We start from the raw sequence: 57671 nt of genomic DNA on the forward strand, positions 1-57671 counted from the left end.
GTCAATTTAACTAAATAATTTTGAACAACATCCATAACAATTTTATATTCTTCATCTTTAAATGTATCGAATAATAAATGATAATCATTATAAATATCTAATAACCCATCAATAATTTCTTGGCGATTCGTCTTTACACTTACTTTTTTCGAATTGTTAATTGACTTCAATTTTCCTAAATCTAATTTATTCATACCAGCTTTATCTTGTTTCATTTTCTTCAAAATTGCATTTGCCGTTTGTGCATTGGCAAGTAATGTTAAATCTGATTCATCAGCTTCTAACCATTCACCATCAGTAATTCGTGACAATTCATATATAGTATCTTCCCATGCATCATTTTTATATCTCCATACTTCTGTACGAAAACCAACAATACGAAAAACATCTTTATCATATCCAGTTACTTGCACGAGATCACCAAACGTAAAGTTATAATTTAATTCAATCCACTCTGTATCGCCCTTTTTCATTTCTTGCTCTGTAACATGCTGCAAAGTTTGTTCTACATAAAATCCATCGTGATTATTTACTTCGTATACGTAAACTCCATCTAAAACTTTCATATTTGTAACTTTCCCAACGGTTCCATATAGCGTAATCACGACTATGTCCCCTACGTTATATTTAGGTTGTTTTTTCCTTGCCATCAATATCTCTCCTTTTTTAAACGTCGTGATTTTGATAACAGTATATGCAACCTACATAAAAACGCTTATCACAGAAGCTTATATTCATAAATTTTTTCAATAAAAAAGTAGAATTTGTATATAACTTAAAAAAGCTAGTATTTAAACTAGCTTTCACTTTTCATTTATGTTCTAACAACAAGACGTATTGTAAATAAAAAAGCATAATGAATACTTCACTTCTTTCAAAGTAATGTATTCATTATGCTTTCATTTTCCTAAAACTTCATATCGTTATCTCTCTTGTATATATAAATCCCATGCATCATCAAATATAGACATACTTTCTAGCATTCCACTTAACTCTAAGTATGAACTAATTACATCATAGTCTTCAGATTGCTTCGGAAAACTTAAATCATCATACATCGCCTCTGCTAAATCTGATATTTCATTTTTAAATAAAGCAGCACGGTGCTTCATCATATAATGGTAAAATGTCTTTTTCAAAAATATTCCCTACCTTTCTAACTTGGGTACATTATACAAGGCAAAAAAGAAAAAAACCAGCATAAAAGCTGGTTAGAAGTCGAAATAATTCCTTTTTAATAAACGTGGTCTTCCCATCAACTCTTCGTATGTTAGTTGTTTTGGCAAATCTTTCGTATAAATTAAAAACAACTGATCTTCAATTTCTTTTACAGTATGGTCTGCTTGATAGTCCATTCCACATGAGGAACAAGTAATAGATGGTGTCTCTTGGATTTCAATGGCTTTCGTACCATCTGGTAATTCCCAATATACAGTATTCAAGCTTTCTTTCGCTTCTGTACTGTCACACCACATACAATTCATACTACGTCACCCTCATTTTTTTTGTCATCATCTAACTTTGCTATTTGTGCTTGATATTTTTTATCTTTTAATTGATCACGCTTATCACGTTTATCTTTTAAAGAAGCATGCGTTTCATTGACTTCATAATCTTTGCGGCGATTCATACGTTGTAAATCATCTGGAACAAGATTAAATTTCTTATCACTCATCAATCCTGCAACGCCGATATCAGAACGTTTCTCTTCATAAGTCGGATAAATTTCTTTAAAGTAGCCTTCTGCTCTTCCTGGGATATAGTTTTCTGGTTCTGGATACGTTGTAATAACCCCTTCAAAGTTACGAAGAACAACTTTATCCGCACTTTGTGAAATTAAATAGTTTGGCTGAAGCGCAATTTTTCCGCCTCCACCCGGTGCATCGACAACGAAAGTTGGTACTGCATAACCAGACGTATGTCCACGTAAGCCTTCAATAATTTCAAGACCTTTCGAAACTGGTGCACGGAAATGACCGATACCTTCTGATAAATCACATTGATAAATGTAATATGGACGAACACGAATTTTCACTAAATCATGCATAAGTTTTTTCATAATTGGAACGCTGTCATTAATTCCAGCTAAAATTACAGCTTGGTTTCCAATTGGAACACCTGCATTTGCAAGCATTTCACATGCTAGTTTCGATTCTTCTGTAATCTCAATAGAAGTGTTAAAATGCGTATTTAACCATACTGGATGGTATTTTTTAATTATGTTACACAGGTTTTCTGTAATACGCTGTGGGAATACAACTGGTGCTCTCGTTCCGATACGAATAATCTCAACATGCGGGATTGCTCGTAAATTCTTTAATACATATTCTAAAATTTTATCATTAATTAGAAGTCCATCACCGCCAGAAATTAAAACGTCACGTACTTGTGGTGTTTCACTAATATAAGCAATCGCATCATCTAATTGCTTTTTCGGTACGCCCATTCCAATTTGTCCACTAAAACGACGACGTGTACAGTAACGACAATACATAGAACATTGATTCGTTACTAAAAATAGTACACGGTCTGGATAACGATGAGTTAATCCTGGAACTGGTGAATCTTCATCTTCATGAAGAGGATCTTCTAAATCATATTTTGTTTTATATAACTCTTCCGAAATCGGTACTGATTGCATCCGAATCGGACAGCGTGGGTCATCAGGATTCATTAGCCAAGCATAGTACGGTGTAATGTTTAACGGGATCGTTTTCGTTGAAATTTTAACGCCTTCTTCTTCGTCAGGTGTTAAGTTAATTACTTTCTTTAAATCATCTAAAGTTTTGATCGTATTCGTTAATTGCCAAACCCAATCATTCCATTGTTCTTCTGTAACATCTTTCCATAATTCAATATCCTTCCAGTGACGATTTGGTTTGTATACATCATGTAACATTGCTATTCCCCCTTTTTATACGCTCATCCTTTATATAAGCAATAATTATGCCAACTTCATATTCTTGATAAGTAAATGCGAAAAATACCCTATTATATAAGAGAATAAATATTTTTAAGTGCTGTACTAAAACGATATTTACTATCATATTCATTACTTGTTATATATGTAAACGCTCTTTTATTGGTGCAAACACACAAAAACCGCCGATTATTCGGCGGTTTTGTCGTACTTGCTCAGTTTATATTGAAGCGTTTGACGCGGAATACCTAACATTTTTGCTGCTTGCAAAATATTCCCTTCCGTTTCAATTAACGCTTGATCTATTAATTCCTTTTCCATTTGATGAAGAGCTTCCCTAAGCGGTAATATACTTTTCTTCTTCGGAAGTTTCTCTTTCCGAAATGTTCGTGGCAAGCAATTTGCTGTTAACGAATTCCCTTCTGTAATAATGACAGCATGTTCAATCGTATGCTTTAACTCACGAACATTTCCAGGCCATTGATAAGCTTGTAATCTTTCTTTCGCTTCCTTATCAATTTGAAGTACACCTTTTTTATAACTTTTATTATATTCTTTCAAAAAGTAAGACGCTAATAACAGTACATCCTCAGTTCTTTCGCGAAGCGGCGGGATATATAATGAAAACACATTTAATCGATAGTATAAATCAGTGCGAATTTTATTTTCTCTTAAACATACTTCTGGAGGCTGATTCATTGCAGTAATAACGCGAACATCTACTTTTCTCGTCTTATTATCACCAATGCGACGAATAACTCCATCTTCTAATACACGTAGCATTTTTGCTTGTAAATCAAGCGGCATTGAATTCAGTTCATCTAAAAATAATGTCCCTCCATCTACAAGTTCAAATAATCCTGCTCGTTCGATTGCCCCTGTATAACTACCTTTTGTCGTGCCAAACAGCAAACTTTCTAATAGCGACTCTGGCAAAGCTGCACAGTTTTGTGCAATAAACGGCTTATTTTTTCGTTTAGAAGCTTCATGAATCGCTTGCACAAATAGCTCTTTCCCCGTTCCAGTTTCACCATATATTAAAACATTCGCATCGGTTGGCGCTACTTTTTGTGCTAACTCTTTCGTCTGTTTAAAGCGGGAATCATCAGTTACAATTGTCTCGAATGCAACATGCTTTTTCACCGTTTTTTTGCTAGTCGATCGTTTTATTTTCGATTGTAGATCTACAATCGTATCAGTAAGCTTTTGAATAGTAGAATAATCTTTCGCAATTTCTACAGCACCAGCAATATTTCCATCTATTAAAATAGGTAACGTTGTATTGACCGTACAAACGTCTTCCCCATTTAAATTTTGGTAATGTTGAACTTGGTGTACGATTGGTTTTTTTGTATCTAATACTTTCATCAACGTACTTGTTTCTCTGGATAATGACGGGAATGCTTCTAATAAATGCTTTCCTAGCACATTTTCAATTTTAGATCCATCATGTTTTGCAGCAACTGTATTATAAAATATTGTAATCCCATTTTCATCTACTGCATGTATGGCCTCATCTATACTGCCCAAAATCGCTTCAATGACTTCTTGTGTCGAAACTGCTAGCAATGTCATCCCCCCTTTTGCCGAAAATCCAGCAAATTCAACGCCGAATTTTCGGCACCCTCTGTGCGATTATAAGCATGACGATTCCGTTCTATTATTTTGATGAAATGTATATATATTTTTATTGCTTATTTATGGTTAAGTGAAACTTTAATCAGTGGGGCTTTATTCACCCCACTGATTATTAACCCGACTCCCACCTAACTTCTTTGCTTTACAGCCGAATTTTGAGGCGGGAGTCTTACTGCTTTCGAATAGCTGGATAAATCTTTCACCCATATATTCATATCTTCCAACTTATCAAAAATGTAGCAATTATTCGCAAGCCTTCCCGTATATGTATAGCCTAATTGATGAAAGGCTGCATTCATACCGAAAGATAGCGAGCGAGCAATTGTATAAGAACAAAAAATAGATTTTTCTTGGAGCTCTTCCTCCAATTTAATTAACAGACTTTTCATGAAACCATGTTTTCGATATTCAGGTAATGTAGCACAATTCGTTAATTCTGCATTACCTTCTTTCACGTTCATTTCAGCAGATGCTGTACTAATAATTTTCCCCTCGAATTCATAAACATAGTAAATTGTATCGTCTTCCTTCATCGTCTGCTTTACATAATTCCCATCATTTAAAGGTGTCGGATAAACTTCAAATACTTTTCCAAAGACAATTGCTAATTCTTCCGCATCCTCTTCTGTCGCTTTTCTTAACACAAATTCCTCTGGGACTATTTTTTCTTTCACTTCTTTTTCTTTTACACCACTTAAAATAGTATCTTCCTCAGTCCAATGAATACTATTTCGTCTTTCATCATTATGATATTTCACGAAGAAGTGCGCATCGTGCCCTTGAAAATAATGAGGTATCGTTGCTTCCAGTAAGAAACCGAAAGAGAGCCATGTTGAAACATGCCCTCCCTTTCCTTTAATAATACATTTAGTGAAAGAATGTTTCTTTGCTAATTCATCGATTGTTTGTATGATGCTTTCAACATTTCCTGTATAGTGATCAACTCTAATACGTTTATTAAAATAATCTAAAACCCCTTCTACTGTATAATGCTTTGTCTGTTCACTAAAAGATTCATAGTATTTCATTTTTTCACCTCACACCAATCTAGTAATGTACATGCAATTATTTTTGCGGCAGCAATCATTTTATCAACTTCTATATATTCGTTTGGATAGTGTGCTACTTTCGTCTCTCCTGGACCAAATACTATCGTGGGTACGTTAGCTATTTGTGTGAACAAACCTCCATCTGTTCCCCATGGCGAAGCTTCTATAATCGGCTCGTTCCCTTCGATTTCAACAAAGTTATGTTGAAGTGTTGTAATAAGTGGATGATTTTTTTCTAGTTCACCAGGAACCCATCTAGCCCCAAACCATTCTACTTCTACAGGATTTTTTACAAACCAACTATCCACATCTTTTAATTCACCAATCCAGCCCTCAAACTCTTCTTTTGCTGCCTCTATAGTCTCATTCGGTGCAATACCACATCTTCCTTCTAAAATTAATGAATCGGGAACAGAACTTGGCCAGCTTCCCCCTTCAATTTTCCCAACGTTAATTGGAATTGGAATCGGAATCCCCTTAAATAACGGATCTGTAATTCGACCATTTCTCTTCTCTTCTAATTTTCTCAAATGCTCTACAACAAACATACTTTTTTCAATTGCACTTACTCCTTCATAACGTGTACCACCGTGTGCTGCTTTTCCTTTTATATGTAGACGAAACCACATTGATCCTTGTTGTTTCGGAAAAAACTTCATATTCGTCGGCTCAGGAATAATAACGCCATCTGCCTTATATCCTCGTAAAATAGCAGCTAATGTTCCTGCCCCACCGCTCTCTTCTTCTATTACACTTTGAAAATGTATATCACCTTTTAGTTCAATACCAGATTCAATAATCGCTTCCATCGCAAGCATAAGTGAGACATTGCCGCCTTTCATATCTGTTGTTCCACGTCCATATATGCGGTTTCCTATTTTCTCTCCACTATATGGATGATGGTCCCACTGATTTACATCCCCTTCTGGCACGACATCAATATGCCCGTTTAAAATCATAGATTTCCCTTCGCCACTTCCTTTTAAAGTCGCTACAATGTTCGGGCTATCTGTAAAACTTGTACGAGGTGATACGAAATAAGGGTGATCTTTCATTTCATTAAAAGCAGGCTCCCAAATATCAAGATCTAGACCTAACTCACGCAATTTTTCAATAACAATTGCCTGCGCACCACTTTCATCACCAGATACGCTCTTTTCTTGAATTAATCGTGTTAAAAATTTTACACTCTCTTCTTCATGACCCTCAATATAATCACAAACTTGTTTTTTTAATTGCTCCATATATTACAACTCCCCTCATTCAATTACTAGTAAATTTGAGCTTATATGAAAATCAGCTGTCGTATGTCGTTTTACATCTTCTACAGTATATGGACTCATTAATTCTTGTAAGACAAGTCCTCTTTGGGTCACTTCCATGACAGCCATGTCTGTAATAATTAAATCTACACATTTTTTCGAAGTTAATGGCAATGTACATTCCGAAACAATCTTTGCATTTCCGTATTTATCAACATGATTCATCACAACAACGACCCGCTTCGCTTTTTGCGCTAAATCCATCGCTCCTCCAATACCTGGAACGCGTTTTCCTGGTACAATCCAGTTCGCTAAATCACCATTTTCACTTACTTGTAACGAACCAAGTATCGTAACATCAAGTAATCCTTTTCGAATCATGCCAAACGCCATGCAGCTATCAAAATAACTCGCTCCTGTAATAAGAGATGTTGGTAAACCAGCTGCGTTACATAAATTCTCATCTTCATTCCCTTTACTTGGCGTTGGTCCCATACCAACAATACCGTTTTCCGCATGAAACATAACATTCATATCTTCTGGCAAATGATTCGGTACAAGCGATGGAATTCCAATACCTAAATTTACAAGCATACCATTCTGAATTTCTTTCGCTGCACGTCTTGCAATCTTATCTCTTACTTCTACGCCCATACCCATTTCCAATTCACTCCTTCCGATGGCACGATATAATTTACAAATACACCTGGGACGACAATTTCTTCTGGATCTAAACTTCCAAGTGGAACAATTTCTTCTGCTTCTACAATCGTTATGTCACCAGCCATAGCTACGTGTGGATTCATATTACGAGCGCTTTTATCAAATACAAGATTGCCAAACGGATCCGCTTTTTTCGCATATACAATTGCGACTTCAGCCGTTAAAGCTGTTTCAACTAAATATGTCTTTCCATTCATTTCAACTGTGCGCTTTCCTTCTTCTACAATCGTATCAACACCAACGTCAACTAAAATACCACCAAGCCCTACACCACCAGCGCGAATACGCTCTGCGAGTGTTCCTTGCGGAGAGAATTCAATTTGCAATCTTCCTTCATTTAATTGTCTTCCCGCATTTGGATTTGACCCAATATGAGAAGTAACTAAAGATTTAACCCTTTCATTCGTAACAAGACGACCGATTCCTACATCAGGAAATCCAGTATCATTTCCTATTAAATTTAAATTTGTAATGCCTTTATCTAAAACAGCTTGAATTAAAGATGGAGGGGATCCGATTCCTCCAAATCCCCCAAACATTAATGTCATATCATCATGGAACAAAGAAATTACTTCCTCTATTTCTTTTAATTTACCGAATGTATTTGTAATAGTTGTCATGCGATACTATGCCCTCCTTTTTGCATCATCTCTTCCACGCTCTTTACAAAAATTGAAAGTAATTCATCTAACTCGGAATATGTAGTTGTCATTGGTGGTGCAACAAGCAGTGCACTATCCTCTTTTCCTGCTTGCCCTGAAACAGCTTGGTATAAGAGCAGTCCATTTTTAGCAGCAACTGAAATAAGCTCTGATGCCTTTGTAAACGGTTGCAATTCTATTCCAATTAGCAACCCTTTTCCACGCACATCGGCAATGATTGTCGATTGTTGTTGAACTTTCTGCAAACCTTTTAATAAATACTCTCCCTTTTCTGCTGTTTTTTCAGGTAAATTATGTTTCTCCATATATTCAATAACAGCTAAAGCCGTTGCTGCAGACAATGGATTTGCACTAAGCGTATGCCCGCTCATTACAGAACGTGATCCATGTAAAATCGGCTCCATTACACGGTCACTTACAATTGTCGCTGCCATTGGTGTATAACCCGCTCCTAGCCCCTTACCAAGCGTCATAATATCCGGTTCTACACCCCAGTGCTCCATAGCAAACCATGCACCAGTACGACCAAGTCCAGTCATTACTTCATCCGCAATAAATAATATATCGTAATGACTACAAATATCTTTAATTACTTTATAGTATTCTTTCGGGGGGACAACCGCGCCTCCAGCAGCTCCGATAATCGGTTCAGCAATAAAAGCTGCAATATGCTCTGCACCAATTCGATCAATCGCTCTTTCTAGTTCGGTCGCACAAGAAAGTTGACATGTTGGATATACCTTTTGTACAGGACATCTGAAACAATATGGCGCTGGAATAGTCGGATAATCTTCCAAAATAGAAACGAAACGTTGTCTGCGCAGTGGATGCCCAGACATAGATAAAGCTCCCATTGTAATCCCGTGATAGCTCATCCACCGTGACAAAATTTTATGTTTCCCTTGAATGCCACGCTCCTGAAAATGCTGAATTGCGATTTTCATAGCTGTTTCATTTGCTTCTGTACCACTATTCACAAAAAAGCTCCAGTTCAAATCTCCTACACATAAATCACTTAACTTCTTTGCTAATTTTTCAGCTGGTTCACTCGTAAACTGTGATCTATAAACGAAAGCAATCTCCTCTGCCTGTTTTTTAATAACTTCCGCAATCTCTGCTACGCCATGTCCAATACCTGCCGTAATCGCTCCAGACGAACCATCAAAATATTTATTTCCGTTTTGATCATATAAATAAACACCTTTTCCATGTGAAATCATCGGATACGGCTGACCAACAAGTGGTTTAATTAAGTAATCGCGCATAGCGCTCCCCCATTTCTCCAATTTGTATATGTATATGAAGAAAATTGACGTTTCTTTCATAAAAAAGAATCCTCTGCGAAAGCAGTGAATTTATCAAAAAACTATTATAAAATATACAAATGAGTGCTAAATATTAATTATAAAACAGAAAATTCAGAATCAAACATGAAGACCAACCCTTATCTCTACGCTTAAATACCCCTTCCTAATTTAAGATAACAATAAATCGAATGTTTTTTTAACATAATATCAGCTTCCCTAAATTGCTGACATTGTGTAAACTTCGACGGAACTCCCGTTATTCTCCTTCCTATTATCCTACTTTACATTGCATATTTTCAAACAAAATTCGACATTTTACTTCGCCATATTTATCGTAATTATTACTTAACAAATAGTATCACCTGTTTAGAACAATAAAAAAAGAACCGATTAACCATATTAATCAGTTCGGCACGACGCTCTTTTTATCGGTATTACCTTATCCAACGCATCACTAAAATTAATAGAAATACTCATAATGCAAATCCATAATTCGTCCCACAGCCTATTGCACCAAATCCTCCATAACTTCATTCCCAATAACTATTGGGATATCCCCATCCCAATGGTTCCACTCCTTCCATCAAAGTCAAACTACCTTTCCTTTATAATTTATGTAGGACAATTATCGATTTGTATGTGTGTTTGCCTATAAATAAAAAAATCCCCATTTTAACTTTTCCTTCTAGAAAGGCAAGTTTTTTGCATAACCTCTTTCTAGCTTCGCATATATTTGTAATGATGATAAAGGAGGAATATTCATGACTCAATCCGAAATTGAAAAATATGGACAAGAAGCTGCACGTTACGAACAGCTCGCTCGTTACTATCAATATAGCAATCCTAAAAGATATGTAGAACTCTATATGAAATACCATGATGCAATTACAAAACTTGTACAAGCATATGAAAAGAGAGATTCACAAGAAGCAACTTTACCGTCACATATGAGAATTTTTCACACAGCTCCCCATACACCAGCAGTTGATATTATAATAAACGGGCAAAAGGTTATTAAAAATATTTCCTTTAAACAATTCAGTCCTTATTTATCATTAGTACAAGGTAAATACCGTATTGATATTGTCCCTGTCGGAAGCGAAACTCCAATATTCTCAGCATTAGTACCAATAATGGGGAATCACGCTTATACCCTTGCAGCGGTCAATAGCGATAATCATCTCCAATTACAACCTATTCTTGATAATACTCATTTACCATCTGGTCAAGCAAAAATACGGTTTGCACATTTTTCACCAGACACTCCAGTAGTAAATGTAAATTTAAAAGATGGGGATCATTTATTTGAAAATGTACTCTTTAAACAAATAACAGATTTTTTACAAGTTAGCCCTGGTACAGCAGATATTGAAGTTTCACTTGCGGATACAAAAAAAGTACTATTAACCATTCCGAAATTCAACGTTAAACCAAATACAATTTACACAATTTCAATGGTAGGTTATTCAACTGAGGATCCAAAATTAGAGACCGTTATACTTACAAATTAAAACAGTCTACACCATTCGTATGGTGTAGACTGTTTACTTGTGAAACGTAATTTGAAATTCTGTCCAATCGTTATTCGAACGACACAATATGGATCCATTATGTTTTTCTACAATTTGTTTACATACAAATAATCCGATACCAGTTCCTAGCTTTTTAGTAGTTACAAATGGCTCAAAAATAGTCTCTACATTTTCTGCTGGAATCATAGGTCCATTATTTTTTATAACAATGCGCACAGCCTGATTCTCTTCAAATACATCAATGATAATTTTCCGCTCTTCTTTCACCGATTCAAGAGCATCAATCGAATTCATTAAAATATTTAAAACTACTTGCCTCACTTCACTCCGGTAACCAACGAGTGGAATAGGATACGGCAAATTCTTTTCAATCAAAACATTTGCATTAACTAAACTTGGATATAAGAATTGTATAGTATCTTGAAATAAGTCATTTAGCCAAAAACGTTCCGATTCATTCCACATTTCTTTTTTCGATACAAGTAAAAATTGCGAAATCCTAAAATTCAATTGATCTAATTCATGTGAAATAATATCTAAATACGATAGATTAGGATGGTCTGTCTTCAATAGCTTGACAAATCCCATAATCGAAGTTAGCGGATTACGAAATTCATGCACAAAACTAGCCGACATTTGCCCTAGAATCGTAAGCCTTTCTTTATGTGTTTCATTTATATATTGCTGTTTTTCTTCTAAATTCCTCGATATAATTTCTGAGTATTTTAAAACGGTATAATAAATTAATTTGTCAAAACAAGTATGTATTTTGGCCATAATCGGTTTCAGTTCACGGGCGCTTACATCCAATTCGCACATTGCTTCAAAAAGTTCATTTCTTCCCACATTTGCATTGTAAACAAAATCTCCAATATTCGCATCTGCACCTGCACGTTCAATAGCCATTTTCTCACATAATGGCTGAAGATAATTAATGTCTTTATCTTCCATAATAAGTTCGATAATTAACTCTAATAAATTTTCTCCATTTTGAACAACTTCTTGTTTAAATGGATCTTTTTCGGAAATTATCATTTTGTTTTTCCAGTTCTCTACGAATTGGTGCCTGTTGTTTTTCAAGTGCGAACAAAATACTTCTTTAATATCCTTATCGATTGGAAAAACCTCCATTCCCTCCATTTCCATACGACGAATACCCTTTATATTTTGAATATTAACACAAAAAATACATTTCGTTAATAGATTTTTGTCACATTTTGTTAATTTCTGTTGATAAAATTTATTTTTCCTTTCTTATTTAAATAAGTTGTATTCATATATCCCTTTTCCCTTCTCATTTTTTAAATTATTTTCCTGTTCAAAACTACTTTTTTTGCATCCTTTTTAATTCTTGCGTACAATAAGAAGTGAAAGGTGTGAAAAATATGGTAAATAAAAATGTGGAAGACTATCTCCAAGAAGGCATATATGGCCAAAAGCAAAACAAACCAGAAGAACGTAATATGTACTTAACTACATTACGTGAGCGTGTAGAAATCGCTTTAACCATCGGTCAAGTAATGCAAAGTAATGTGTATACAGAAGTAACAGGTAGCATGCGTTCTTCTCAATCATTACAACTATTCCTAAATGGTAGCATTGCTTACCCACATTTATCAAAATACATTAAATTAGCAAATGAAAAAAATGTTCCTTTTACAATTGTTCAAAATAAAGGCACAGAGACACCAATCGGTTTAGTACTATCTCATAGCACTGCTGTAGATAAAGAACACATTTATGCCGAAGATGATATTTTCAAACAAGAAATGAAGTAAAATAAAAGGTACACTTGATTAAAAAAGTGTACTTTTTATTTTTTAATACATATTAATTTCATTTCTGTCATTTCTTCTATTGCATATTTAATCCCTTCACGGCCTGTGCCACTCTCTTTTACACCACCATAAGGCATATGATCTACCCTGAACGTTGGAATGTCATTAATCATGACACCACCGACTTCTAATTCATCAATTGCACGCATTGCTTTACATAGATTGTTTGTAAATACACCTGCTTGTAATCCATAACGTGAATTATTTACTTGTTCTAAAGCCTCATCAAATTCTTTAAATGTATTTACAGTCATAAGTGGACCGAATACTTCTTGGCACTGAACAGATACATCCTCTGGAACATTTGTTAATACAGTGGGTTCAAAAATCCTTGCATCACGTTTGTTACCACCGTATACAACATTTGCTCCTTCCTTAACTGCCTCTTCCACCCATGAATTTATACGTTCTACATCGTTTTTTGAAATAAGTGCCGATACATCTGTTTCTTCATGAAGCGGGTCTCCTACTACAACGCTTTCCATTGCTTTCGTTAATTTTGTAATAAACTCCTCCATTTTGCATTCATGCACAAAAACACGTTGTATTGAAATACAAACTTGTCCATTATTCACAAACGCGCCCCATTTTACACGTTCAATTATTTCGTCTGTCAATTCAACATCTTCATTAATAATTACAGCAGCGTTCGATCCTAATTCTAACGTCACTCGTTTCAATCCAGCTTTTTCCTTAATTCCAATACCTACTTTCGGACTTCCTGTAAAAGTAATACTAGCAACGTTCTCATCTTTTACTAATGCCTCACCTACAACAGATCCAGGTCCAGAAATTATATTGAAAGCTCCCTTTGGTAAACCAGCTTCTTCAAATAATTCTACCAATGCATACGACGAAAGTGGCGTTTGGTCTGCTGGCTTTAGCACAATAGTATTTCCAGCCGCAATTGCTGGACCCACTTTATGTGCTACTAAATTAAGTGGAAAATTAAACGGTGTAATAGCACCAATAACCCCTATTGGTTGTCGAATTGTATACGCTATACGGCCCTCTGCTCCTGGCGCCGCATCTAATGGTAACGTCTCACCATATATTCGCTTCGCTTCTTCAGCTGCAAACTTATATGTTTGAACAGTGCGATCTACTTCTCCCCGTGCAGCACGAATTGGTTTTGCAGCTTCTTTTGCGATAATCTCTGCAAACTCTTCTCTTCTCTCATCCATTTTTCGTGCAACCTTTTCTAAAATAGTTGCACGGTCGTATGCAGATAATTTTTTCATTTCTTTCATTGCATTTTTAGCCGCAACTACTGCTTCCTTAACGTCATCTTCTGTACCTTGCGCAATCTCCGCTAATGTTTCTTCAGAATATGGTGCATACAATGGTTTATACGTCCCTACTGATTTCCATACCCCATTTATATATAAATGCTTTTTCATAGTGGTTCTCCTTCCGAATATATGTATACAATAATACGTTGTATTTATTTCACCTGGTGAAAGGTCTGACTTATGTAATTGTATCATAGCCCTAATACATCAAAAAACATTTTGCTCAAAAAAACTCTGCTACAAAGCAGAGTTTACGAACTAATTTGTTCTTGGAGCGAAATCTTTTTTTCATCTCCTACAATAACAATTGATTCTGAAGGTTTCGTTACTTCTAACCTCTTAATATAGTGTCCGTCTAATTTTTTCACGCAAAATTTATAATTTTCAATTTCAATGGTATCGCCTTCGGAAATCTCAATATTTTTTGTTAGAATCCAACCGCCAATCGTATCGACATCATCGTCATCAATAGTCAAACCTAATAATGCGTTCACTTCACTAACAAGTACTTTTCCCTCTAAAATCGTTTTCGTCTCACTAACTTGTTGGATCTCCGGTTGTTCATCAGTATCGAACTCATCTTGAATATCCCCTACAATTTCTTCTAAAATATCTTCAACGGTTACAAGACCTGATGTACCACCATATTCATCAATTAATATAGCGATATGTGTCCTTTCTCTTTGCATTTTTAAAAATAGATCATGAATTGGGATAGATTCAATAACTAAAATAATTGGCCTAATATATTGCTCCACTGTCTTTTCACTAACAACTCGATGCTTCACAAAATCTGTAAATATATCTTTAAAATTCACAAAGCCTATTACATGGTCCTTATCACCATCAACAACCGGATACCTCGTATATTTTTCATGAGACATTTTTTGTAAAGCCTCTTCAGCAGGCATTTCTTTATTTAAAATATTCATCTCTGTTCTTGGTACCATTATTTCTTTCGCAATACGATCATCAAATTCAAATATTTTATTCACATACTTATATTCAGATTGATTAATCTCACCATTTTTATAACTTTCTGAAACTAACAACCGCAATTCTTCTTCTGAATGCACTTCATCATGCCCTTTTGGTGGTTTCAACCCAAAAAACTTTGTAATTAACCGAGCTGATCCATTTAAAATCCAAATGAATGGGAATGCAATACGATAAAACAAAATGAGTGGCTTAGCAACAAAGAAACTCACTTGTTCTGCTTTTTGAATCGCAAATGTTTTTGGAGCTAACTCTCCTACTACCACATGGAAAAATGTGATAAACAAAAATACCAAAATTATAGCGAAAATGTCTGCGAGTTGAGTAGGGACGTTCCAATTTGCAAACAACACATCAAACATGTGCTTTAGCGCAGGTTTACCAGACCACCCAATCCCAAGAGCTGTAACAGTTATTCCTAATTGACAAGCCGATAAATATTCGTCTAAGTTTGTAATGATTGTTTTGACAGATAGTGCACGATTATTTCCTTCTGCAATTAAATAGTCAATTCGTGAACTCCTCACTTTAACAATTGCAAATTCTGCTGCCACGAAAAATGCCGTTAAGGCAATTAAAACAATCACTATACTTATACTATATATGTCCAAATACTTTTCCTTACTTACAGTGTAAGCAAGGAAGCCACCTCCTACTTAAATTTATTCAAGTGAAGTAAGCATTCTTATACTCTAATAAAATTCTACATTAGTAACCACCTTTTTATATATTATATGCATACATAAAAAAGATATTTATAATTATGATAATCTAATTAGCTTATTATCGTCAAACTATAATAATCCCAATTTTCCGATAACTGAAAATGATTTATATAAATCGTATGCGCTAAACAGCTGAACTTCGTGAAAAAACACTTTCTTTGCCGATTCCACACTTCTTTTGTCACACCTGAAGGGAACTTGCTACATAACTAGAAATCATTCAACAGGATATATATAGGAGGGATTATTTTGGAATATAAAACACCATTTATCGCAAAAAAATTAGGTGTTAGCCCAAAGGCTGTTGTCCGGATTGCACAACAATTAAATCTTACGATTAAAAAAAATAAATATGGTCATTTTATTTTTACACAAGGTGATTTAGATCTAATGTTAGAATACCATCGTTCTCAAATGGACCAGCCTCAAAACTCTCAAACTACTCAAAAAACATCTTCAAATGATGTAGAAAAATTAAAAACTCAAGTAAACACAATTGTTCAAAATACATCATCGAATGATTTTAAACAATTAACAGCTCAATTAACCACAATTACAAGAAGACTAGATCGAATGGAAGAACAAATACAAGATAAAGCAAATGATGTCGTTACATACCAACTTTTACAACATCGCCGCGAAATGGAGGAAATGTTAGAACGAATTCAAAAACTAGAAGCTGCCCTAAAAAAAGAAGAACCAATATACATTACTCCTGATGCAAAACCAACATATGAAAGAGAAAAGAAACCGAAGCGTCGTAAAATAATTTTTAGTATATTTGGACTATAACCTTTTAGACCCTTATTACAAAAATAAGGGTCTACTTTTTCGTATGAAGAAAGATGACTGTAATATGACACCCTTCTTCATACTATACATATTCATATATTTTCATTTTGTTAACATAATATTTTTACTGTATTCTGCAATAAGTACCTGCGCATGAGCATTCCCTTGAATAATATCACGGAATTCTTTCAAAGAATACAGATGTGTAGCCCCTTTTCGAGCATGAATCCGCACTGGTACACCTTGTAAAGTATCATGAAACTGGAATGGACTATCTATCGGTTCAATTGGAAAACCAAGTGTAAGTAAATACATATACATTCTTTTTGTAATTGCTGCAATATACCATTCCGCTTTCGTCTCTAACGCATGCATAAATAAAATAGCTGCCAGCCTTTTGAAATGTCCTCTCCCCCGAGACGTTTTCGCAATACTTAACTTTCCTATTTCATACACATTTTTCAAATCTTTCACTAAATCATTTTTAGAAAACGGATAGAAAAACTCAGAATTTGATTGTTCAGGTACTGTAAACTTAATACATTCTACTGTACCAATATGATGTTCATCTTCTATTAATAAAAATCGTGATGGATTTAAACTACGTTCTACAAACATTAAATTTCTTTCTTCACAAAAATCTCCCCACAGTTGCTCGAACCAAAAATGTTCTTCCTTTGTTTGAACACGCTGGAACATATTTACCCGCCTTTCCCATCGCCGTTCTGCTTTTGATAACGCTTTCACTTACTATCATATAAGAACAAATCTTCGCATGCAACTAAAAATATTTATGTCTTATTATATTCTGTAAATCGAATTAAATTCCTATTTCACACTCTTTTCCCCCGCATGTACCATTTCTTACGTTCTTATACAATCATACATACAAAGAAAGTTAATTGCTCTAATGAAAAATGTTTATCCTTTCAAGTTCGACCAACGTTATGCTTCTTTCCTTATGGCATATAATTCTTCTTAACCTAAAGAAATCCTTCATTAAAAAGGATTTCTTTTACATTTTATTACTTTTTAACCATTTCTCAAAAATTTGAATCATCCCATGCTTCCCAGCCAACTTCTCTTCTCCTTGTTTCGTTTTATATGGATATAGTTGTAAAAACACTCCACAACCAGATTCAATTTTTTTACTATGCATATGGCTACCTGGATATACACAAATCACTTCATAAATCGCTCTTCGCTTAAAAATTCGTTTACCATTCTGCTCTTCTACATACTTAATGGACCAGTATTTATACATTTGCTCAGTTGCTTTCGTATTACCGACAGGCTGAAAAATATTGTACATAGGGCTGTATTTCACTTCGATAATAATAGAAGATTTATATACATACTTTTCTTCTTCCTTTACATAACAATCTAAACGAATATCCGGCTTCTTTGTGTCCTCTCCGTTATAAAAATTACTTCCTTTGCTTAGTGCGATAAGAGGGTGTGTTTCAATTAAATCATTAAACGCGACATGCACTTTTATATCATCTCGATGTAATATCACTGTCGTTCCATCTTGTAATCCGTCTAAATAAAAATGTTCTTGTATTTGTTCACGGATAGGATTCTTATCTTCAAATCCGATTTGTTCTAATATAGAAATAACGATAAAAAAAGCGTAATACTCATACACTAAAAACGTTGGTTTATATACGAATAATAAAGATGGCGGTTGCTCTGTATGTTGCGGTAACAATTCTAAATGGTGGATTAATTGTTGATGCGGTATAGATAAAGTGTTCGAATTAATGGTAGCTGTTTCAGAAACTTCCCTCCAAAATGGAGAATACAATAAATTTCGAAAGTATTGCACGCTTTCATATACGATATGAGCTAATATTTTATATTCTTGTATTTTCACAGAACTTTTCCGTAAATCTGCTTCTTTCAGTAAATGTAAATTTCTATATTTTTGTTTTTCCCTATCCGTCACGGATCCATTTCGTTCAATCGTTTTCATAATTGTTTTAACAGCCTGAAATTCATCTGACTTTTTCTTCTTTTCTCCTTCTAGTATTTCAATAGTTTTGCGTACAAAACTTTCTGCTTCAAGTAAATAATAATAGAATTGCATCGTTTTAAATTTAAGAAATGCATTTTCAATACTATTTTTTTTCTCCTTAAATTTACGGTTGTAATATTTCGCATAAAGCTTTCTTTCTGTCATAATGGCCGTTTTTCTCGTTGTCTTCCGCTCTTTCGTTTCCCATTCATATTCGTGTACAAATTCCGCATTCGATTCTACTTTCTTAAAAATTTGTTTTATTCTTTTCATTTTTTGTGGCAACTTTCTTAACAATACCAAATAAGAAGAATCTTCAATATCGCTAAGTGCTGAGAAAGTTTTCTTGTAATAACCTCTATCTAAAATTAACTCGTTTAAAATTGACTTCACATAATCTTGAATCATTTCAAATTGGTCATCAAAAAAGTTTTTAGGAACAACTTGAAACGCACCATAATAAGTTTTATCTTCTATACGCACTTCAAAATGGTATAAGCCACAGCGCCACGGATAAAAAAATTCAGTTTTTCCATGTTCATACACTAATACTCTTTGTTTTTTTTCATTTAATTCATATTGTGACTCTTTTATATTCTTTTGTCCCTCATATACTTTATTCCATATGAATGTAATATCCATTGGATTTTGATAATGGAAATGCAATTTCAGTGGTTTTAATTCCTGTACTTTATAAATACATTGAACTAGTGCTGTAGTAGACGTACAAAGCCGGTTTAAAAGGATAAAATCGCCTTTCCCCTCAGTACCAATAATTAGCTTCAATACAAACGGGAGCGTTTCTTTCGTATCGACGATTGCTGTTTCATAACGCTCCTCATTTTGCATAGCCATACAGCTCCAGTTCTCTACGCTTTTGTCTTATATAAGCTAAAGAATGTTCAAATGTAGATACACGATTTGCAAGCGGAGACTGTAAAAGTGGTATCAATATCGCTCCCCTTTTTGCTTCTTCAGAAAGTAGAGAGCCCACTGTCATTTCTGTCCCCCTTAATTTCGTTAATACACGTTGCTTTATTTGCAAATCAAAACCTTCTTCCCTGCTAATCATATAGGATTGATTATTTTGGAACGGTATATTTTGCAAATACGTAGCGATTGCGCTTGCACATCGGAAAGAAATTCCTTTTGATATATCGTGTGATGATAATACATCATGTAACTTATCCAATAACTCTAATTCCTCTTCAGTAAACACTTCGATCATCTCTTTATTCCTAAACCAATTGAGTCGAAATTCTCCCGTTGTTACTTTCAGCGGGGGTTGCTGAACAACTTTCTCATGTTCTATACTCATCTCGCAAAACGGAATTTTTTGTAATGTAATCAAATTTGTTCGATCTAATAATCGATCGGAAAGCTCTTTCGTCGTTTCATCAAAATTTACAGTGCCTACGAAAATAATATTCTCACCAATTTCCACTGAAGGTGGAATTTGATTTTCTATTTCTTGTACTTTCTCATACAAACTCAAAATACGATTTTTCTTTTCAAGTTGAAGAACAGATAGAAACGGAGTAAACCAATGCTCAATATGTGACATGTTCATTTCATCGAATACAATTATATACAATTGATTTGGGTTTTCTTTAGCCTTTAACAATGTCCGAACTAACTTCGTTTCACTTTCAATAAAATTACCATTCGGATGAAGGTAACCGAGAATATCATGTGGTTCTTGATACGATGGTGAAATCGGAATCCAAATTAATTCTTCACCATAACGTAACCCAAGTGCTTCTGCATAAGCTTGCACAAAGCGTGATTTCCCAACACCTGGTATACCACCAACAATTGTTAACATATTGGTTTTAATACTAATGTGAAAATTATATATATCTGTATCATCCAAATATAGCCCTTTATTACGAACCATACTTTGTACATACTGCAAAAAAGAGGATTCACGCTCATCCCATTCCCAGTCCTCCTTTTGCATTTTAATATCTTCTACTTCAACTAACTTACCTTCTTCAGCAATTCGTTTATTTAGTTGGTCATACACATTTTCACTTACAAAATATAAATGATCATCTACTGCTATTTCTACATGTTTCATCCAATCGTTTATTTCAATATATTTGCATTCTTTTCTTTGCTCAAAATATGAAATTGAACTTATTGATGGTTTTAACGATAAATTTCCATATAGTCTTCCTTCATGCCACAATAATTCTGGAGGCTCAAAGTCTTTTGGTAATTTAGGCATAAGAAATGATAAGTAACCGTTGCTTAACTTCCGTTCCAAAGACGCTCTCTTTTTATGATTTGAGACCTTTGGTGAAGGAATCACTTTATATGAAGATGCTATTTCCCGAGGCTCTTCTGTGCATATTAATTCCAGTAATAAATTTCCACGATCATAATAAAGACGAAACATAACCAGTTGCTTTTCTAATTTACGCTTCTTTAAATCAGTAAAGATTTTTTCATTCTTTTTATTACTGCATAATCCTTCAAACAAATATTTTCCAGTCGGAAATAACTCTTGTAAAGTTAAAGGTATTGGAGAAAGGCATTGTACAAAGAAATTTTCTCCATTCTTCTCTCCTTCAGCTTTTGCAAACCTCCCAATAAACCTCATATAATACATTCGCTTTATAAAACTTGGATGAAGAGCTTTATGTAATTTCAACGTCGTCACCTTCTTTTTTTTCATACTATTCTTAGTGTATGAACTACAATCTAAAACTAGAAATAAAAAACCTGACGTCATCCGTCAGGTTCAAAATTAAAACGTATATTAATGAGAAGGAAATGCTTTTTTTTCTTGTAAAATGGCATTATGAGCGATTTTCATTTTAGCAAGTACGTACCGCAATCGATCTTCGGCATTTTCATCTTTATTTTGCTGCAAACTCGCCAAATTCTCTACAGAACTCGCTAAATTTTCAATCACGCCTCGAAGTTCAGGATGATGATTAAAAAAAGATTCTTGTACTAATACTTTCCTTAAATCACTAGCTAAATCCATAATTCTAGACAACTGTTCTTTTTCTTCCATTTTCATCCCTCCTGAATATCTTATGTATTAAATATTCTCTAGGCAAGGAAAAAAGCCCTTTAAATTAAAAGGACTTTTACATTTTTATAGTTCCTGTCAATAACATATAAAGTGATGTGATAGCTGCAATAACAATTGCACACATCACATATCTTTCTATACCTACAAAACAACGATTCCCTTTTTCTTTTCTTGCAAACACGTACACGATAATCCCGATTCCATATACAATTGAAACAAGTAATAAATTCTTTAAACCAGCTGCATAAATTAACCATACAGAGTATAGGGAAGCAATTAATGCTAACAATCCATTTTTTACTCTCGCAACTTTTAGCTCTTTCGTGATGACTAATTTCAATTGAAATAGCGCTGATAATAAATACGGTAATAAAATTGATGTTGACGCAATAAAATACATAATTTGATATGTCGATTGTGAAAACAGAACGATTATAAATATAATTTGGGCAACGATATTTGAAATCCATAATGCCATATGCGGCGTTTGCTTCTTATTTGTTTTCGTAAAGACTTTCGGAAATACTCCATCTTTTCCTGCTACATGAGAGATTTCAGAAACAAGTAAAAACCAGCCAATTAACGTACCTATTAGTGAAGCAACTAAACCGATGTTAATCGCAACTGCCCCCCATGGTCCAACAACATGTTCTAATACATGTCCCATTGAAGGAGTTTCTAAAACCGAAAGTTCATTTCTCGTCATAGCTCCCATTGACAGAACTGAAATTAAAATATAAATAGACATAACTAAAATTAACCCAAGTACTGTCGCTTTTCCAACGTCTCTGCTATTTTTAGCTCTTCCTGATAATACAACTGCTCCTTCAACCCCAATGAACACCCAGAGAGTTACAAGCATTGTATTTTTCACTTGACCTAGTACAGAGGAAACTGAGATTGTTCCTTCGCCCCAAAAGTCATGTGTAAATGTATCCCAGCGAAACGCCGTTACCATCACGACAATAAATAATAAGATCGGAACTAATTTCCCAATTGTTGCGATAACATTCATAATGGAAGCTTCACGAATTCCAAATAAAATAAGAAAATGAAGTGTCCATAATAAAAGAGAGGCACCAACGATAGACGCAATATTATTTCCTCCTTTAAAAATCGGGAAGAAATAACCTAATGTGCTAAACAACAACATAATTGTTGCGACATTTCCTAAAATTCCTGCCAGCCAGTACCCCCACGCACTGTTAAAACCAATATATTCACCGAAACCAGCTCGTGCATAACTATAAATTCCGCCCTCAAGCTCCGGTTTTTGTCTTGCTAACGTTTGATATACGAGCGCAAGCGGAATCATTCCCATCGCTGTAATACACCAACCAATTATTGTTGCACCACTATTTGCTCCTACTGCTAAATCATGCGGTAAACTAAAAACACCGCCACCAACCATTGTTCCAACTACTAATGCGATTAACGGAAAAAACCCTAACTTCTTTTCTATTTGTACCACCCCATCTGTCATTCTAGGTGTTATGTTCGTTCAGCTATTAAAGTCACCTTTTCTCTAATAGACGTTTCTCTTATATTTTTTCAGGAAAACATTACTTATTCTAAAATAAAATGAAGAAAAATGGAATACTTTTTTGAAAAAATGTATAAGTATGCACAAAATAACCGTTCATTTTGTAATGAACGGTTATTTCAAACATATAAAGTTGTATATTTCTTGTAAAATTAACGAAGTAACTTCTCTTTTTGTAAAAATTGTTTTGCTACTTCTTCACTACTTTTCCCATTCACATTTACTTCGTAATTCATTTTCCGCATTTCTTCATCTGTAATCTTTCCAGATAATTTATTCAATGTTTTTTCAAGCTCAGGATATTTCTGTAACGTCTCTTTTCTTAATAATGGCGCTCCTTGATAAGGAGGGAATAGTCCTTTATCATCTTTTAGCACTTTAAGTCCATATTGCTCAAGTTCACTATCTGTTGAATATGCATCGATTACGTTAACATCCCCCGATTGAATTGCGCTATAGCGTAGTTTCGGTTCCATCGTTTTAACATTTAAAAACTTATAGTTATATAATTTTTGCATACCTTTATAACCATCTTCACGATCAGCAAATTCTAATGTAAATCCTACCTTAGCTTCCTGTGCAATATTTCCTAAATCAGAAATTGTATTTATATTATTTTGATCTGCTATTTTTTTTGGCATAGCTAGTGCGTATGTATTGTTATACTCCATTGGCTTTAACATAACCATATTATATTTCTTTTCCATTCCCATACGAGCTTGCTCATATACTTCATCACGATTTGTACTTTTCGGTTCTTCTTTCACGAAAGTAGATAAAGCTGTTCCTGAAAATTCTGGGTATATATCTACTTCACCTGATTTTAACGATTCAAATACAAATGCTGTTTTCCCAAGGCCCGGCTTTAATTCTACTTGTAAATCTGTATCCTGTTCAATAAGTTGCTTGTACATTTGAATTAAAATTTCTGGTTCAGATCCAAGTTTGCCAGCAATAACTATGTCTTTCTTTTGTGTATTCCAAAGAAATGGCGAAGCGATCATTACGACAACTATACATATCGTTAATATAACGCGCTTGTATGAGCGTTTTGGCCTCTCAAGCATGCGAAGTACTATATCAAAGAATAAAGCGAGTAACGCAGCTGGTACGGCCCCTAAAATGATAAGCGCATGATCATTCCGATCGATACCGAGTAATATGAGCTTACCGAGTCCACCAGCGCCTATTAAAGCAGCTAATGTAGCCGTTCCAACAATTAATACCATCGCTGTACGAATACCAGCCATAATAATTGGCAATGCGAGAGGAAGCTCTACCTTCCATAATCTTCTCCAGCTATTCATTCCCATAGCTCTCGCCGCTTCTATAAGTGATTCATCTAATTCCCGTATTCCTGTATACGTATTTCGCAAAATAGGTAATAGTGCATACACAACTAATGCGATAATGGCTGGAAGTTTTCCGATTCCTACTAATGGAATTAAAAGTCCAAGTAATGCAAGTGATGGCACAGTCTGCATAACAGCAGAAGTCCCTATTATAAATTCAGCCATCCGTTCTTTTCTCGTTAATAGAATGCCAAGAGGCACCGCAATAATTACTGCAAAAAATAATGAAATAAGCGATATTTGTAAATGCTCACTTAACGCACTTAGCAATTCTACTTTTCGTTCTTGAAACGTTTGAATAAAATCAGTCACTGTTTAGCCTCTCTCCTTCATTTGTTCAACAATGTAATTGACAATATGACGACTTGTTAACGCTCCAACATATTGACCATTTTCTTCAACCGGCACTGACTCTTCAGTTTGTAAGCGGACTAGTGCTGCTTGTAAAGTCGAATGTAAAGATAGAGCATTCCCTTCTACTCGTATACGATTGTCTAGCGGCAATACCTCTTCTATACTCTTCCCCTCATACCAAGGTCGTCCACGATTTCCAATGAACTCCTCTACAAACTCATTTTTCGGATTATGTATAATACCTTCTGGTGTATCTAATTGAACAACTTTCCCTTCTTTCATTACACAAATGCGATCACCAAGTGATAAAGCCTCTTGCATATCATGCGTTACAAATACTATCGTTTTTTGAATCTTTTTTTGCAATTGCACTATATCCTGCTGAAGTTGTTCCCTGCTTAATGGATCTAACGCACTAAATGGTTCATCCATAAGAACGATTTTCGGGTTTGCAGCTAATGCCCTAACGACACCAACGCGCTGCTTCTGTCCTCCCGACAATTCATCTGGCATACGATCACGATATACATCTGGTTCTAATCCAACCATATGTAACAGTTCATCAACACGCGTTTTTATTTTCTCCTTACTCCACTTTCTCATTTCAGGGACAACTGCAATATTTTCAGCAATTGTCATATGTGGAAACAGCGCAATCTGCTGCAACACGTACCCTATATTCCAACGCAGTTCGTTTATATTATATTGTTGAATGTCTTTTCCATCGATTAAAATTGATCCTTCCGTCGTTTCAATTAAACGATTAATCATCTTCATTGTCGTTGTTTTCCCGCAACCACTCGGACCAATGAGAACAAAAAATTCTCCTTTTTTAATCTCTAAATGCAATGAATCCACTGCTTTTGTGCCATCTTCATACGATTTTGACACATGATTAAACTGAATCACAAACACAACTCCTTTATTATTGTTTCCTTTATTTTGATGGAATGTGGAGTTCATTTCAAATGATACGCATTATTCTATAAAAAAAGAGCTCACATTTGAGCTCTAACGGTCGAACAATATTGTTTTCATAATTGCAGCATATTCACGCACATACGCTTTTTTCTTAGAACGACTCGGTGTTTCAGCAGCTAATGCCTCCATCTTTATTCCTAACCGCTTTGCAATTATTTTCGTTCGATATAAATGATACGTATTACTTACAACTACCGCATGCTTTACATCATATAAATCCATACTAAACTTTAAATTTTCATACGTATTTGTAGATTGGTCTTCAATTAAAATACGATTCTCATCTATACCGTGTACCATTAAATAGTTTCTCATACTGTGAGCTTCCGGTATATCTTCATCTTCCCCTTGACCACCTGAAACGATTACTTTCACCTCAGGGTGAGAATATAAATATTCCAACGCCACATCCAAACGATTTTGAAGAGATAAAGACGGTCTATCTCCAAATAACTTTGCACCTAATATAAGAACGTATGGAGAGTGATTACTCAATTTTTCACGAGCAACTTTATTCATTCGAAACGTCATATAAATGATGTATAGCGGAGGTAGTAATAAGATTATAAGCAATATCCATTTGTTCATAAATAAGTTAACACTCCCTTTCTTTTTATTATATAGAAAAAGAAAAGGAGGCAGAAGTATTTTTTAAACAATTGATTTATTAGACACATTCGCTTTCATTTTACGTTTTGAAATTACATAATAAAAAGCAATCCCTAATGATAGGATCAATATAAAGCTCAGTACATAAAACGGAATCATTACCCCTGCTTTAGATACGCCTGCCGTAAACAACATTAATAATACAATTCGAATTCCTGTGCCAATTAATCGAAATAAGCTGTCCACACGTCCCATTACTTCGTTTGGGATTTCTTCCATCATCAATACATTTCTCGCCACTCGTGTTCCAGCATTTCCAATCGCATGAAAAATCGCAAGTCCATATAATAACATAATGGAAGGCTCAATAATCATTGCGGTAATTGAAATTACATAAATAACCATCGTCATAACGATTGAAACTTCTATTTTGACATATTTCATCATGATTGGAATACTTATTCCCGCAATAACAGCCCCAACACCATACATCATACCTTCTATCGCGTATACAGAGGCACTAGCTTTGAGTATATCTGAAATATAAACTGGGATTAAATAATTTGCCATCATAACACCGATAAACGGCATATAAGTGGAAAATAAAAACCAAAAGAGCCTAGGACGCTTTTTCATAAAGTGAATTCCTTCGAACAATTGCTTCTTAAATGTTGCTTTCCGTTTCACTTCTTTTTTCTTTACATACGGTATACATAAGAAAAGAAAAAATGCTCCTGCAAAAGTTAACATATCTACTAACAAAATCCATTTCAAAGAAACGATCTCAATTAGAAAGCTAGCAGCCGCTCCTGAAATAACTTGCGTTAATTGTCCTTGTATTTCCATCGTGCCGCTTAAACTTTTATAATGTTCAGATTGAAACATTTCTTGGTTGAATGCAAAAATTGTAGGATAGAATAATAGGTAATAGAAAGAACCTGCTATATAAATAATGATATAATGAATAGAATTGTATGATTGCCCAGCAAATCCCCAAATAGCCATCATTCCTATAATGGCTATCCCGATACCTTCGTTACATAACAACAAATATTTTCTTGAAAAACGATCTATACTTTGCCCAATAAATGGCGTTAATAAAAACATTATGAGAGTTGCAACGATAGAAACATAACCAAATGTCGTCTCTCCTCCACTTTCCTTAATCAATAGCCACGGAATCGTTATCATAACAATCCCGGAACCAATAGCAGATAAACTATTGGCTCCTAGAATGTAATACAAGCGAGAATCATGATAAAGAGAGGACATATCACTCAACTCCTAATTGTTTTTTCACCTCTTTATATACGCTCATATATGCTTTTAATTCTTTAACTAAATCATGAATTAATGGTTTTGCATCTTCTCCAAGTTCACCATCTTGTACATGTAATCCATCAAGTACTACTTGTTTTGGGATTGCATTTGCGTAAACGCCTCTAGCGACAGTACGCATACTATTTAATGCGTTTATTCCCCCTTTACCTCCTCCAGCAACTGCTAGCAATGCGACAGGTTTATGGAGGAATTCACTGCTACTTAAGTAATCTAACGAATTTTTCAATGCTCCGCTCATCGCATTATGATATTCTGGTGTACATAGTACTACACCGTCTGCTGCTTTCACTAATGCTTTTAATTTTTTTACTGCTTCTAATTCACGTTGTGATTCTTCCCCATTATATAAAGGCAATTCCGCTACTGCTAAATCGTATAACTCCCCTTCAAATTGATCTGCAATATATTTTGCTACAACGCGAGTCCTTCCAAATTTTCTTGGTGTACCATTAATTACGACTAGTTTCATAACCATTTCTCCCCTTTGGTTTCATATTCTATCTTTATATTATCAGAAATTTCTATACAAAATACAGTAAAAAGAGGTAAAAGCTTTCATAAAATAGTATGAGAAATAAAAAAAGAACTCATACTTTCGTATGAGTTTCACAAAACTAATTTTTCACAACCTCATGTCCACCGAATTGATTACGAAGAGCTGAGACAACTTTCCCATGGAATGTATCATCTTCTTGAGAACGGTAGCGCATAAATAATGACATTGCGATAACTGGTGCCGCTGCTTGTAGTTCAAGCGCAGTTTCAACAGTCCATTTCCCTTCTCCTGAAGAGTTCATTACCCCTTTAATACCATCAAGTTTTGGATCATCTGCAAATGCTTTTTCAGTTAAGTCCATTAACCAACCACGGATAACTGATCCATTTGCCCATACTTTTGCAACATCTTCATAATTGAAATCAAAATCACTTTTATCTAACACTTCAAATCCTTCAGCGATTGCTTGCATCATTCCATATTCAATACCGTTATGAACCATTTTTAAGAAATGACCACTTCCAACGCGGCCTGCATAAGAATAACCGTTTTCTACTGCTAAGTCTTTAAATAAAGGTTCTAATTGATCATAGATTTCTTTTTCTCCACCAACCATTAAGCACGCACCGTATCTAGCTCCTTCTACACCACCTGATGTACCGATATCTACGTAATGTAAGCCAAAGCTTTTCGCTTCTTCAGCACGGCGCAACGTATCCTTATAGAATGAATTTCCACCTTCAATCACGATATCGCCTTCCTCTAATAATAGATATACATCTTTTAGTACTGACTCAACAACTTCTCCTGCAGGTACCATTACCCAAATTGTACGAGGTGCTTCTAGTTCAGCGATCATTTCTTTTAATGTATGACGTGCAGTAATCCCTAGTTTTCCTGCCTTTTCAACAAGCTCATTATTTACATCGTATACAACTACTTCATGTTTGTCTTCATGTAAGTGTTCCGCTAATGGGAATCCCATTTTTCCTAATCCAATTAAACCTAGTTTCATATTAATCAATCTCCCATTCTATACAAATATATTTAATAACGAAATTAGTCCAAGTGCTACAACAGATAGTATTGTCTCCATTGCAGTCCATGTTAATAATGTTTCTTTCACAGTCATTCCGAAATACTCTTTAATCATCCAAAATCCAGAATCGTTCACATGTGATAATATTAATGACCCTGCTCCTGTTGCAAGTGCCAGTAACTCTACATTCACTCCTGGTGTACTTGCCGCAATCGGTGCCACTATTCCTGCTGCTGTCATCATGGAAACAGTAGCAGAGCCAGTCGCGATTCGAATAAGTGCAGCAATTCCCCACCCTAATAATATTGGTGAAATATGTGATTCTTTCGCCATCTCCGCAATTGTAGTTCCAATTCCAGAATCCAATAACACTTTATTAAAGGCGCCACCTGCACCGATAACTAACAGTATGTTTGCAATTGGGCCTAAACAATCATTTGTAACTTGTAATACTTTGTCTTTAGAAAACCCTTTCGCATAGCCAAGACTAAAGAAAGAATATATCGTTGCAATTAATAATGCGACTATTGGATCTCCAATAAAGTGCAATACTTGTGCAAGTTGACTTGTTTTATTTAATGCTACTTCCGCTATCGATGCACCTAGCATAAGAAATACTGGAAGTAAAATAGTAAACAATGTATTTCCGAAGCTAGGAAGTTCCTTCTTCTTATCTCTTTCAATAAATTGCTCCGCTATATCTAATGGTACTTCTTTATGTATACGAGCACCGATCCATTTCCCGTAAAGCGGACCTGCAATTATTGCAGTTGGAAGTCCAACAATTAATGCATATAAAATTGTTTTCCCTACATCTGCTTTAAATATACCTACCGCTGCCATAGCTGCTGGATGCGGTGGAACAAGTCCGTGTACAACCGAAAGACCTGCTACTAGCGGAATACCGATTGTAATAAGTGATACCCCTGTTTCTAACGCAATTGTAAATACTAACGGAATTAATAGTACAAATCCAACTTGGAAAAATACCGGAATCCCTACTATAAATGCAACGAACATCATTGCCCAGTGAACACGCTTTTTCCCAAAACGTCCAATTAATGTGTTAGCAATTCGTTCAGCACCGCCAGACTCAGCCATCATTTTTCCAAGCATTGTTCCTAAAGCTAAAACAATCGCCAAAAACCCTAACGTATTACCAAGACCTAATTTAATAGAATCGATAATCCCTGGATGTTGTGGTGAAGTTCCAATTAAGGGCATCCCCATTGCTAGCCCTACACCGATTGCTGTTAAAATTAACGCGACAAATGGATGCCATTTTACTACCGTAATTAGTAAAAGTAATATGACAACAGCCGCTAGTACGATCCCAACTACCATTTCTCCCAATCCCCCTATTGTTTACGTTGGAAAGCGGCTATACAATCAAATTCTTCTTTCAAACGATTGTAAAGTCGTTCATACATATAAAACATCTCTAAATATAAAGCCGTATTTTCTTTATTCGGTACATGGTGATGGACAATATCAATCCAATCCTTCACCTCTTCAAGAGAATCAATTTTCCCAATTGCATACAAAGCAAGTGCCGCTGCCCCAAGCGCAGATGCTTCATGACTTTCTGGAACAAGCAATTCTTTCCCCATCATGTCAGATAACATTTGTCTCCAAAATGCAGACTTTGCAAAGCCTCCTGAAACACGTATTTCAGAAAGTGGCCCCGTACAATCACGAATGGCAAGTGCAACTGAATACACACTCATACAAACTCCTTCCATGACAGCTCGTATGAAATGTTCACGTTTATGCTGAAGGTTTATACCGAAGAATGTACCACGAGCATTTGCATTCCAGTAGGGTGCACGTTCTCCAGATAAAAACGGTAAAAATAGCAATCCCTCTGCTCCAGCTGGTACACTTTCTGCATACTTAATTAATAAATCATAAGGATCAATCCCAAGCTTCCTTGCAACTTCTTGCTCTGGACTACCGAATTCATCACGTAGCCATCTTAATAAAATCCCGCCATTATTCGTCGGTCCACCGATTACCCAGTGCTCATCTGTTAATGCGTAACAAAAAGTTCTTCCTTTTTCATCTGTATTAACACTTGATGAAATTGTTCGAACTGCTCCACTTGTTCCAATCGTAATTGCAGCTGAGCCAGGTGATATTGCACCGACACCTACATTTGCAAGAACACCATCACTTGCACCAATAACAACTGGGGTATCTTCACGAATCCCCATCTTTTGTGCTAATTCCGACTTCATTCCCGATAAAATATATGTAGTCGGTACAGGTGTTGATAATTGTTCTGGTGACATATCTAGCATAGTTAAAACATCTTCATCCCAGTTTAATGTTTCTAAATTAAATAACCCAGTAGCAGATGCGATAGAATAATCAACTACATAGCGTGAGAACAATTGATAAATGACATACTCTTTAATAGAAATAAATTTATGAGCAGTTCTGAATAAATCCGATTCTTCTTCTTTCATCCACAGTAACTTAGAAAGTGGTGACATCGGATGAATTGGTGTACCAGTTCTTCTATAAATGTCATGACCATTCATTTGTTGTAAGAGTTTTTCTGATTGTTTTGTGCTTCGATTATCTGCCCAAATGATAGAGCGCGTTAACGGCGCACCGTTTTCATCTACAGCAATTAAGGCATGCATTGCTGTACTAATCCCGATAGAAGAAATATCTTCTGGTAACACATTACCCTTCTCAATGGCAACGCTTACAGTTTTGTATACAGCAGCACATATTACATCAGGATCTTGCTCAGCCCATCCGACGTTCGGTTGAATAATTGGATAATCAATTGCATGTGAAGCAACGACTTTTCCTTTTTCAGTGAATACAACCGTTTTCGTACTTGTGGTACCGATGTCAATCCCGATTACTCTCCCCCTTGTTTCCATGCGAACCTTCCCTTCGTTTCTAGCAAAATACGATCTAGTAAACCGTTTACATGAATTAGTATATAAAATATTTTTTCATAAATCAAGTTACAAGAAGAAAATTTTTTTCAATTCAAAATGTAACCCCCATTTTATTTCACTTATCCATACACATAGATCGACTAAATCTTTTGTTTAGTATTTGCTGGTTCGTTGCACGAAACCAACATCTCTCGTAAGATATTTGGAAATAAAAAGCTTTGAATTTCTCAAGCAAATAATTGTAATTCATTGGATACAGAAATAGACATACAAAAACGCCATCCTTTCCTGTGATTTTACAGAATGAATAGCGTATTTTGTAACGGGAACATAAAGTTTGATAAATTAATATAGATAAACTTAATAAATGAACAAAAAGAAAGAGCGTTTTAACAAAGGATTAATTATTATTTGTATTTCTTGTTCAACTACATAACTCGTTAATTAAACGAGAGACTAGTATACATTAATTATTCAATTAATGTTTGTAAAGCTGTTTCAATGTCTGTTTCTAAATTATTTCTTGATGTATCATATAAAGTCCCAGTACCTTTAAAATAACCACCATAGTAATACCATAACTGTATGAAATCTGCATATTCATCATCTTCAACAGTAACATCATTAAAATCTATTATTATTTCAGAACGATATTCTTTTTCTAGACATTTCTCAGAATTTAAGTCTTCTATTTCATCTCCGTCAATATCCCTATTAACCCATATTTTTAGGTTTCGTTTTCCTTTTCTCTCAAATTCATTTATATATTTTTTTTGAAGAACTTTACTATATTCTGATCCTAACCTTTCTAATTCAACTATCTTTCTTTTTAATTCTTCATTTATCTCACTTTCAGAAATCAAAATGTACCTCTCATCTTCTAAATCATTCTCTTTATCTTTTTTAAATAACCTTTTTAATTTATCAAACATTCTTTCCCCTCCACCTAAAGATAATAATATATAAGTTCTCGTTTTCTTAGTTTGATGGACATAGGGCGTGGCTGCCTACTATCACTTTTTTACCTTGTAAATATATGTTCCATACTATAAAATCTAATAGTATTTATATTTTTCTGAAAAATCAAAACAAAATATGAACTTTATTGTATAATGTTGTAAAAAGATGTCGGAGGGATTTAATGTTATATAAAATATCTCAATTCACAATAAAACTTTCATCAATTCTTTTATCACTCTTACTATTACTAAATTTACCTTATTTATTTATCACTCAACAGGGATTCACTTTTCAACCAATTCATTTTTTTAATCAGATCGTTACTATGTTAAAACAGGTTTTCTCCCCTGAATCATTAGTAGTTATGGGATCAGACCCGAAATTTGGTCATTTCAAAAAGACACCATTATTTCCAACTGTTTTAGAACCTTACCTATATTCATTTACTGTATTATTTATAGCCTTTTTGCTTGCACTCTTTCTATCATCTAGTATGGCATTTTTTTATTTTTTAGCAAAAGATTATATAAAAAAATGGATAAACCGAATTGTGTTCATATTAGAAGCTGTCCCTGATATGATGATGATGATTTGTTTGCAAATATTTTTCATATGGGTACTTCAGAAATTCGGGGAATCTCCTGTCACCATTATTTCTTTTAATGAAAATCGAGCTTATTTACTCCCTATTTTATCTTTAGCAGTCTTACCTACATTACAAATGTTTCGGATGATGGTGTTATACATAAAAGAAGAACATGAAAAACATTACGTAGAGGTTGCATATGGAAAAGGACTTTCATCAAGTTATATACTATGCATTCATTTATTCAAAAATATATCTATCCACTTCTTTCATCATTTAAAAACGATTTTTGTTTTCTTACTTTCTAACTTATTCATTTTAGAATTTGTTTTTAATATGGAAGGCATTATTCAATTTTTATTTAAGAAGGCGTTTATTTCACCTCCAGCTGCATTTATCATACTTGTTATGATTATTTTACCGTTTTATGCCATTTTTCAAATAATCTCATTCATGATGAATAGATGGAAAAAGCAATTGAAAGGAGCAGCATTATGAAATCTATTTGGAAATCAAAACGATTTTTAATCGGCTTTACTTATCTATTCATACTTGTTTCAGCTAGTTTTATTTATAGTTGGTTCTTTAAAGATAACATCCCAAAACCTCCTCAGTTACTTTACAATGACAATAACGAATTACTTGGAAAGGCCCCCTTTTCGCCATTGTTAATGCCGCCTTTTGGATCTGATCGTTTTGGAGAGTCTGTTTTCTTACAAATTGTAGAAGGAGCAAAATTCACCATTTTATTAGCCGTGGCAATTAGCTTCTTTCGAATTTTATGCGGAACATGTATAGGAATCCTCTTGAGTTTATACGCTCCAAGATTCAAGAGATTTTTCCAGGCATGCTCAGAAGTTTTTTACTATATTCCTACTTTATTTATCGCATTTATACTCATCACGCCCGTTAATATTGTAATCATATCAAATGCTGATAGATTAGATCCAAATATTTCATTTGCGTTTTATCAAGTTCTCGTACTTATTTTCGTCGCTCTACCTACACTTTCTTTATATATCTCCTCAGAGGTTGATGAATTTATGAAACGAGATTACATTTTAAGTTCACAATTACTGGGTGCTAGCCGTTTTCATATTATCAAAAAACACTTACGAGTCTTATTACTTGATCGCTTATTTGTGTTATTTATGGAACATATCGTCCAAACACTCATACTCGTTATCCATTTAGCGTTGCTTGATATTGTAATTGGTGGGATACAAATGCGTGAACTCTATGACGGAGTACTCAAACCTGTTTCTCTATCGAATGATTGGGCAGGCCTTATTGGATTAAATCGTTATGAAATGAATATTTCATGGTGGATTATTTTGTATACTCTCGTTTCATTCTTTATTACGATTCTATTTATTAAGCTTATGACAATCGGGATTCAAGATGCACTGAAAGCAAGAGATTCGCAAGTTGTAGCAATTCAAACCGTTCCAAATCATAAAAAATTTGTTAAAAGTAAAGATTCTTTTTCGTTTGTAGATAAAGTGAACCTTTAATCATGTCTCATCAATCAAGTATTAATTGGCATTGATATTAGTAGAATATAAAAAAGATGATCCCTATTGAATACGAGGGATCATCTTTTTTATGCCGTCTAACTTTTTTAAATGACCTTTGCTAGACTCATGCTTTTTATATTTAAAATGAATTATTTACACTCACAATTATGCTGTTTAAAATCGATTACCATACGCCCTTGAATTCTACCTTGTTCCATTTCTTCGAATACATTTTGTACTTTATCTAGAGAACACGTTTGAACAACTGGCACTACTTTTCCTTCTGCGCCGAACATAAATGCCTCCTCCAGATCCTTACGAGTACCAACTAGAGAACCAACTACTTCAATTCCGTCTAATACAAGTCGTGGAATGTTTAAATCCATAGTTTCTACTGGTAAACCTACCGCAACTACTTTACCGCAAGCACGTACTGCATCAACTGCTGAGTTGAAGGCTACTTTAGAAACTGCTGTTACTACAGCAGCATAAGCACCACCAAACTCCTCTTGAACAATTTTATCAGCAGGACCTTGAGAAATTGGATTGATAGTCATATCAGCGCCAACTTCTTTTGCTAAGGCTAATTTGTCGTCATTGATATCTACTGCAATTACCTTTGCACCAAATACGTTTTTAGCATATTGAATAGCTAGGTTACCTAATCCACCACAACCATAGATTACGATAGGTTGACCAGGTTTAATGTCTGATACTTTTATAGCTTTATATGTAGTTACGCCCGCACATGTGATTGATGATGCTTGAGCAGGATCTAATCCTTCTGGTACCTTCACCGCATAATCAGCTGTAACAATACATTGTTCAGCCATACCACCATCTACTGAATAACCAGCATTTTTCACTTCACGGCAGAATGTTTCTCTCCCCGTTACGCAATATTCACAACGTCCACAAGATTGGAACATCCATGCAATACTTACACGGTCACCTATCTTTAGTGAAGTAACATCATCAGCAATTTTAGTAACAATACCTACACCCTCATGACCAAGGATGCGGCCATCGGTGTTTCCAAAATCATGATTCGCAACGTGTAAATCAGTGTGGCAAACTCCACAATACTCTACATCTACTAGCGCCTCACCCGAGTGTAACGGACGTAATTCTTTTTCAATAACTTCAATATTTGCTTTGCTGTTTTTATTAACTACTACTGCTTTCATATGTGATCTCCCCTTTAGTGTTTTAGAGTTTTAATGAGTTTATCTCACAACTACTGTCCTCACTATTTTGGCTAATTATTGTACCAAATTTAAGTGTTCAATCATCATTACAGGTTCATCATAACATGGAATTCCATAAGCTTATTGTAAAATATTGAACAATATTTGAATTATTACCCAATACGTATTTTGATGTATCAAGCTACTTGTTAAATTTCATATGCAAAATATCGAGGTTTAAAAAATGAATGGTCTAAAAGATGAGAGATTATTATAGGTAATTGGCATATTTCTATAGACACTTAGAACAAGTAGATCTAGAGGGTATATCAACAGACTACTCGCCAATATAAAAAGCTCTTCATTTGAAGAGCTTTTTATATTCGCTTCATCGAAATAGTTTCACGTATACTTTGTAAATTTTGTAGTGTTTCCTCTTGTCGCTGCAATGACAATCCCACATACAAAGTATCTAATAAACTAAGCTGCGCTAATCGTGACGAACTTGCTTCTGTACGAAATTCCGTCTCACGCGTCGAAGTATATAATGTTATATGAGCAAGTTGGCTTAATGCCGATTTTTGATAGCTCGTAATCGCAATAATTTTGGCCCCTCTTGCTTTCGCTACTTCTAACGCTTCAAGTAAACCTTTATTACTGCCCGAATGAGAAATTGCAATGACCACTGCTTCTTTTGTCAGCAAGCCAGCTCCCATAATTTGAAAATGTGAATCCGTATGAGCAATACAAGAAATACCCGTTCTCATAAACTTATGATAAGCATCCATCGCAATAATACCTGAACCACCATTTCCATAAAACTCAATTCGTTTCGCTTCATTCAGCGCACTTACTGCCTGTTCCAACGCGTTATCGTTTAACAAATGTAATGTATCTTGCAGTCCTGTAATATGTGAATGAAAAACTTTTTTAGCAACAGTGACAATATTATCTTCTACCGATACTTCCTCATGAATATTTTGCATCGGGGTATGTACAATCTCACGAGCTAATGTAATTTTCAAGTCTTGGAACCCTTGAAAACCTAAGTGTTTGCATAAGCGGAATATCGTTGCTTCGGAACTATTCGTAACTTCCGCTAATTCCGTAATCGATTTATGTACAACATCTTGTGGATGTTTCAAAATATGTTCGGCAATACTTCGTAATTTCGGTGATAAACCATTTAACGAAGCCTGAATCTTTCCAATCCCACTTTTTGTACCAGGCATAGCGTATCTTCCCCTTCCATAGTAGCTTTATCCCGTATTAACGGGCAGTAAGACTCCCACCTCAAAATTCGATGAATGCAAGGGAGTTAGGTGGGAGTCTTACTGCCCGTAAAAACCCGATTGGTTCAACTAATAATCAGTGGGGATAGCCCCCCACTGATTAAAGTTTCACTTTATTGTACCTAATTATTGAAAGAAGAAAAACCTTTATTCGGCATCTCTATACATTTTAATTTCTCATATGTATTCTTCCGTAGCATATGACACAATTATTCATACTTATTTCTAGTTTTCCTCATGCTTTACTGCGTATAAGGCAGCTTGTGTACGATCATCTACTTCCAATTTAGCCAATACGTTAGAAACGTGTGTTTTCACAGTTTGTTCTGTAATATGAAGTTCTGCTGCAATCTCCTTATTGCTTCTTCCTTTCGCAATTTCACGAAGTACTTCTTGCTCCCTTTTAGTTAACATAGAAAAAGGATTCTCTTTTTCTTTCTTGACTGCTGATCGTCCTAATAGTGCTGGTGTTACTTTCGGGTGAAAATTTGCGTTTCCTTGATATACCGCAACGATTGACGCAACAAGTTGATCTGGCTGCACTTCTTTTAATTGATAACCATCTGCCCCAGCTTCTAATGCTGGTAAAACGTAATCTTGTTCTGAAAAACTACTGAGCATAAGAATTTTTATTGTCTCATCGTATTGTTTTATACGTTTTGTCGCTTCAATACCATCCATTTTCGGCATTGATAAATCCATTAATACTACATCTGGCCTTTCTGTTTGAACGAATGTTAATGCTTCTTCACCATTTGCTGCTTCCCCAATAATTTCAAATTCTTCTCTCGTCTTCAAAAAGAATACGAGTCCCCTTCGCACGATATGATGATCTTCTACAAGTAATAATTTAATTTTCACTGACGTTCTCCCTCTCAAACCGGTAATTGAATTTCTATCTTTGTCCCCTTTTCCGGTTCTGCTTTTATTCGAAAAATTCCCCTCATTAATTCAATTCGTTCTTTCATACTTTTCAAACCAAGTGCTGACTCTCTTACTTGATCCTGTATAAATCCTATTCCGTTATCTTCTATGTAAAAATGCAACTTATTATTTTCTATCCTTAAATGAACACATACTTTTTCACATGAGGCATGTTTTTTACAATTATGTAATGCCTCTTGGCTTATACGCCATAAAACTTCTTCTATTTCATCTTCAATTAAAACCATTCCATCAATTCGAACTTCCACTTGAATCCCTAACAGTTTTCCGTAATTTTGAATCGCTTCTGCTAAACCTTTCTCTAATCCTTCAGGCCTTAATTGCCAAATCAAAAGTGTCATCTCTTGTAATGCTTCCTGTGATAATTCTCCAATATAACTTAACATCTCTTGCAAGTCTCTATCCTTCGTCATATTTAGAGTCCCTTTCGCTGTTAGCATAATTGAAAATAACAATTGTTTAACAGAATCATGTAAATCACGAGCCAATCGATTTCTTTCAGCTACAACTACATATTTTCGTTCTTTCTCAACTAATTGAATACGTTGTATTGTCGTTCCAATTTGAAATGCAATCGCTTCTAATAACGCTAACTCCTCCTCAGAAAAATGTGTTTTATGAGGCGAGGCTACATTTAATAGACCAAATTTCTCTGATCCAGATCTTAGCGGGATTGTCGCATGATGTGTAACATCTTCTGTCTCGCCCCAATTACATTCAATCGCATCCTCTATTCGTTTACATTCAATAATATTTGTCGCTTTTTCCAATCTTCCATTCACAAAACGTTCTACACACCAACAATCTCCTTCACACATCGGCTTCTTTTCCTGCCACGTAAGAGCTGGGGGTAAGTTTTGGTCTACAAGCATACGATGCTTTCCACTTTCATCAATAAAGAATATCCACCCTGTTTGTAAATTCATAACTTGTAACAATGTATGTAACACTTTCCCTAACATTTCCTGTAAGTTTGTTGCTTCATTTAGTAACTCAGCAATTTCTTTTAATGCCTCTAAACGATGCATCTCTTTTTCATCTATGTTCATTCTCATCACCAACTACCATTATAACATTAAGAAATTTCAAAATACTACAAACAAAAAAGAACCGAATTCCTTCAGCTCTTTTTTCGGAGATATCCCATACAGTTCATTCAAATTTACTGATTTACAAATCTAAATTTTAAACCAAAACAGAAATTAGCTAGTTTTCATTAACTGTCTGATAAAGATTGTCCCACATGGATATTTTGTAAACTTTCAGTAGTAACGAACATATTCGCTGCTGGCATTTGTACTTGATTTTTATGGAACATAGACATTAATTCAAATCTTACTTGCCTTGAAATTTCAAAATAATCTTCTGGCCTAACCAAACCTGTAATACAAAATTCATATCCAACATATTTAAGGTTAGGATTTAAGTCTGTAACACCAATATATTTAAATGGTTCAACAACCTCATCCTCTACTCTATAAAGACTTTGATCCAATTTTTCATTACACATAACACAGACCTCTTCTAACAATTCCTTAACTCTTGTAGGATCTTCTTGATAACTTACCGTGATGCGTTCAATAACTCGCATCCATCCTTTATTAAAATTTTGTATCGTTCTAATCTCTCCGTGTGGTATGGTAAGGAGTTTTCCTGACCATTCACGAATTTGCATAAAACGAATACTAATTTCCTCAATGGTTCCTGAATTTGTTCCGTTAAAAGTAACAAAATCGCCAACACGAAACTCTTTGTCCGCTAATCTTGCAAAGCCTAATATGACATCTTTTAGCATCTGTTGTGCAGCAAAACCGATGACAACTCCCGCTATCCCTGCACCTGCAATAATACTTTTTATATCTACAAATTGACTAATTAAATATATGATCAGACTGATGATAATGATATATCTAAAAATAGATCGAATTACACTTTGAATCGTCTGCTCTACCTCTTCATCAAAAAAGCTTGATTTTTTAAAAAACCAATCAATAATGCGATTTATAACAAAAGAAATAATGATAAGAACTAAAGCAAATAGTAAAAACCTTAAAAGTAAAAACTCCCTTACATAATTAAAAAACTCTTCAGTATACGTTAATAAACTCATCCATCCACTTCCTTACTAATGAAAATTTCATACAGAGCTACTTTATTTTAAATACGCATTTATCATCTCAACACTTGTTTTCGAAACATCTTTCATCCTGATTTTAAATCGTACTTTCTTAACTATGTATTTGTATTCATTGTTCCTCTTCAACAATATAACCCTTTAATCAATCTTTCAACTTCAGATGTTCTTTTCTATTTACTATAACCGATACGATAAACTTAACTAAATCTATACAATTCAATCAAATTTACACAAGTTAGTGCTTCAAAGTGTTCTCGCAACCCCGAAGGGACGAGGGGTATAACACTCCACACGAGGCAGTATCGTTACCTCATATTATCAAGCATTTATTTTACCCATCTTGATAAATTTATCGAAGCATTTAAATCCCTATCGTGATGGCTATTGCATTGAACACAGTCCCATTCACGAATCTTTAAACTCCACTGTCCTTCTGATTGAACTGAATGGTCGTATTTAACTCCGCAACATGAGCAAATCTTGCTTGAAGCGAACCATTTATCAGCTTTTACATATGCAATGCCGTACTTCTCGCACTTATATGACAAACATTGAAAGAAGAAGTTTAATTTTTGAAATGAAAATGCTTTCGATAGTTTTTTGTTTTTTAACAGGTTTGAGATATGTAAGTCTTCCACAACAATCCTCATTGGTTTGGTTTTCACCAATTTAGCTGTTGATTGATGGATATGGTTATTTCGGATATTCGTAATTTCCCTAGATAACCGAAGGTGCTCAGTTTTAGCTTTTTCATATCCGGCAGATTGAAATTTCACACCTTTTTTAAATCTCCTAGACATATCTCTTTGCGCTGACTTTTTCCTTTTCAAAAGTTTTTTAACCTTAGCATCTTTGTTTATATTTCGTTCTTTCGTACCATGGATTTACCATAACACATACGTTCGATAGATTAAATGAGATTTGATAGATTTGATTAAATTTATCTTGTTCAACTAAAGGCGCAATCCCTTGGCCAGTTCTCTTATGAACTTCTCACGTTTTCACATGAGCGCAGACTATATGTTTATCTCTTTAGAGATAGAGGATTTTTCCATCACCATAGGCTTGTGATGTACTCTCGTCAGTTATACGAGATAGTCGTTGAACGTTCATCTTATCAATTTTAACTTAGATGATTCGATGTGGAAGACCCATTGTTCTAGTGTTTAGAATTTAACCTTGCACCTTCTGATGAATTTTTTCTGCTTTCGCAACATTCACGCTCACCATTTCTAGCCACGTTGTAGTTCAAACAGCTTTAGGGATTGCCCGCAGTTAACCCTCACTACTAGCCAATCACTTGACTAGCAGGGCTTACTGATTGATATATTTAATTAACTTTAGTTATAATTGGTTAAATAAATCGTAACAGTTAGTTACCCTTTTTAATCCCCTAAAGGGATATTACAATAGAATTTTTTATAAACGACTTTCTTTTAATTCCGCAATACTCACCTCGTTAAAAGCAGACGGAGTTGAATCATTACATGTACAATTTTTTGATTTAAATGAACTACCAGAAAACATTAGTCCATTCATAAAAAAACTAATTCAGCAACAAGTCGTCTCTATTTAAATGTGAAAAAGAGACCTTTTTGAAGGCCTCTTTTTTCACTTCACTTCTGCATTTAAACAAGATTTAAAATGTCCAAGTGCATATTCATGTCCTTGCGCATTAAAAGATGCAACCGCCTTTTCATAAACGACAATTTTAAACCCTTTATTATAAGCATCTACTGCCGTATGAAGAACGCAGATGTCGGTACATACACCTACAAGATGAACTTCTTCTATGCCTCTTTCTCTTAGCTTCATCTCTAAATCTGTTCCAGCAAATGCACTGTATCTCGTTTTGTCCATATAATATACATTCTCAGCATTTTTATATTTCACGCATACATCTTGTAATTCACCGAATAAGTCTCTTCCATTTGTACCCGCTATATTATGAGGCGGGAATAACTTAGCTTCAGGATGATATACATCATTGTCTTCATGTTTATCGATCGCAAATACTACGTAATCACCTTTTTCAATAAATTGTTTCGTTACATTTACAAGTTCCTTCTCAATTTCTTGACCTGGTTTCCCGCATGTTAACGCACCTTTTTTAGCTACAAAATCATATGTATAATCAATATTTATAAGCGCTCTTTTCATAACTACAATCTCTCCTTCTTCTGTTTCACAGTAAACAATAGAAAATTTGTTATTACGACATCGTATGTACTATTCGACATTACAAATAAAACACCTACATTTCCCTCTCAATACTTACCTTAATCCGAGTTTATCATACAATCGGTACACAATGACAAAACATACAGTTCCTATTATCAAGTCATGGATTTGATAACTTAATTTGAATAACCTCTTGTATAGTAAACCAAATTACTGACATCATCATACTAATCAAAACGATACGAACAAACCGATTCACATCTTCAACCTCTTTCTCTTTCGTAGTAGTAAAGAGTAATTTCTTACTATTCATTCGTACTAGAAAGTGAAACAAATTATTCTCAACAACCTAATTCTATCCAAATTAAAAAGTACACTACCACTTTAAGTAATGTACTTTTTATCCATAATTAAGACGCAGGCTTCGTTTCAAACGTCGCTTGATTAAATCTAATGACTTTTCCTTTTGGGTCATTGTTTTCAAACTGAGCTGCGGTAATCGTATGACTACCTGTCTCAAGCGTCTTTTCTTTTAATTGTACTGTTGTCTGTGTTGTACTAGTTACTTGATGTTTATCTGCAAATATTTGATCTACAAATACAAATGTTTCTTTATCATTTTGAAAATTGGAAAGTTCTAATTCAACTTGCTGAATTAAAGTATCCTTTTTTATGAATACAGTTGGTATATTGCCATTTTCAGAAGTACCATCTGGCGTAGTTACTTTTATTTTCCCTTCTCCGATTGGCACTGCTCCTTCAGGAAATACGACCATATTCTCATCACTTGCATTTACAACTTGTTCTTCCTGGTTTGACTGTGCATCTTCTTTTTCCTTTGGAGCACCACAGCCTACTAATAACAATACAGACAATCCAGTGATTATGAATTTCTTCAAAATTCATCCCCCCTGTTATTTCATTATACAAAAATAACTTCTTAATTTTAAAACTAGTCTTTAACACTTTCATGAACAAATATTAGCTTACTCACGATTACTGTACCATACTTTCATTTTAAGAACATTAATTTTTTAAAAGAAATAAATAGTAACTCCACCTTATTCATCATTTTAGCCCAATTCACTAAAGAAATATCCATTCAAACTAAAAAGACATTGCCATTTCAATGTCTTTTCTACATAAAACATTTAGAAAATAAATGTTGTAATCTCATCAACTTCTTTTCGAGAAAGTTTCTTCGGCTTATCTTTCGGAAACCCAAGTGAAATTACCATATTAATTTGTTTTTGAGGCTCAATTTGTAAATATTGTCGCAGTTCATCTTGAGCTAACAATACAGGTCCTGTCATTGGACAAGTGCCAAGTCCTTTCGCATGTGCAGCCAACATTAAGTTTTGTGCTGCTAGACAGCTACTCTTAATTCCTTCCTCTTCCCACACTGAATCAGGAACAAAGGCAATTGGATCAAATATCTTTTCACGAAACTTTGATTCATATGGTGTTGCCAAACATACGATTAATACTGGCGCCTCAGAGAAAGCTGTCGCATACGGACCGAAAGAACGTGTAAGTAATTTCCCTGCTTTCTCTTCTCCATTTTCTGCTGCCTTTGCCGCAAGTTTATGTAATGCATCCCATGTCATTTGTTCAATTTCTTTAATTTTCTCTCGATTCATAATGACCAAGAACTCCCACGTTTGTGAGTTCGTATCACTCGGTGCATAACGAGCACAATCAATAATTTCTTTTATATCACTAGTGGATACTTCTTGTTCTGTAAACTTTCTAACACTTCGTCTACCGTGAATTACTTCTTTAAAATCTTCATAATTCATACATTAAATCCCCTTTTTTACAGCGTTTTCAAAATTTGTCCTATGGTTGAATTATATCATGAAAAAAAGCTGGGGGAATACCAGCTTTTTCCCTCATTATTAATTTGTAACTTTAAACAAACTAATACTTTCTTCATATGCAGCTTGTAGTTTTTTCGTAATTGGTCCTCTTTCGCCGCTTCCAAACTTCTCATCACCAATTTGAACAACAGGGAATATTTCAAGTGGTGTCGCTGTAAAGAAACATTCGTCAGCCTCGTATACTTCTTGCAATGAGAATTCACGCTCTTCTACTTCAATATGTAAAGCTTTCGCTAATGTAATAACGTAGTGGCGAGTAATGCCGTGTAGAATGAAATTATCGGCCGGATGTGTAATTAATTGATTATTTTTCACCATAAAGAAATTCGAATGACACCCTTCTGTTACAATTCCATCTCGTACTAATATCGCTTCTTGATACCCTCGCTCGTTTATTTTATTTTTAATCATGATATTAGGTAGAAGGTTTAAAGATTTTATATGACAGAACTTCCAGCGTATATCCTCTTCTATAGTAACCTTTATTCCTTGTTCCATAGTAGCGGTAGGTCTTGGAAACGAAACAATATTCGCAAAATATGTTGGCTGTAAATCTTTTTCATACACATGATTTCGAGCTTGAGCTCCACGTGATATCTGAAGATACACATTCCCATCTTCTTGAAATTGATTTCTTTCAATCATTTGATGAAGTTCTTCAACTAACTCTTCCTTTGTAAACGGCGGAACAATATTTATTTCCCTCATAGATTTAAAAAAGCGTTCCAAATGTAAGTCTAATAAATGAGGCTTCCCATCGTATAGCCTAAATACCTCATATATGCCATCACCAAATTGGAGTCCTCTCTCTTCTAACGCAACCATCGGCTGTTCTTCTTTCGTGTTTATAAGTCTTCCGTTAAACAAAATCCAATCTTTATGAGTAGCTTTCATTCCTTCCCACTCCTTTATTCCATGATTGGTTTTATTGTACAACTTATCCACACTTAAAAGAAGGAATTTTCTGTATTTAAATACGCAAAAAAAGTACATCACCTATTTAAAGTGATGCACTCAACCATTCATTTATTTCAAAAAATATTTTTCAATATCATCTAGCATTAAGTTTGCAGCTTTAATACCGCCTGCTGTATTCCAAATTACTTCATCCACTTGGAATACTTTATTGTCTTTAGAAGCCTGTAGCTGCTTAAAGAGTGGGTCTTCTGTCCATTCTTTTGCTAACGTGGTTCCTTCGTTATTCTTATCTGCATCTTTATCAGATGTGAAGTAGAATATGTAGTCCCCATCCATATTCGGAATTTGCTCTTTTGTAATTCCTTTTATCACAAACTCATCTTTATCTTGTAGTGGTGGTCGCTTAAATCCAATATCATTTAAAACAACACCTGAGAATGAGTTTTTCTGATAAATACGAACGTCACCTGGTACAAAGCGAATAATAGAAACTTTAGAATTCAATTTATCTCCTAACTTCTCTTTCATTCCTTCAATACGTTTTTTATAATCTTCAAGAGCCTTTTGCCCTTCTTTTTCTTTATTTACAGCTTTTGTATAGAGTGTAAAGTTTTCCTTCCAATCCCCGCGCAATGTTTCAGCATATACAGTTGGCGCTATTTCGTTCAATTGCTCATATATTTTTTCATGGCGCATTTTATTCCCGATTATTAAATCTGGTTTAAGCTTCATAACTGCCTCTAAATTAATATCACGCTCAGTTCCTACAACTTTCGTATCTTTTAACTCTTTCGCTAAATGAGGATACCATTCATCACCAGCACGTGGTTTTGTAGTTCCAACTGGCGTTACTCCGACAGCTAAAAGAGCCTCCGCACCCTCATTTGTTAAAACAACAACTTTTTTCGGTGTCCCATTTACTGTCGTTTCACCCATTGCATGCTTTATACTATATGAATCTTTTGCCTTTACTGATGTATCTTTTGCTTTCTGCTCTTCTTTACCACACCCTGCAATTATAACCATTAGTAACATAATGCAAAGTATAAGCATATTTTTAGTTCGTGTCATATATCCCCCTAGTTGAAATTGATTATCAATAACATTCAAAAGAATAATGCATATCTTACATATTGTCAATACATATATCAGAAAACTTTTGAAATACATATAATTTAAACACTCTTCCCCATTCGAAATACATATATATCCGCCTTTAACCCTCATTTTTTCATTCGAAACATTTGAAAAATCAATGACCATAAGAAAGTAATTATTATTCCAGTCAACAAATAACATAAGTAATACAAAAACATGTCTCCATCTCAGCAATAAGATGGAGACATGTTCAATTATACTTTTCAATATTGATTATATTTAATATATGACGGATCATTATACACCCACTGATTTCCACCAAGGTTCAACCAACCGTTTTGATTAATATATACTAAATACGATTCCGGATTATTTAATTTACGAATAACTGAAGAAGATGTTGATGGACCACTTCTTAAGTTCACATTCGTTCCTTGTATATAAGCGACACCAATTGGACTTCCATCACTATTACTCGTCTTTACAAAATTAATATACGAAGGGTCATTATACACCCATTGTCCATTTCCTAAATCTAACCACCCGTTACTTTCCTGATATACGACATACGATTCTGGAGAGTTGAGTTGCCGAATAACTGAAGAAGACGTTGATGGACCACTTCGTAAATTTACATTTTTTCCAAGGATATAAGCAATCCCCTTCGTTTGTGGTGTTGGCTGCGGGTTTGGAGGTTGTGGATTTGGAGGATTCGGATTTGGGGCTAATCCAAAAATAGCTGCTATTCCGTTTGCATACGCTTGACTTAGATCTTCAATAAATTGTGGGTTTTTCAATAAATTAGCATCAAACGTAGTATCAATAAAGGCAGTCTCTGTTAATATTGCATCCATTGCAGTCTCTCTTAGTACCGCATAATTTGCTTTTTTTTCCCCTCGATCACGAAGGCCGTATTTTGTTAATACAGGATTGACTGCTGCATGCATTTTTTGTTGCTTTTCATATGCGGAACTACTATTAGATAGCGCGTTGTAAATATAACTTTCAAATCCAGTGCCACCGCCACTATTAATGTGAAATGAGATAAAATAATCTGCACCAAATGAATTAGCAATATTAGCACGTTCTGATAAAGAGATAAATACATCACTATCACGTGTCATTTTAATATTGATTGGATAATTTGCAGATAAAATATCCCGAACACGTCTAGCAATTTGAAGTGTTAACTCTTTTTCCACTAACCCATTACCAACAGCACCAGAATCATATCCACCATGCCCTGCGTCTATAACAAGTTTCATATATCTTTTTCGTTCCTTTCTTTATTGTAATAAGCTTCATTTCTACTCGTCCTATTTTATGTTAATTGTACAAGTTCCGTTACAAGTACAAATAAAAAAACCCCCTTATGTAAGGCGGTTTCTATCGCTTTGCTTTAGCCAATTTAAAATGAATATATACGATTGATAATGGATGTAACGTATGCAAAATAAAAGAAATAAAAGAAATATCCCACCGCCGCTATATAGCAACCCAAACTTCAAAAAGATGTTCAAAAGAGGTGGGAAATACGTTATGTTTTGCAATACAAATAGCATACAAAACAAAATTAAAAACACAGGAATATATTGTAATTCATATGGTCTTCTCTTCTTATACATTCTTTTCCGAATAAAAGTCTGGCATAGTTCTGCTACTATAAAACAACCTCCAACTAATACAAGACCAGAAGTTATCGTCATACGTCCACCTACCTTATATTCATATCATCGCCTAATCAATATTCATTATATTTTCTTTACATATATTCCATTTCCCTCAATAAAACCAGATCCCTCTATGAAAGATTTCGCTTGTTCCGTAAACATCTCTTGCAATACTTTTATTTCTTTCACATTTCTCTGTTTCATCATTTCTTCAAATGTAAAATACGTATTTGTCCCGTATCCATAACCTTGATAATCAAAATGAATAATTAACTGTGACAAAATAGCACTCTCTTCTTGAACGCTATAATCTATTACACCAATATATGTATCATCAACTTTCACACAATACTGAACCTTTTTCTCATCTAAGCTGTGTGAATGAAACATTTCTTTTACAGCGCTTTCATTTTCTATATTTACTTTCTCAAACGTAATCATATGTTGTCCATCCTTTTACTATTATTGTATCAATAATAAATGCAATTTATGAAAAAAACCTTAAGATCGAATGCGACCTTAAGGTTTTTTATTAAACTAAGCTATACGCACGCTTTGTTTCTTCGTGGAACTTATTCGTATCGTATTTATGCTCAACATAAATTTGATGCCATACCATAAACGCAAGTACAGTCCAAATTTTACGGCTATAATCGCCTTTATCTGCACAATGTGCTTCCAGTAAGTTTAATACATACTGTTTTTCGATTAAATGCTCAGTTTTGCTTTCTTTAATAATATTTACAGCCCAATCGTGCATTTCATCTTTTAACCAGTGACGAATTGGTACTGGGAATCCAAGCTTTTTACGATCTAACACGTGATCTGGAACAATTCCACGAGCAGCTTCACGTAATATAGCTTTCGTTGTTCCGTTTGCAATTTTAAATTCTGTCGGAATTTTAGATGCAACGTCAAATACTTCTTTATCTAAGAACGGTACACGAAGTTCTAATGAATTTGCCATCGTCATTTTATCAGCTTTTAATAAAATATCGCCGCGTAACCATGTGAACATATCAATGTACTGCATTTTACTTACATCATCATAATCTTTAATTTCGTTATACAATGGTTTCGTGATATCCATATAGTTAACACTTTCATCGTAATACTTCATTAATTCAGCTTTCTCTTCTTCACGGAAGATTTTCGCATTTCCATAGTAACGCTCTTCGATTGGCGTACATCCACGCTCTAAGAAACTTTTTCCTTTAAACCCTTCTTTAAGAGCACCACTTAATGCCTTTAGAACACTCTTTCCTGGGCTAGGAATGTAAGAAAACATTTTTAAAGAGTTTGGCTCACGATAAATGTTATATCCACCAAATAGCTCGTCTGCACCTTCACCAGAAAGAACAACCGTTACATGTTTACGCGCTTCTTTCGCAACGAAATACAATGGTACAGCTGCTGGATCCGCTAAAGGATCATCCATATGCCAAATGATTTTTGGGAACTCATCCATAAATTCTTGCGCTGTAATGAATACGTTATGGTTTTTAACTCCTAATTTCTCAGCAGTTTCTTTCGCAACATCAACTTCACTGAAACCGCGTTGTTCGAAACCAATAGAGAATGTTAATAGATTTGGATTCATTTCTCTTGCGATAGAAGCAATAATAGATGAATCGATACCACCAGATAAGAAAGAACCTACTGGTACATCACTACGCATATGTACTTTTACAGAATCGTATAATACATCACGAATTGCTTGGATATGCTCCTCTTTCGTTGCGCTTGAAGCGTTGAAATAAGGATTCCAGTAGCGATGGATTTCCATCTCTTTACCGATTTCTTTTACGAAGTAATGACCAGGCTCAATTTTATTAACATCAATTGTTAATGTTTCTGGCTCTGGACCATATTGGTACGTAAAGTAGTGTTGTAGTGACTTTGGGTTTACCCCTTTGTCTTCCATTACATGCATAATACTTTTCTTCTCAGATGCGAAGAATGTAGTATCACCTTGTTGTGCGATGTATAAAGGCTTAATACCGAAGTGGTCACGTGCACCGAAAAGTTTCTTTTCTTCACGATCCCAAATCATAAATGCGAACATACCACGAAGGTAGTCTACACATTTTTCTTTCATATGTGCATACAATGCAATAATAACTTCTGTATCAGATTGTGTAGCAAAAGTTGCACCTTTTTCAAGTAACATTTCACGTAGTTCTACATAATTGTAAATTTCACCATTAAAAATAATTACATATCGATCATTTTCATAAGTTAGCGGCTGATGTCCTGCCTCTAAGTCAATGATACTTAAACGGCGGAAGCCAAATTGTACATGTTCATCACGAAAATATCCTTCGTCATCTGGACCGCGGTGGAAAATCATCGTGTTCATATTTTCAAATTGATGTTTTTCTGTTTCTGAAAACCCTCTAGGGTTTTCACATAAACATCCTACAAAACCACACATACTTCTTACCCTCTTTCAGTTTTCATTCTGTCTCAATACTACTGTATCAACCCTATTTATACTAGCATAATCAACTGAATATGGCGACCAAAAACTATAAAAAAACTCGCTCCATTTCACATTTTTAACATTTTTTTATGAAAACATGAAAACTAGGCACTCACCTTTCTCCGCTTTTGTCATATGATATTGCAAATTGATTTCTAGGAGGGAATACCATGAGTGAAGAAAAAAAAGATTCTTCTCGCCCACCGGTTCGTAATTATTTAAAACAGATTGATGATTTTTTCGAACAAACACCTCTTCGTGGCGTAATCACTGATTTAAATCATTTTTTCCAAAAAGGAAACCGTTTATTAACATTCCCAGTAGATTTATACGAAGTTGGTGACGAACTCGTCGTTGCAGCTGAACTACCAGGTATACAAAAAGAACACATTCAAATTGAAATACAAAGTGAGTATTTAAAAGTCTCAGTAAAGGAAGATATACTTGAAGAGACCGAAGAAGAATCTTCTCACAATTATTATCGCCGAGAACGCTCTATTTCAGAAGCATCAAGACTTATTAAATTGCCGTATTTAATTAACAAAAAAACAGCAAAAGCTTCTTATCAAAACGGTGTATTAGAAATACGCGCACTAAAACTTCCGCAACAGCATGATATATTATCCATAGACTAAATACTAAAAAAAGAAGGGTGCTAAGCACCCTTCTTTTTAATCAGCTAATCGCTTCATATCACGTATAATATCTTCATATGGTGTATTGCTAATACCGCTATATTTTTTCATTACTTTTCCATTTTGATCGATTAAATAAAAAGATGTACCGTGCATTACTTGCCCATTCTCTGGTTTATCTACAAGCGATTGGAAATTATCTTTTGAAAACTTTGTAATATCCTCCAGTGAATAACCTGTTAACAAGTTCCAGTTACTTGTATCTTCTGTAAACTTTTGAATGAAAGCTTTCAAATTTTCTGGTTTATCAAGTTCAGGATCTACACTAAACGAAACAAACTGAACATCCAATTTCTCTTCCTTAGCCATTTTTTGTAATTTAGCCATATTAGCAGTCATTGGCGGACAAACCGTTTGACAGTTTGTAAACATGAAATCAGCTACCCAAACTTTCCCTTTTAAATCTTTTGTACCAAACGGCTTTCCTTCTTGATTTGTAAATTGGAAAGTTTCTAAATCCCAGTTTAACGGTTTACGTAATTTTGAACCTGAACTGCTACAACCTGCAAGTACAAATAGACAAAATACAACCATAAGACCAATTAACTTTTGATAATGCTTCATTATTAAACCTCTTTTCTCTTTCCTTAATTTATGTAAGTTATGTACATCATAACAAAAGTAAATACTATGAGAAAATTGTTTACTTCATTTGTTCACGAAATCGTACGAATTTACATATGTTACTTCTTTATTTCAAGCTAATTACTAGACAAAATATATTTTACTACTATTATTTCTCTAACCATTATTTGCGAAACAAAGTTAATTGTTAAATTTGTAAATAAATCTCCCTATTTTTTTACAATCACTTAAACATTAATCCATATTAAACACTGTATTCCTTAACAACATTTCGGTACAATACAACTACAACGATTTTAAATGAGGTGATGTTCATGGCAAAGCGCTATGAAAATATGGATAATGTAAGTACAAAAAAATCAATTCGCTCCTTCTTACGCTGGCGTAAAGAGAGAAAGCAAAACAAAAAAGACTTTTCTTTCCTAGTAGAACAATCACCTGTTAAACAAAGTAAATTTCTGCTAAATAACTTTAAAAAAACGACCGTCACATGGATTGGTCATTCAACTTTTCTCATTCAAACGAACGGCTTAAATATTTTAACAGATCCAGTATGGGCTAATAAATTAAAGTTAGTTCCACGACTTACTGAGCCTGGGCTCACTATAAAAGAACTACCTAAAATCGATATCGTTCTTATTTCACACGGTCATTACGATCATGTAGACTTTTCATCTCTTCGTCAACTAAGCGATGATACTTTATACCTAGTTCCTATTGGGCTAAAAAAATTATTTACTCGTAAAAAATTCACCAATGTAGAAGAATACAACTGGTGGGAAAGTACAACAATTGATGAAGTCTCTTTTCACTTCGTACCTGCCCAGCACTGGACGAGAAGAACATTATTTGATATGAACACCTCTCACTGGGGAGGATGGATCATTGATAATATAACTTCTTCAGAAACCATTTATTTTTGTGGTGATAGTGGTTATTTCCAAGGATTTAAAGAAATCGGCAAACGTTTTTCAATCGATATTGCACTTATGCCAATTGGTGCCTATGAGCCAGAATGGTTTATGAAAGTGTCTCACGTTTCACCAGAAGAAGCTGTGCAAGCCTATCTAGATATAAAAGCTACACATTTCATTCCCATGCACTACGGTACTTTTGCTTTAGCAGATGAAACACCAAGGGAAGCAGTAACACGACTACGAAATAACTGGAATTTACGAATGCTACCGTGGGAACAACTACATGTTCTCTTTTTAGGTCAAACTTTCACTTATAGCCCTATTGTCCCAGATAAAGAACCAGTAAAAATCACAGAAACTTCTCATGTATAATAGAACTAAATTTTCTGAGTAATTTACCATATACTTCAAAAAATCGAAAAGGGTGTTTTCCATGAAAGATTATTTACAGACTCGCTATATCATTAGCGGAAGCGCCTGTATTTCCCTTCTCATTTCTTACTTCATATACACATAAAAAAAGCTACTTGAAAATTCATTTCAAGTAGCTTTTTTATTACTCTGCTAAATACATAAAACCAATTGCTCCTGGTCCTGTATGAGTACTGATAACTGGTGTTGTATAGAAAATCTCTGATTGAGTGAATCCATTCACTTTTTCAACAGCAGCTTTTACACTTTCTGCTAAAGGAATTGCTTTAGCATGTGGAATCGCAACAGCTTTCACCACTTTTCCAGCAGTATCCTCCTCGAATATTTTAGCCAATGTTTTTACAATTTGCCCTTGGCTACGTACTTTCGTTACCGGATTATATACGCCACCTTCAAGGCTTGCAATAGGTTTAATATTAAGTAATGAACCGATAAAAGCTTTCCCTTTACCGATACGTCCACCCTTCACTAAGTTCTCTAATGTATCTACGACAACATATAAACGAGTATTCTTTCTTACTTCATCAATACGTTTTAAAATATCTTCTAGTGAGCATTCTTCTTTTGCCATTTTTGCAGCTTCAATTACTTGATATGCTAAAGCATGTGTAATAAATTGAGAATCAACAACTGTTACTTTTGTATCTGTCATTGATGCAGCGCTATTCGCTGTTGCGACAGTACCGCTCATTCCACCTGTCATATGAATAGAAAGCACTTGGCTTCCGTCTTCGCCTAGCTTGTCATACATTTCTACAAATGTACCCATAGCCGGTTGTGATGTTTTTGGTAATTCTTCTGATTTAATCATTTCTTCAATAAATTCATCCGGTTGCAAATCTACACGATCTAAGTATGTTTGTCCATTTACAGAAATAGATAATGGTAAAACATGAATATCATACTTCTCAATCACTTCTTGAGTTAAATCTGCCGTTGAATCTGTTACAATTTTAATTTTTTGCATATTATATTCTTCCCTTTCGAATACGCTCTCCCTGTTATTATACTAGCATTCCTGATGCTTTCAACAATTTCAAATAAATTTCACCAAATTAATTATATTTTTATACCTAAAATAAAAAAGACAGAGCCTACCTAACTCTGTCCCTGCTGTATATTATGCATTCTTTTCAAGAGTATTTGTTTTATATACATTTGAATAATCATTCCACTTCAAACAACTCTGTAAATATTCACGGAAAGAGTACGAGACTCTTGGGTTTTTATGTTTTTGAATTTTTGCAATAAACAATTGAAGACGAGACTGAATTAGAAACGCTAATGGATGCTGTGTTTGTAGGACAGGGATTTCAAATATTTTAATACAATTCCCTGTTGCATGAGTGAAATAAAAACTTTTCGTAATCACAATATCAATCCTCTTTTTCGTTGGATTTTTGAACTTCCTCCACTTTATTCTTTAACACGTTTTTTAGTGTAGGTTTCCTATGAATACTAAAATATCCTTAAACTGCCCCCGTTTAGAAGTTAATACTTCATTTATATCCACCTAATTCGAACCCTGTCCTATATATACTTTGAGACGGGAGTCTTATTACCCATATATAGCCTGATAACTTCAGTATAACCTTATAAAAATGAAAAGTTTGTCTAAATTTTGGAGATTCTATAATTTTTTTCTTCTATATATTGTATACAATTATGGCTAGAGTATAACAAATAAATTAAAAAGTGCCTTTATAACGAGGCACTTTTCGACTGTGTTTCTTCTTCTCTTTTCTGTTTTCGTTTACTAACTATCTTTGATAAAGCGATACTAATTTCATAAATACAAATAAGCGGTACCGCTACTAAACTATGTGATAAAAAATCTGGCGGCGATATACACGATGCAATTATAATCAACACGACATAAGCATATCTTCTTATTTTCTGCAGAAATTCTGCCGTCAGAAGACCTATACTCGTTAAAAACATAACAACTACAGGTAATTCAAATATAACAGCAAACGGAACTGTTAAATTTAATACGAAATGAAAATATTTTTCCGTTGTAAACATTGTATTAAACATCTCATTACCAATTGTAGTTAGGAAATGAAATAAAAATGGCATGACGATAAAATAACCGAAAGATAGGCCTGCTATAAATAATATAGACAATACCGGTATATACATTAATGTCATTTTTTGTTCATTGGGATGTAAACCTGGTTTTACAAATAACCAAATTTGTATCGCAGCAAAAGGAATTGTACAAACGATAGCAAATACTGTAGCAATCAAGAAAAAAATCCACAACACATCACTTGGACCGAGAACAGTTAATTTCATTGGTAAATCTTTTACAAGCCAAAAATAAATATCCTTCGTAAAAGTAAATCCAATAATTAAAAATAATACAAAGGATAATACTGTATATATTACTCGTTTGCGAAGCTCAACAATATGTTCTACTACGCTCATTTCCCGATCTTCCATCTCGTTCACCACACTTTATTTATCCATTCCTAGAAAAACTTCATCAGATTCTTTTATTTATTTTTTTCTTTCTCTTGAAATGCCTCATCAGTCAATTCTTTTGTTGATTTTTTAAATTCTTTTAACGTTTCCCCTAAAGCTTTCCCAATTTCCGGTAACTTTTTGGGGCCGAATAAAATTAACACTGCTACTAAAATTAAAATTAACCCTGGAAAGCCAATATTTGAAAACATTTCCCCATCCCCTTCATAAGTAGATTCCTTGTCCTACTATTCCATAAGTTCATTTTGTCAAAAAATTTCGTAAACGTCAATGTATCCGTTGTCTTTTATCAAAAAAATTCAAAAATAAAATCAATTATACAAATATCATTTTCTATTCCTTTTGTATATGATATGGTTAAGGAAAATATAACTTATCTCAATACAGTGAAAGGGACTAACATTATGACCCAAAAAATTACAAGAATGACCCAATTTGTAAAAGAAGAAATTGCGAATGCAATTACCCATGGTATCGGTGCCATTTTAAGCATCCCTGCCTTAATCATATTAATTATTCATGCTTCCAAACATGGCACAGCATCTGCTGTTGTTGGCTTTACCGTTTATGGCGTAAGCATGTTCCTTCTATACTTATTTTCTACACTGCTACATAGTATCCATCATCCAAAAGTAGAAAAGTTATTTACCATTTTAGATCACTCCGCCATATATTTATTAATTGCCGGCACGTATACACCATTTCTACTCATTACACTGCGTGGCCCGATCGGTTGGACTTTACTCGCAATTATTTGGACCCTTGCAATTGGTGGAATTATTTTCAAAATCTTCTTTGTTCGTCGCTTTATTAAAACATCAACATTGTGTTATATCATTATGGGTTGGCTCATGATCGTTGCCATTAAACCCCTTTATGAAAATTTAACCGGTCACGGCTTCTCACTACTATTAATAGGCGGCATTTTGTATTCTGTCGGAGCTATATTCTTCCTTTGGGAAAAGCTTCCATTCAATCATGCCATTTGGCATCTATTCGTACTAGGTGGTAGTACAATGATGTTTTTCTGCGTACTGTTTTATGTCTTACCCGCAGCATAAAAAAAGTTTCAGCTTGTATAAGCTGAAACTTTTTTTTATTACTTATGTAATTGAGATGCAATAATATCTTTTGTATGCTGGGTTAACTCTTTAGCATCCATACTTGCATATTCTTCAGGTGTAATTGGCTTAGAAATTGTTAATGTTGCATGAGCTGGTTTCATACGATTTCCATTAGCCTCAAACATCTTATATGTACCATCTAAAGT

Annotated in this window: 55 protein-coding genes and 3 pseudogenes (2 of these 58 cut by a window edge); 9 read left to right on the forward strand and 49 right to left on the reverse strand. The window is 34.5% G+C overall.

Annotated elements, in window-relative coordinates:
* From MKX77_RS12885 to MKX77_RS12930, 10 genes are all read right to left on the reverse strand, one after another.
* Positions 1–650 carry the 5' portion of a hypothetical protein gene (locus MKX77_RS12885; RefSeq protein WP_002012647.1) on the reverse strand. The gene continues 13 nt to the left of window position 1, outside the view, so 650 of the gene's 663 nt are visible here — the first part of the coding sequence; it begins with the start codon at positions 648–650; the stop codon falls past the left edge of the window.
* Positions 651–923: 273 nt separating this feature from the next.
* Positions 924–1139, reverse strand: a complete 216-nt coding sequence (locus tag MKX77_RS12890) for a YozE family protein (protein WP_002085796.1) — start codon at positions 1137–1139, stop codon at positions 924–926.
* 72 nt (positions 1140–1211) lie between these two features.
* Complete coding sequence (locus MKX77_RS12895) at positions 1212–1484, reverse strand: YokU family protein (RefSeq protein WP_341306850.1); 273 nt, start codon at positions 1482–1484, stop codon at positions 1212–1214.
* Complete coding sequence (ablA, locus tag MKX77_RS12900; RefSeq protein WP_002012651.1) at positions 1481–2899, reverse strand: lysine 2,3-aminomutase; 1419 nt, start codon at positions 2897–2899, stop codon at positions 1481–1483. The genes MKX77_RS12895 and ablA overlap by 4 nt, the downstream gene beginning before the upstream one ends.
* Positions 2900–3109: 210 nt before the next feature.
* Positions 3110–4495, reverse strand: coding sequence for an arginine utilization transcriptional regulator RocR (gene rocR, locus MKX77_RS12905; RefSeq protein WP_002012652.1), 1386 nt, complete (start codon positions 4493–4495; stop codon positions 3110–3112).
* Between the two features lie 191 nt (positions 4496–4686).
* Positions 4687–5586, reverse strand: coding sequence for a putative beta-lysine N-acetyltransferase (gene ablB, locus MKX77_RS12910; protein ID WP_341306851.1), 900 nt, complete (start codon positions 5584–5586; stop codon positions 4687–4689).
* Positions 5583–6851, reverse strand: a complete 1269-nt coding sequence (locus MKX77_RS12915) for a peptidase (protein WP_341306852.1) — start codon at positions 6849–6851, stop codon at positions 5583–5585. The genes ablB and MKX77_RS12915 overlap by 4 nt, the downstream gene beginning before the upstream one ends.
* 15 nt (positions 6852–6866) lie before the next feature.
* On the reverse strand, positions 6867–7529 hold the full coding sequence (locus MKX77_RS12920) for a CoA transferase subunit B (protein ID WP_002127246.1): 663 nt from the start codon (positions 7527–7529) through the stop codon (positions 6867–6869).
* A complete protein-coding gene (atoD, locus tag MKX77_RS12925; RefSeq protein WP_002085805.1) occupies positions 7514–8212 on the reverse strand; it encodes an acetate CoA-transferase subunit alpha in 699 nt (232 codons plus the stop codon). The genes MKX77_RS12920 and atoD overlap by 16 nt, the downstream gene beginning before the upstream one ends.
* Positions 8209–9519 (reverse strand): aspartate aminotransferase family protein, encoded by a 1311-nt coding sequence (locus MKX77_RS12930; protein ID WP_002136137.1) that lies wholly within the window; start codon positions 9517–9519, stop codon positions 8209–8211. Before MKX77_RS12930 ends, atoD begins: the two co-directional genes overlap by 4 nt.
* A gap of 803 nt (positions 9520–10322) precedes the next feature.
* Between MKX77_RS12930 and MKX77_RS12935 the strand changes: the two genes are divergently transcribed.
* Entirely contained in the window at positions 10323–11072 is a 750-nt protein-coding gene (locus MKX77_RS12935) for a DUF4397 domain-containing protein (RefSeq protein ID WP_341306853.1), read from the forward strand.
* 33 nt (positions 11073–11105) lie between these two features.
* On the opposite strand, the gene MKX77_RS12940 is transcribed toward MKX77_RS12935, so the two are convergent.
* Complete coding sequence (locus tag MKX77_RS12940; protein WP_341306854.1) at positions 11106–12239, reverse strand: BA2291 family sporulation histidine kinase; 1134 nt, start codon at positions 12237–12239, stop codon at positions 11106–11108.
* Positions 12240–12478: 239 nt separating this feature from the next.
* On the opposite strand from MKX77_RS12940, the gene MKX77_RS12945 reads away from it, so the two are divergent.
* A complete protein-coding gene (locus tag MKX77_RS12945) occupies positions 12479–12871 on the forward strand; it encodes a YueI family protein (protein WP_002157973.1) in 393 nt (130 codons plus the stop codon).
* 35 nt (positions 12872–12906) lie between these two features.
* Here the strand turns inward: MKX77_RS12945 and MKX77_RS12950 are convergent, their stop codons facing one another.
* Together MKX77_RS12950 and MKX77_RS12955 are read right to left on the reverse strand one after the other, a co-directional pair.
* On the reverse strand, positions 12907–14331 hold the full coding sequence (locus MKX77_RS12950; RefSeq protein ID WP_215556243.1) for an aldehyde dehydrogenase family protein: 1425 nt from the start codon (positions 14329–14331) through the stop codon (positions 12907–12909).
* Positions 14332–14474: 143 nt separating this feature from the next.
* Positions 14475–15830, reverse strand: coding sequence for a hemolysin family protein (locus MKX77_RS12955; protein ID WP_215556242.1), 1356 nt, complete (start codon positions 15828–15830; stop codon positions 14475–14477).
* Between the two features lie 363 nt (positions 15831–16193).
* Here MKX77_RS12955 and racA point away from each other — a divergent pair, with 363 nt between their 5' ends.
* On the forward strand, positions 16194–16736 hold the full coding sequence (gene racA, locus MKX77_RS12960; RefSeq protein WP_341306855.1) for a chromosome-anchoring protein RacA: 543 nt from the start codon (positions 16194–16196) through the stop codon (positions 16734–16736).
* 102 nt (positions 16737–16838) lie between these two features.
* On the opposite strand, the gene MKX77_RS12965 is transcribed toward racA, so the two are convergent.
* The 14 genes from MKX77_RS12965 to MKX77_RS13030 form a co-directional block, all read right to left on the reverse strand.
* Positions 16839–17435, reverse strand: a complete 597-nt coding sequence (locus MKX77_RS12965) for a hypothetical protein (RefSeq protein WP_215556240.1) — start codon at positions 17433–17435, stop codon at positions 16839–16841.
* Between the two features lie 316 nt (positions 17436–17751).
* Positions 17752–19602: a hypothetical protein gene (locus MKX77_RS12970; RefSeq protein WP_215556239.1), complete on the reverse strand. Its 1851-nt coding sequence runs from the start codon at positions 19600–19602 to the stop codon at positions 17752–17754.
* Positions 19592–21409, reverse strand: a complete 1818-nt coding sequence (locus tag MKX77_RS12975; protein WP_215556238.1) for an AAA family ATPase — start codon at positions 21407–21409, stop codon at positions 19592–19594. The genes MKX77_RS12970 and MKX77_RS12975 overlap by 11 nt, the downstream gene beginning before the upstream one ends.
* Positions 21410–21517: 108 nt before the next feature.
* A complete protein-coding gene (locus MKX77_RS12980; protein WP_002085825.1) occupies positions 21518–21778 on the reverse strand; it encodes a hypothetical protein in 261 nt (86 codons plus the stop codon).
* Positions 21779–21854: 76 nt separating this feature from the next.
* Positions 21855–23282 (reverse strand): basic amino acid/polyamine antiporter, encoded by a 1428-nt coding sequence (locus MKX77_RS12985; RefSeq protein ID WP_341306856.1) that lies wholly within the window; start codon positions 23280–23282, stop codon positions 21855–21857.
* 212 nt (positions 23283–23494) lie between these two features.
* Positions 23495–25006, reverse strand: a complete 1512-nt coding sequence (locus MKX77_RS12990; RefSeq protein WP_341306857.1) for an ABC transporter permease/substrate-binding protein — start codon at positions 25004–25006, stop codon at positions 23495–23497.
* 3 nt (positions 25007–25009) lie between these two features.
* On the reverse strand, positions 25010–25957 hold the full coding sequence (locus tag MKX77_RS12995) for an ABC transporter ATP-binding protein (protein ID WP_215556235.1): 948 nt from the start codon (positions 25955–25957) through the stop codon (positions 25010–25012).
* Positions 25958–26059: 102 nt separating this feature from the next.
* Positions 26060–26617: a YdcF family protein gene (locus MKX77_RS13000; protein ID WP_199674369.1), complete on the reverse strand. Its 558-nt coding sequence runs from the start codon at positions 26615–26617 to the stop codon at positions 26060–26062.
* A 63-nt stretch (positions 26618–26680) separates the two neighbouring features.
* Positions 26681–27910: an MFS transporter gene (locus MKX77_RS13005; RefSeq protein ID WP_215556234.1), complete on the reverse strand. Its 1230-nt coding sequence runs from the start codon at positions 27908–27910 to the stop codon at positions 26681–26683.
* A gap of 1 nt (position 27911) precedes the next feature.
* The gene (locus tag MKX77_RS13010) at positions 27912–28448 is read right to left on the reverse strand and encodes an NADPH-dependent FMN reductase (RefSeq protein ID WP_215556233.1); all 537 of its coding nucleotides are present in this window, start codon (positions 28446–28448) and stop codon (positions 27912–27914) included.
* A 145-nt stretch (positions 28449–28593) separates the two neighbouring features.
* Positions 28594–29490 (reverse strand): phosphogluconate dehydrogenase (NAD(+)-dependent, decarboxylating), encoded by an 897-nt coding sequence (gene gnd / locus MKX77_RS13015; RefSeq protein ID WP_215556232.1) that lies wholly within the window; start codon positions 29488–29490, stop codon positions 28594–28596.
* Between the two features lie 18 nt (positions 29491–29508).
* Entirely contained in the window at positions 29509–30858 is a 1350-nt protein-coding gene (locus MKX77_RS13020; protein WP_002165883.1) for a GntP family permease, read from the reverse strand.
* A 14-nt stretch (positions 30859–30872) separates the two neighbouring features.
* Positions 30873–32411 carry a gluconokinase gene (gene gntK, locus MKX77_RS13025; protein WP_341306858.1) on the reverse strand — a complete coding sequence of 513 codons (1539 nt, stop codon included), beginning with the start codon at positions 32409–32411 and terminating at the stop codon, positions 30873–30875.
* Positions 32412–32902: 491 nt separating this feature from the next.
* Positions 32903–33364 carry a hypothetical protein gene (locus tag MKX77_RS13030; protein WP_002189504.1) on the reverse strand — a complete coding sequence of 154 codons (462 nt, stop codon included), beginning with the start codon at positions 33362–33364 and terminating at the stop codon, positions 32903–32905.
* 209 nt (positions 33365–33573) lie between these two features.
* On the opposite strand from MKX77_RS13030, the gene MKX77_RS13035 reads away from it, so the two are divergent.
* Together MKX77_RS13035 and MKX77_RS13040 are read left to right on the forward strand one after the other, a co-directional pair.
* Positions 33574–34476 carry an ABC transporter permease subunit gene (locus tag MKX77_RS13035; protein WP_002012684.1) on the forward strand — a complete coding sequence of 301 codons (903 nt, stop codon included), beginning with the start codon at positions 33574–33576 and terminating at the stop codon, positions 34474–34476.
* A complete protein-coding gene (locus tag MKX77_RS13040; protein ID WP_002189503.1) occupies positions 34473–35492 on the forward strand; it encodes an ABC transporter permease in 1020 nt (339 codons plus the stop codon). The genes MKX77_RS13035 and MKX77_RS13040 overlap by 4 nt, the downstream gene beginning before the upstream one ends.
* Before the next feature lie 152 nt (positions 35493–35644).
* On the opposite strand, the gene adhP is transcribed toward MKX77_RS13040, so the two are convergent.
* The 6 genes and pseudogenes from adhP to MKX77_RS13070 all read right to left on the reverse strand — a co-directional run.
* Positions 35645–36682, reverse strand: coding sequence for an alcohol dehydrogenase AdhP (adhP, locus tag MKX77_RS13045; protein ID WP_002085845.1), 1038 nt, complete (start codon positions 36680–36682; stop codon positions 35645–35647).
* A 377-nt stretch (positions 36683–37059) separates the two neighbouring features.
* Positions 37060–37914 carry a MurR/RpiR family transcriptional regulator gene (locus MKX77_RS13050; RefSeq protein WP_002012688.1) on the reverse strand — a complete coding sequence of 285 codons (855 nt, stop codon included), beginning with the start codon at positions 37912–37914 and terminating at the stop codon, positions 37060–37062.
* 285 nt (positions 37915–38199) lie between these two features.
* Positions 38200–38835 carry a response regulator transcription factor gene (locus MKX77_RS13055; protein ID WP_341306859.1) on the reverse strand — a complete coding sequence of 212 codons (636 nt, stop codon included), beginning with the start codon at positions 38833–38835 and terminating at the stop codon, positions 38200–38202.
* A gap of 14 nt (positions 38836–38849) precedes the next feature.
* Positions 38850–39947: a GAF domain-containing sensor histidine kinase gene (locus MKX77_RS13060; RefSeq protein WP_220089392.1), complete on the reverse strand. Its 1098-nt coding sequence runs from the start codon at positions 39945–39947 to the stop codon at positions 38850–38852.
* A gap of 188 nt (positions 39948–40135) precedes the next feature.
* The gene (locus MKX77_RS13065; protein ID WP_341306860.1) at positions 40136–41029 is read right to left on the reverse strand and encodes a mechanosensitive ion channel family protein; all 894 of its coding nucleotides are present in this window, start codon (positions 41027–41029) and stop codon (positions 40136–40138) included.
* A gap of 353 nt (positions 41030–41382) precedes the next feature.
* A pseudogene (locus MKX77_RS13070) lies at positions 41383–41937 on the reverse strand (RNA-guided endonuclease TnpB family protein); the annotation flags it as partial.
* A gap of 575 nt (positions 41938–42512) precedes the next feature.
* On the opposite strand from MKX77_RS13070, the pseudogene MKX77_RS13075 reads away from it, so the two are divergent.
* Positions 42513–42632, forward strand: a pseudogene (locus tag MKX77_RS13075) (NUDIX hydrolase); the annotation flags it as partial.
* 35 nt (positions 42633–42667) lie between these two features.
* On the opposite strand, the gene MKX77_RS13080 reads toward MKX77_RS13075, so the two are convergent.
* From MKX77_RS13080 to asnB, 10 genes and pseudogenes are all read right to left on the reverse strand, one after another.
* Entirely contained in the window at positions 42668–43216 is a 549-nt protein-coding gene (locus MKX77_RS13080) for a cysteine hydrolase family protein (protein ID WP_341306861.1), read from the reverse strand.
* A 114-nt stretch (positions 43217–43330) separates the two neighbouring features.
* Positions 43331–43550 (reverse strand): annotated as a pseudogene (locus MKX77_RS13085) (hypothetical protein).
* A gap of 97 nt (positions 43551–43647) precedes the next feature.
* Positions 43648–44136 carry a hypothetical protein gene (locus MKX77_RS13090; RefSeq protein WP_341306862.1) on the reverse strand — a complete coding sequence of 163 codons (489 nt, stop codon included), beginning with the start codon at positions 44134–44136 and terminating at the stop codon, positions 43648–43650.
* 252 nt (positions 44137–44388) lie between these two features.
* Positions 44389–45036, reverse strand: a complete 648-nt coding sequence (locus MKX77_RS13095; protein WP_215556222.1) for a nitroreductase family protein — start codon at positions 45034–45036, stop codon at positions 44389–44391.
* Positions 45037–45135: 99 nt separating this feature from the next.
* The gene (dat, locus tag MKX77_RS13100) at positions 45136–46011 is read right to left on the reverse strand and encodes a D-amino-acid transaminase (RefSeq protein ID WP_341306863.1); all 876 of its coding nucleotides are present in this window, start codon (positions 46009–46011) and stop codon (positions 45136–45138) included.
* Positions 46012–46143: 132 nt separating this feature from the next.
* Positions 46144–47106, reverse strand: a complete 963-nt coding sequence (locus tag MKX77_RS13105; RefSeq protein WP_215556220.1) for an ABC transporter substrate-binding protein — start codon at positions 47104–47106, stop codon at positions 46144–46146.
* Positions 47107–47396: 290 nt separating this feature from the next.
* On the reverse strand, positions 47397–48398 hold the full coding sequence (locus MKX77_RS13110) for an N-acetylmuramoyl-L-alanine amidase (RefSeq protein ID WP_341306864.1): 1002 nt from the start codon (positions 48396–48398) through the stop codon (positions 47397–47399).
* A 105-nt stretch (positions 48399–48503) separates the two neighbouring features.
* Entirely contained in the window at positions 48504–48839 is a 336-nt protein-coding gene (locus MKX77_RS13115) for a hypothetical protein (RefSeq protein ID WP_012260872.1), read from the reverse strand.
* A 45-nt stretch (positions 48840–48884) separates the two neighbouring features.
* Positions 48885–49244: a GNAT family N-acetyltransferase gene (locus MKX77_RS13120; protein WP_215556218.1), complete on the reverse strand. Its 360-nt coding sequence runs from the start codon at positions 49242–49244 to the stop codon at positions 48885–48887.
* Between the two features lie 91 nt (positions 49245–49335).
* Positions 49336–51237 (reverse strand): asparagine synthase (glutamine-hydrolyzing), encoded by a 1902-nt coding sequence (gene asnB, locus MKX77_RS13125; RefSeq protein WP_002148240.1) that lies wholly within the window; start codon positions 51235–51237, stop codon positions 49336–49338.
* 218 nt (positions 51238–51455) lie between these two features.
* Between asnB and MKX77_RS13130 the strand changes: the two genes are divergently transcribed.
* Positions 51456–51920, forward strand: a complete 465-nt coding sequence (locus tag MKX77_RS13130; RefSeq protein WP_215556217.1) for an Hsp20/alpha crystallin family protein — start codon at positions 51456–51458, stop codon at positions 51918–51920.
* Positions 51921–51956: 36 nt separating this feature from the next.
* Here MKX77_RS13130 and MKX77_RS13135 read toward each other — a convergent pair whose 3' ends face one another.
* Positions 51957–52544 carry an SCO family protein gene (locus MKX77_RS13135; protein ID WP_215556216.1) on the reverse strand — a complete coding sequence of 196 codons (588 nt, stop codon included), beginning with the start codon at positions 52542–52544 and terminating at the stop codon, positions 51957–51959.
* A gap of 335 nt (positions 52545–52879) precedes the next feature.
* Between MKX77_RS13135 and MKX77_RS13140 the strand changes: the two genes are divergently transcribed.
* Positions 52880–53854 carry an MBL fold metallo-hydrolase gene (locus tag MKX77_RS13140; RefSeq protein ID WP_078181629.1) on the forward strand — a complete coding sequence of 325 codons (975 nt, stop codon included), beginning with the start codon at positions 52880–52882 and terminating at the stop codon, positions 53852–53854.
* 184 nt (positions 53855–54038) lie between these two features.
* Here the strand turns inward: MKX77_RS13140 and MKX77_RS13145 are convergent, their stop codons facing one another.
* From MKX77_RS13145 to MKX77_RS13160, 4 genes are all read right to left on the reverse strand, one after another.
* Complete coding sequence (locus tag MKX77_RS13145; RefSeq protein ID WP_016104736.1) at positions 54039–54881, reverse strand: DegV family protein; 843 nt, start codon at positions 54879–54881, stop codon at positions 54039–54041.
* A 153-nt stretch (positions 54882–55034) separates the two neighbouring features.
* On the reverse strand, positions 55035–55286 hold the full coding sequence (locus MKX77_RS13150) for a DUF2535 family protein (protein ID WP_002158010.1): 252 nt from the start codon (positions 55284–55286) through the stop codon (positions 55035–55037).
* Between the two features lie 329 nt (positions 55287–55615).
* A complete protein-coding gene (gene tatC / locus MKX77_RS13155) occupies positions 55616–56359 on the reverse strand; it encodes a twin-arginine translocase subunit TatC (protein ID WP_033714706.1) in 744 nt (247 codons plus the stop codon).
* A gap of 53 nt (positions 56360–56412) precedes the next feature.
* Positions 56413–56592, reverse strand: a complete 180-nt coding sequence (locus MKX77_RS13160; RefSeq protein WP_002012719.1) for a twin-arginine translocase TatA/TatE family subunit — start codon at positions 56590–56592, stop codon at positions 56413–56415.
* 213 nt (positions 56593–56805) lie between these two features.
* Here MKX77_RS13160 and trhA point away from each other — a divergent pair, with 213 nt between their 5' ends.
* Positions 56806–57462 (forward strand): PAQR family membrane homeostasis protein TrhA, encoded by a 657-nt coding sequence (gene trhA / locus MKX77_RS13165; protein WP_341306865.1) that lies wholly within the window; start codon positions 56806–56808, stop codon positions 57460–57462.
* Between the two features lie 38 nt (positions 57463–57500).
* Here the strand turns inward: trhA and MKX77_RS13170 are convergent, their stop codons facing one another.
* Positions 57501–57671, reverse strand: the 3' portion of a protein-coding gene (locus MKX77_RS13170) for a lysophospholipid acyltransferase family protein (RefSeq protein WP_341306866.1). It continues 549 nt past the right edge of the window; the window shows 171 of its 720 coding nt (coding positions 550–720); its start codon lies off the right edge, out of view; its stop codon occupies positions 57501–57503.

The sequence above is a fragment of the Bacillus sp. FSL R9-9410 genome, from assembly GCF_038050385.1.
In the GTDB taxonomy this organism is placed as follows: Bacteria; Bacillota; Bacilli; order Bacillales; family Bacillaceae_G; genus Bacillus_A; species Bacillus_A cereus_U.

Coding starts and splice junctions, on each gene's coding strand:
- MKX77_RS12895 (WP_341306850.1), bottom strand. CDS start 1,484: ATGAATTGTATGTGGTGTGACAGTACAGAAGCGAAAGAAAGCTTGAAT.
- ablA (WP_002012651.1), bottom strand. CDS start 2,899: ATGTTACATGATGTATACAAACCAAATCGTCACTGGAAGGATATTGAA.
- rocR (WP_002012652.1), bottom strand. CDS start 4,495: ATGACATTGCTAGCAGTTTCGACACAAGAAGTCATTGAAGCGATTTTG.
- ablB (WP_341306851.1), bottom strand. CDS start 5,586: ATGAAATACTATGAATCTTTTAGTGAACAGACAAAGCATTATACAGTA.
- MKX77_RS12915 (WP_341306852.1), bottom strand. CDS start 6,851: ATGGAGCAATTAAAAAAACAAGTTTGTGATTATATTGAGGGTCATGAA.
- MKX77_RS12920 (WP_002127246.1), bottom strand. CDS start 7,529: ATGGGTATGGGCGTAGAAGTAAGAGATAAGATTGCAAGACGTGCAGCG.
- atoD (WP_002085805.1), bottom strand. CDS start 8,212: ATGACAACTATTACAAATACATTCGGTAAATTAAAAGAAATAGAGGAA.
- MKX77_RS12930 (WP_002136137.1), bottom strand. CDS start 9,519: ATGCGCGATTACTTAATTAAACCACTTGTTGGTCAGCCGTATCCGATG.
- MKX77_RS12935 (WP_341306853.1), top strand. CDS start 10,323: ATGACTCAATCCGAAATTGAAAAATATGGACAAGAAGCTGCACGTTAC.
- MKX77_RS12940 (WP_341306854.1), bottom strand. CDS start 12,239: ATGGAAATGGAGGGAATGGAGGTTTTTCCAATCGATAAGGATATTAAA.
- MKX77_RS12945 (WP_002157973.1), top strand. CDS start 12,479: ATGGTAAATAAAAATGTGGAAGACTATCTCCAAGAAGGCATATATGGC.
- MKX77_RS12950 (WP_215556243.1), bottom strand. CDS start 14,331: ATGAAAAAGCATTTATATATAAATGGGGTATGGAAATCAGTAGGGACG.
- MKX77_RS12965 (WP_215556240.1), bottom strand. CDS start 17,435: ATGTTCCAGCGTGTTCAAACAAAGGAAGAACATTTTTGGTTCGAGCAA.
- MKX77_RS12970 (WP_215556239.1), bottom strand. CDS start 19,602: ATGCAAAATGAGGAGCGTTATGAAACAGCAATCGTCGATACGAAAGAA.
- MKX77_RS12980 (WP_002085825.1), bottom strand. CDS start 21,778: ATGGAAGAAAAAGAACAGTTGTCTAGAATTATGGATTTAGCTAGTGAT.
- MKX77_RS12985 (WP_341306856.1), bottom strand. CDS start 23,282: ATGACAGATGGGGTGGTACAAATAGAAAAGAAGTTAGGGTTTTTTCCG.
- MKX77_RS13000 (WP_199674369.1), bottom strand. CDS start 26,617: ATGAACAAATGGATATTGCTTATAATCTTATTACTACCTCCGCTATAC.
- MKX77_RS13005 (WP_215556234.1), bottom strand. CDS start 27,910: ATGTCCTCTCTTTATCATGATTCTCGCTTGTATTACATTCTAGGAGCC.
- MKX77_RS13010 (WP_215556233.1), bottom strand. CDS start 28,448: ATGAAACTAGTCGTAATTAATGGTACACCAAGAAAATTTGGAAGGACT.
- gnd (WP_215556232.1), bottom strand. CDS start 29,490: ATGAAACTAGGTTTAATTGGATTAGGAAAAATGGGATTCCCATTAGCG.
- MKX77_RS13020 (WP_002165883.1), bottom strand. CDS start 30,858: ATGGTAGTTGGGATCGTACTAGCGGCTGTTGTCATATTACTTTTACTA.
- gntK (WP_341306858.1), bottom strand. CDS start 32,411: ATGGAAACAAGGGGGAGAGTAATCGGGATTGACATCGGTACCACAAGT.
- MKX77_RS13030 (WP_002189504.1), bottom strand. CDS start 33,364: ATGTTTGATAAATTAAAAAGGTTATTTAAAAAAGATAAAGAGAATGAT.
- MKX77_RS13035 (WP_002012684.1), top strand. CDS start 33,574: ATGTTATATAAAATATCTCAATTCACAATAAAACTTTCATCAATTCTT.
- MKX77_RS13040 (WP_002189503.1), top strand. CDS start 34,473: ATGAAATCTATTTGGAAATCAAAACGATTTTTAATCGGCTTTACTTAT.
- adhP (WP_002085845.1), bottom strand. CDS start 36,682: ATGAAAGCAGTAGTAGTTAATAAAAACAGCAAAGCAAATATTGAAGTT.
- MKX77_RS13050 (WP_002012688.1), bottom strand. CDS start 37,914: ATGCCTGGTACAAAAAGTGGGATTGGAAAGATTCAGGCTTCGTTAAAT.
- MKX77_RS13060 (WP_220089392.1), bottom strand. CDS start 39,947: ATGCATCGTTTAGAGGCATTAAAAGAAATTGCTGAGTTACTAAATGAA.
- MKX77_RS13065 (WP_341306860.1), bottom strand. CDS start 41,029: ATGAGTTTATTAACGTATACTGAAGAGTTTTTTAATTATGTAAGGGAG.
- MKX77_RS13080 (WP_341306861.1), bottom strand. CDS start 43,216: ATGAAAAGAGCGCTTATAAATATTGATTATACATATGATTTTGTAGCT.
- MKX77_RS13095 (WP_215556222.1), bottom strand. CDS start 45,036: ATGAATTATGAAGATTTTAAAGAAGTAATTCACGGTAGACGAAGTGTT.
- dat (WP_341306863.1), bottom strand. CDS start 46,011: ATGAAAGCTACTCATAAAGATTGGATTTTGTTTAACGGAAGACTTATA.
- MKX77_RS13105 (WP_215556220.1), bottom strand. CDS start 47,106: ATGACACGAACTAAAAATATGCTTATACTTTGCATTATGTTACTAATG.
- MKX77_RS13110 (WP_341306864.1), bottom strand. CDS start 48,398: ATGAAACTTGTTATAGACGCAGGGCATGGTGGATATGATTCTGGTGCT.
- MKX77_RS13115 (WP_012260872.1), bottom strand. CDS start 48,839: ATGACGATAACTTCTGGTCTTGTATTAGTTGGAGGTTGTTTTATAGTA.
- MKX77_RS13120 (WP_215556218.1), bottom strand. CDS start 49,244: ATGATTACGTTTGAGAAAGTAAATATAGAAAATGAAAGCGCTGTAAAA.
- asnB (WP_002148240.1), bottom strand. CDS start 51,237: ATGTGTGGTTTTGTAGGATGTTTATGTGAAAACCCTAGAGGGTTTTCA.
- MKX77_RS13130 (WP_215556217.1), top strand. CDS start 51,456: ATGAGTGAAGAAAAAAAAGATTCTTCTCGCCCACCGGTTCGTAATTAT.
- MKX77_RS13135 (WP_215556216.1), bottom strand. CDS start 52,544: ATGAAGCATTATCAAAAGTTAATTGGTCTTATGGTTGTATTTTGTCTA.
- MKX77_RS13140 (WP_078181629.1), top strand. CDS start 52,880: ATGGCAAAGCGCTATGAAAATATGGATAATGTAAGTACAAAAAAATCA.
- MKX77_RS13145 (WP_016104736.1), bottom strand. CDS start 54,881: ATGCAAAAAATTAAAATTGTAACAGATTCAACGGCAGATTTAACTCAA.
- tatC (WP_033714706.1), bottom strand. CDS start 56,359: ATGGAAGATCGGGAAATGAGCGTAGTAGAACATATTGTTGAGCTTCGC.
- MKX77_RS13160 (WP_002012719.1), bottom strand. CDS start 56,592: ATGTTTTCAAATATTGGCTTTCCAGGGTTAATTTTAATTTTAGTAGCA.
- trhA (WP_341306865.1), top strand. CDS start 56,806: ATGACCCAAAAAATTACAAGAATGACCCAATTTGTAAAAGAAGAAATT.